Origin of the sequence: Actinoplanes subtropicus, from assembly GCF_000721705.1 — a bacterium.
GTDB classification, from domain to species: Bacteria; Actinomycetota; Actinomycetes; order Mycobacteriales; family Micromonosporaceae; genus Actinoplanes; species Actinoplanes subtropicus.
The window spans coordinates 56,559-113,281 of sequence record NZ_JOJL01000050.1 but is presented as its reverse complement, the minus strand read 5'-3'; the positions used below and the strand labels follow the sequence as shown (position 1 = coordinate 113,281).

Here is a 56,723-nt window from a genome sequence, read left to right as displayed (position 1 = left end):
ACTGCGTGTGCGCGGTGCCCTCGGCGGTCGTCGACACGAAGAGCAGCCCGGCCACCCGCTCGGCGAACTCGATCGGGTGACCGTGCGCGTACTCCATGATCGTCATGCCGCCCATCGAGTGCCCCGCCAGCACCACCGGCCCGCGCGGCACCAGCCGCCGCAGCACCTCGGCGAGATCGTCGCCGAGCTGGCCCAGCGTCGCCGACGTCAGCCGGGTCGCGCCCGAGCGGCCGTGCCCGCGGGCGTCGTACGCGATGATCCGGGGTGGCTGCGGCAGCCTCAGCAGGGCCGCGATCTGGTGATGCCAGGTGCGCCGGTGCAGGCACCAGCCGTGCAGCAGGACCACGGTGACCGGGGCGTCGGCCGGACCCCAGGCTTGCACGCAGAGGGGGACGCCGTCAGCCAGCGTGAGCAGGAATCGCTCGGACATGGGCACCTCCGCGTGTTGCACGGCCCCGTTGTACCCACGGGTAGCAATCATCACTCGTGATCGGCCGCACGGCCACTGTTCAAGGCGGATTTATGGCCATTTGCCCGAGGGGTCGCAACCCGCTCGTCCATCGCGTTCCGTGAGATGGCTCGCACTCGCTGCCCCGACGGCACAACTCGGCGAGAATTTCGGCATGACCACCGACCCGTCGGCCCCGCCGGCGCCGCCGATCACCAGCCCCTCCGACGCACTCGCCGAACTGGTCGCCGGCAACAAGCGCTTCGTGAGCGGCCGCCCCGAGCACGGCCACCGGGTCTCCGCCGCCGCGGCGGCCTCCGGCAGCCAGCAGCCGCACGCGGTCGTGCTCGGCTGCATCGACTCCCGGGTCCCCCTCGAAGCGATCTTCGACCAGACCTTCGGCTCCATCTGCGTGGTCCGCTCCGGCGCCCACGTGGTCGACCGGGCGGTCCTGGGCTCCGTCGACTTCGCGGTCGCTAAGCTGGGCGTCCCGCTGATCATGGTGCTCGGCCACAAGCGCTGCGGCGCGGTCCAGTCGACGATCGACGCCCTGCGTACCGACCACCGGCCGGGCGGCGACATCGGGTACCTGGTGGACCAGATCGCCCCCGCGGTCCTGTCGGTCGGCCTGGACGATCCGGAGGTGGCGGCCAAGGCGATGCGCGCCCATGTGGCCGCGACGGTGTCCCGTATGCACGACATCGAGGGCATTCCGGCAGCGGTCGCGGCGGATCGGGTGGAGGTCGTGGGGGCGGTTTACGACCTCGACACCGGTCTGGTGGATCTACTGCCTTAAAAGCCAGATATCGTACGGTTTTACCGGGTCGACGGTGCACCGCGCGGGCTGGGTGCGACTCGGGGCCGTAGCGCGACCGCCGGGCTGAAGTGGTGGGCAGGGGTGCGCTCGCTGCTTTGTCCCGCCGGGTGGTCGCTTCAGGCCGGGCCGGGCGGCTGCATGGCTGGTGCGGCGCCGCCTATGGCGCTTCGGGCGTGGTTGGCTGGGTTGCCATGGCCGGGGGTGCGTGGCTGAGCGTGCTGCCGCCTGTTGCGCTGTGAGTGTGGGTGCGCTGGGTTGCCATGGCCGGGGGTGCGTGGCTGAGCGTGCTGCCGCCTGTTGCGCTGTGAGTGTGGCTGCGCTGGGTTGCCATGGCCCGGGAGTGCGTGGCTGAGCGTGCTGCCGCCCGTTTCGCTGAGAGTGTCGTTTGGCTGGGCGCCGAGTGTGCGTGGTTCGCGCACGAACTCACCACTCTTCGCCCGCGCCGCCTAGATCTTGGGAAGTTCGGGTTCGGGGCGCGCGGGGAAGCTTCACCCTCGACGGGTGGGTGGCGATGTTGATGAGTTGGCGTTCCCAGTGGTGGCCTGGAGGGCGGGTGGGACGCGACGGGGCGGGCGGAACGCGTACTTTATGCGGATTTGTCGTTGTTCGCGTGGGGGTTGATCTTTTGGGATGATGATCAATGGGTGCGAAAAAGGCGCCGCCGGTGGGCCGGGGCGCCTGATTCGTGGTGGGTTTCAGCCCTCGAAGACGCCGGCCTCGGCCAGGCGCTTCTCGGTGGCGGCCCAGCCGTGCTGGGGGTTGGCGGACTCGAGCGCAGCGAGCTCGGCGCGGATCTTCGCACCGTGGCCGGCGGCGGCCAGCGTGCGGATCTCCTCGACGAAGGCGTCGGAGTCGGTCTTGAGGTGCGCGGTCTTGCCGTTGGTCAGGTTGCGCACGTAGGCGAAGCGGCCGTTGGCGAGCGGGATGAGGTACTTGTACTCACCGAGCACGCTGAGGGCGCCGCCGGTGCTCTGGCCGGCGCGGACTGATGCGCGGGCGGTCTTGGAGGTGTTGCTCGCCACGGCGGTACTCCTTGAGGAAACAGAAAAAAGGCCGTGGCAACTCTACACGATGACGCGAGGACCGTGCCGTGAGAGCAGGTCCGGCCGTTGTGATGGGTGGGCCACTACGGCAGTTCCGATGTCGATGTTGCCGATTCTCTGGCGCACCATCAGTACCAACCGGCATCATGGGACACGATCAACCGCGGTCGAGGTCGTAGGGGAAGACGCACCTCGGTCTCCGGGAGGTCACCGTGCCAACGCGTGGCGTCGTATACGTCCACTCGACCCCACTTGCCGTGTGCCAGCACGTCGAGTGGGCGATCGCGCGCGTCCTGACCGCGCCGGTCAATCTGCACTGGACCACGCAGCCGGTTGATCCCGGCGCGCGGCGGTCCGAGTGCAGCTGGACCGGGCGGGCCGGGACCGGCGCCGAGCTGGCTGCTGCCCTCCGGCAGTGGCCCATGATCCGTTTTGAGGTGACCGAGGAACCCAGTCCGGGCGTGGACGGCGAGCGGTTCATGCACGTGCCTGGTCGGGGCCTCTTCCACGGGATCATGGGCGCTTCGGGGGACATCCAGATCGGCGAGGACCGGTTGCGCTCGATCATGGCCTCCGCGCGAGCGCCGGAGGCTCTTTCGCATGCCCTGGAAAAGGCGCTGGGCGCGGCGTGGGACGCCGAGCTCGAGCCGTACCGGTACGCCGGCGACGGCGCGCCGGTCACCCTGCTCACCCGGGTGGGTTGAGCGGGCCGGGCCCCGGCGGCGGCGAGCCGCGCGTCCAGTGAATCAGACACCGAGGACTATTTTGCGCAGTAGGGCACAGACTGCTTCGATGTCGGGCGTGATGCGGAGACTAGGACTCGCCTTGGCGATCCCCCTGCTGCTGGTGACGGCCTGCGGGGAGAAAAAGGCCGACAAATCGGGCGCAGCGCCATCGAGCGCGCCGGCTGTGCAGGAGCAGACCGCCAGCCCGCAGGCGGTCACCGATCCCGCCGCCATGAGCGACGCCGACCTGGCCGGGCAGGTGCTCATGCCGTACGCGTACGGCAGCGACGCGACCACCGTGGACAAGACGTCGGCCGCGGGCAACCGCAACCTGGCCGGCGTGGACACTCCCGCCGAGATGGTCGCCAAGTTCCACCTCGGCGGGCTGATCCTGGTCGGCTTCAGCGCGCAGGATCCGACCGGCTCCACCAACGCGACGACCAACGTGGAGAACCCGCAGCAGGTCCGCAAGCTCACCGACGGGCTGCAGGCCGCCGCCCGGCAGGCCGGGATCCCGCCGCTGACGATCGGCACCGATCAGGAGTACGGCGTGGTCACCCGGATCACCCAGGGTGTGACGGCGCTGCCCTCGGCGATGGCGGCCGGCGCCGCGGGCAACCCGGCGCTGACCGAGGCGGCCTGGCGGGCGGCCGGCGAGGAACTGTCCGCGATGGGCATCACCGTGGACTTCGCGCCGGACGCGGACACGCTCGGGCCGCCGGCCAACACCGTGATCGGCTCGCGGTCGTTCGGCGGCGACGCCAAGGCGAACGCCGCCCAAGTCGCGGCGGCCGTGCGCGGGCTGCAGGCGGGCGGCGTCACGGCCGGGCTCAAGCACTTCCCGGGGCACGGGCACACCAGCGGGGACAGCCACGCGACGCTGCCCGTGGTGGCGCAGACCGCCGCGCAGTGGCGGGCGCAGGACCTGCCGCCGTTCCAGGCCGGGGTGCAGGCCGGCGCGGGCGTGGTGATGTCCGGTCACCTGGACGTCCAGGCGCTGGACAAGGGCACGCCGGCCACCTTCTCGCCCAAGGTGATGACCGGCGAACTGCGCGGGACGCTGAAGTTCGCCGGCGTGGCGATCACCGACGCGATGAACATGCCGCCGGCGATGAAGTGGCCGCCCGGCGAGGCCGCCGTGCGGGCGCTGAACGCCGGCAACGACATGCTGCTGATGCCGCCGGACATCGCCGCGGCCCGGGACGGGATCCTGGCCGCGCTCAAGAGCGGCGAGCTCAAGCGGGCGCGGCTGGTCGAGGCGGTCACCCGGATCATGGCGCTGAAGAGCCGGGCCGTACCCGACAAGGGTCTCGAGGTGATCGGCACGCCCGCCCACCAGCAGGCGGTCGCGGCGTTGGACGCCGCGTCGGTGACCGTCCTGCGCGGGTCGTGTCAGGGGCCGTTGCTCAGCGGGCCGGTCACGGTCACCGCCTCCGAGGGCCGCGAGGTCGCCCGGGTCAACCTCGTGCGCGCCCTGCAGGCGGCGGGTGCGAAGGTCCAGGCCGCGGGTGGTCAGGTCATCCACCTCGTCGGGTACGGGGACAGCGCCGTCGACCTTGATCCGACTGCGACGGTGACGGTCATGATGGATACTCCATACCTGTTGGCCTCCGCCACGTCGCCCACCTTGATCGCCACGTACTCATCGAGCAAACTGTCGCTGACCGCCCTGGCCGGCTTGCTCGCCGGGACGGCGAAGGCGACCGGCCGGTCTCCGGTCGCCGTCCCTGGGCTGCCGGCCACGGCCTGTCGGTGAGTGAGCGGCCGAAAGGGAGACGGATGACCAGGCGTGGCCGCGCTGTTTCCACGATGCTGGCGGTGATCGTCCTCGTCTCCGGGTGCGGCAAGTCCGGCGGCGACGCCCCGAGCGGGAACGCGGTCGCCGCCGCGTCCACGGTGCAGGCCTTCTTCAGCGCGCTGACCGCGGGCGACGCGAAGACGGCCGTGAGCCTCCTCGAGGCGGTGCCGGGCACCGATCCGGCCGGCGGCCCGCTGCTGTCCAACGCCGCGCTGGGTGCCGCCTACCGCCCGGCCGGCGTGCAGTACGGCAAGCCCCGGCTGCAGGACGGACTGCCGTTCGTGGACGTGACCTACCAGGCGCACGGGGCGACCGTGCAGCAGAACATCGCCCTGTCCAGCGACGGCAAGCGCCTGCGCGACGTGCTCGTCCAGCTGGCGGTCACCGGGGTGCAGGGGCGGCCGGTCTCGGTCAACGGCGTCAAGATGGGCAGCGACGACCTCAACGTCACCGTCTTCCCCGGGTCGTACCAGGTGACGGTCGGCGGGAACAGGTTGTTCGACGGGGCGACGCTGTCGGCCACGCCGAGCGCGGGAACGGGCGGCGAGACCGCCACGGCGAACTTCGAGGCGGCCAAGCTGGTCCCGAGTGCCCCCGCCGAGATCCGCCGCCAGGTGCGCCAGGAACTGGACGCGTGCGCCGCCAGCACCCGCCCGAAGACGCCGGGCTGCCCGTTCTGGCTCGACGCCCGCAGCGGCACCGTGCAGTGGTCGATCACGAAGTACCCGGCGGTCGAGCCGCAGGTGACCAACGCGGGCGGCCCGGCCGTCACCTTCTCCGACAACGCGAACGGCAAGGCGCATTGGACGGCCAGCTACGTCGACAACAACGGCCAGTCCAAGTTCGGCGGCGGTGACATCCCGTTCAAGCTCACCGGGGGCGCCCAGGCGACCGCCTCCGGGATCAAGGTGACGCTGGTGTGAGAAAGGGAGCGCCCGGCCGGGCGCTCCCTTCGTACGCGAAACTCGTACGCGAAAACCGTCAGGGGCGGGTGAAGACCACGGCCACGTTGTGGCCGCCGAAGCCGAACGAGTTGTTGATCGCGGCCGGGATGTCCAGCTGGCGCGGCTTGAGCGCGGCCACGTCCAGGTCCAGCCCGTCGTCCGGGTCGTCCAGGTTGATCGTGGGAGGAACCACGCTGTCCCGGATGGCCAGGATGGTGGCGATCGACTCGAGCGCGCCGGCCGCACCGAGCAGGTGACCGGTCATCGACTTGGTCGAGGTGATCACCGGGTGGTCGCCGATCGCGGTCCGGATGCCCTTGATCTCGCCCATGTCGCCGACCGGGGTCGAGGTCGCGTGGGCGTTGACGTGCTTGATGTCGGCCCCGGTCAGGCCGGCGTCCTGAATCGCCATCCGCATGGCGCGGATGCCGCCGCGGCACTCCGGGTCGGGCTGGACGATGTCGTACCCGTCCGAGGTGACCCCGGCGCCGGCGAATCTCGCGATGACCCGGGCGCCGCGCGCGGCGGCGTGGTCGGCACGCTCCAGGATGATCGCCCCGGCGCCCTCGCCGAGGACGAACCCGTCCCGGTTCTTGTCCCAGGGGCGGGACGCCCGCTCCGGGTCGTCGTTGCGCGTCGACATGGCGCGCATCGAGGCGAAGCCGGCGATCGGCAGCGGGTGGATCACGGCCTCGGTGCTGCCGGCGATCACCACGTCGGCCCGGCCCAGACGAATCAGATCCAGGCCCAGGGCCAGCGCCTCCGCGCCGGTGGCGCACGCGCTGGCCATGGCGCGCACGCCGGCCCGCGCGCCGAACTCCAGGCCCACGTAGGCGGCCGGGCCGTTCGGCATGAGCATGGGCACGGTGTGCGGGCTGACCCGGCGGGGGCCGGACTGCTCCAGGATGTCGTCCTGGTTGAGCAGCGTGGTGGCCCCGCCGATGCCGCTGCCGAAGCTGACGGCGAGGCGCTCGTTGTCGACCGCGCCCTCCAGGCCGGCCTCGGCCCAGGCCTGCTGGGCGGCGATCAGGGCGAGCGCCTCCGAGCGGTCGAGCCGGCGCAGGCGCACCCGCTCGAGGACCTCGGACGGCTCCACCGCGAGCTCGGCGGCGATGCGTACGGGCAATTGGGCCGCCCACTCCGAGGTGAGCGAACCCACCCCGGAGCGGCCGGCCACCATGGCGTCCCAGGTGGACGCGACGTCCCCGCCCAACGGGGTGGTCGCGCCGAGCCCGGTGACGACGACGTCGACGGTAGTCATGTCAGTGATTCGCCTCGATGTAGGAAACGGCGTCGCCAACGGTCTTCAGGTTCTGCACCTCGTTGTCGGGGATCTTGACGCCGAACTTCTCCTCGGCGGCCACCACGACCTCGACCATGGACAGCGAGTCGACGTCCAGGTCGTCGGTGAAGGACTTCTCCTCGGCGACGTCGTCCGGGTTGACCCCGGCGACCTCCTCCAGGATCTCGGCGAGGCCGGAAGTGATTTCTTCGCGAGTTGCCATCTTCTTGGTGCTTCCTCTCAGAATGGTGGTGAGGTGCTTCCGGCCGGGCCGGCGTGCCCGTCAGGGGCAGCGCACGACCTGGCCGGCGTAGGTGAGGCCGCCGCCGAAGCCGAACAGCAGTACAGGGGCGCCCGAGGGCACCTCCCGCCGCTCGACCAGCTTGGACAGGGCCAGCGGGATGCTCGCCGCCGAGGTGTTGCCGGACTCGACCAGGTCCTTGGCGACGACCACCTCCGGGCCGAGGCCCAGGCGCTTGACGATGCCGTCGATGATCCGGGCGTTGGCCTGGTGCGGGATGAACGCGGCCAGCTCGGCGATCTCGACCCCGGCCTTCTCGCAGGTCTCCCGGGCGAACGGGGCGAGCGCGGTGGTGGCCCAGCGGAAGACGATCTGTCCCTCCTGCTGGATGTACGGCTGCCAGCCCTCGATCCGCAGGACGTCGCCCTTGTCCGGCGCCGAGCCCCAGAGCACCGGGCCGACGCCCGCCTCCTCGGCGTCCTGGACCGCGCTGACCACGGCCGCGCCGGCGCCGTCGCCGAACAGCACGGCGGTGGTGCGGTCGGTCCAGTCGGTCAGGTCGGAGAGCTTCTCGGCGCCGATCACGATGGCGTTGCGCGCCGCGCCGGCCCGGATCGCGTGGTCGGCGGTGCCCAGCGCGTACGAGAAGCCGGAGCACGCGGTGTTCAGGTCGTACGCGGCCGGCGCGGTCACCCCGAGCCGGGCGGCGACCCGGGTCGCGACGTTCGGGCAGCGGTCGATCGACGAGCAGGTGGCCACCGTGACCAGGTCGATGTCGGCCGCGCTCAGCCCGGAGCCGGCCAGCGCCTTCTCCGCGGCGTACGTGGCCATGTCGGCGACCGTCTCGGCGCCGGCGATGCGCCGCTCGGCGATGCCCACCCGGTCCTTGATCCACGCATCGTTGGTGTCGATCGTGCTGGCCAGGTCGTCGTTGGTGACGATGCGCGAGGGCTGGTAGTGCCCGAGCGCGACGATGCGGGAACCCGCGGCTGTCATGCTGCTCCTCCATTGCCGTGCCGGGCGATCAGGTCGCGGGCCGCGGGCAGGTCGTCCGGCGTGTTCAGGGTGACGATCTCCGGCGCGCCCTCGCCCTTGAGCTCGCGCTTGACCAGGCCGGCCAGGGTGCCGGCCGGCGGCAGCTCGACGATCCCCGTCACGCCGAGGTCCTTCATCGTGCGCATGCACAGGTCCCAGCGGACCGGCGCGGTGACCTGGCGTACCAGGCGCTGAAGCATCTCGCCGCCCCGTGCGACGGCGGCGCCGTCCAGGTTGGAGAGCAGGGTGCGGACCGGCTCGGCGACCGCGATGTCGCCGGCGATCGCGCCGAGCGCGGTCTCGGCCGGTTTCATGTACGGCGTGTGGAACGCCCCGGCCACCTGCAGCGCGATGACCCGCGCCTTGGCCGGCGGCTCGGCGGCGAACTTGGCCAGCCCGTCCAGCGAACCGGCCGCCACGATCTGGCCGGCGCCGTTGCGGTTGGCCGGGTAGAGTCCGTGCCGCTCGATGGTGGCGACCACGTCATCGGGGTCGCCGCCGAGGGCGGCGCTCATCCCGGTGGGTTCGAGGGCGCAGGCGGCGGCCATCTCCCGGCCGCGCACGCCGGCCAAGGTGATCGCGGCGTCGGCCGGGAACACCCCGGCGATCGCGGCGGCGCCCAGCTCACCGACGCTGTGGCCGGCGACCAGGCCGACCTCTTCCAGCGGCAACTGCTCGGCGGCGAGCAGCGCGGCGGCGACCAGCAGCGGCTGGGTCCGGGCGGTGTCCTTGATCTCCTCAGCGCCGGCCTGGGTGCCGAGGTGCAGCAGGTCGACCCCGCAGCGGTCGGACCACTCCCGCAGGCGGGACTCGGTACCGGGCAGGTCGAGCCACGGGGTCAGGAAGCCGGGCTTCTGGGAGCCCTGGCCGGGCGAGAGGACGGCGAGCACGGTTCTGACTCTTCCGGATGCGGCGGGCTGGCGGGGTGCACGGCGGCAACGAAACCCTACGACCCCCGTTGTAGGGATCCTACAAAACGACCCCCATTAAGCCCCATTTGTACGGACCGGAAACGCGAGTGCGCCGGGTGATTTAGCTCGCAGGGTCGAGCCGCCCGATCGTCATGGCTAGCCGCAGCGCGAACGCGTCCCGGCCGTCGAGCGGGGACAGGCCGGTCACCTCGGCGACGCGTTTGAGCCGGTAGCGCACGGTGTTCGGGTGGACGTAGAGCTCCCGGGCGGCGCTCTCCAGCACCCCGCCGGCCGCGAAGAACGCGTCAAGGGTCTCCAGCAGGCCGCCGCCGGCCTTGCTGAGTGCGCCGTAGACGTCGTGCCGGAGCGTACGGCGGGCCACCATGTCCCCGGCCAGCGTCCGCTCGGGCAGCAGGTCGTCGGCGGCCACCGGGCTGGGCACGCCGGGCCAGGCGCCGGCCGCCCGGAACCCGGCCAGCGCGGCCCGGGCCGACTCGGTGGCCTGGTCGAGCGAGGGCACCGCCGGGCCGACCACGATCGGGCCCTCGCCGAAGCTGGGGGCGAGCGCGGCGGCGCCGGCGGCCGGGTCGGTCACCCCGCCCATCACCACGACCAGCCGGTCGCCGTGCACGCCGCCGATCACCTCGAGCCGGGCCCGGCGGGCGGCCCGGTAGACGACGTGCAGCACCGAGGTCAGGTCGCCGCCCGGCGAACGGCCCACCACCACCGCGACCGGGGGAGCGTCCGCCCAGCCCAGCGCCGCGGCCCGGCTGGCCAGCACATCTGAGGAGTCGCCGCGGAGCAGGGCGTCGACCAGCATGGCCTGCAGGCGGGCGTCCCAGGCGCCGCGGGACTCGGCGGCCCGGGCGTACACCCGGGCGGCGGAGAAGGCGATCTCCCGGGAGTAGCGGAGGATCGCCTGCAGCAGCGCCTCCTCCTCGCCGGCCGCGGCCAGGTTGCCGACCTCGGACTCGGCGACGTCGATGGTCACCTTGATCAGCTGGACCGCCTGGGTCAGCGTGATCGAGCGGGCCAGCGCGCGGGGCGCGGCCGCGAACACCTCGTCGGAGATCTCCTGGGTGGTGGTGGCCATGGTGCCGCCCGAGCGCAGCCACTCGACCAGCGAGCGGACGCCGGCCTGGGCGACCAGCATGACCCAGGAGCGCTGGTCGGCGGGCAGAGCGCGGAACCAGGGGAGCGTCTCGTCCATCCGGGCCACCGCCGAGCTGGCGAGCGACCCGGCCGTGCGCTCGATGCGGCGCAGCGTGGCGGCGAGCGGGGGCTTGGCCGTCCCCGTCCCGGAGGGTCGTACGCTCTCTGCCACGCAGCACAGCGTGCCACGTCGCGGCACGGGGCGCCGGTTCCGGAACTCTTCGGCCGATTCCGCCCAGCCCGACCCAACTCCGCAGGTCACGGGGCATATGGGAGGTATGGACGGGGTATATGTACCGATTCGGGGTAATTGCCGGGATAGCGGTGCGCCCCTCCCGCGATTTCGGTCGGTGACCTGGCATGGTTGCGCATTAGCGTTGCCGGGCTCACCCTTCCGCGAGGGGTAAAGCCGGGGGCGGCGCTGCCGATGTGAGACCGCGTGAAGTTGGGGGAGGCGAGATGACGGAACGGGACGACGTGCCGTTGGGCGCCGACGTCGATCCAGCGCTCGAGGACGCACCGCCGATGGCCACCGCGGCCGTCGAGGACGAGCCGGAGCCCGGACCGAGCCGGATGGGCTGCCGTACGCAGCTGCGTGGATGGGCGGGCGCTCATCTGCACGGCGCCGTGCGCCCGCGTCGGCGGGCGGCCGGCCGCGGCCGTCCCCCGGGCCGCTGGTGCTGAGCTCACCCGGGCTCACCCGACGGAGTGAGCCGCCCGGCGCGTCCCGGGAAAGCCGGGGCTCGACCCCGACACGGTGAGGTTGTGGACGACAAGAGACGGCTGATCCTGGACCAGGCGCTCGCGCTGGTCGACGAGCGTGGCCTGGCCGCCATGTCGATGCGCGCGGTCGCCGAACGGGTCGGGCTGACCTCGATGGCGCTCTACCCGTACGTGGGTGGCAAGGACGCGCTGCTGGACGGGCTGGTCGACCTGCTGCACCAGGAACTGGGCACGACCCTCGAGGAGGGCGACGGCGACTGGCGCCGGCGGCTGCACGCGCTCGGCCGGGCCGTGCGCCGGCTCGCGTACGCCCATCCCGGCGCCTTCCCGCTGCTGCTCAACCGCTCGGCGGCGGGCGCCTCGGCGTCCTGGCTGACCGCGGCGCTGCGCGGGATCCTGCACGACGCGGGCGTGCCCGGCGACCGGACTCCCCGGCTCTCCCGGATGATCTGCGCCTTCCTGCTGGGCTACGCGACCGGCGAGGTCACCGGCGGGCTGCCGGCCGCGCCGCGCGGGGAGGTGGCCGAGCGCGAGTTCGAGGCGGACCTGGCCGATCTCGTACGCCTGGTGGAGGTCGCCGTCCGGGCGACGTGATGGCGATTCATACGTGCTCGTAGGCATATTTTCCTATAAAGGGACTATGTCCGGCGACGATGATGGTCTGCGCGAGTACGTGACCAGCCGCCTCCCGAGCCTGCGCCGTTCGGCGTTCCTGATGTGCGGCGACTGGGACCTGGCCACCGAGCTCACCGAGGCCTGCCTGGCCCGGGTGGTGGACGGGACCCGGCGCGGCGCGGTCGCGGACGCCGACGTCTACGCGTACGCGGATCTGATGGAGGCCTGCCGCCGCCGCAACCGCCGTCGCGAGCACGTCTTCGTGGCCGCGGCCGGCGCCGAAGGCGTCGCGGCCGAGTCGATCCTGGTGCTCGACGCGCTGCACAAGCTGGCCCCGCGCTGCCGGGCGGTGCTGGTGCTGCGGCACTGGGACGGCTTCGACGTGGACGCCGTCGGCGCCATGCTCGACCTCGACGACGAGCGGGTGGACGCCTACGAGCGGGCCGGGCTGGCCGCGCTCGAGCAGTTGCTGGCCGACTCGCGAACGGCGCTGGCCCGATGACGCAGCCGCTGAGCCGGCTCCTCGAGCACGTCCTCGACGGCGAGCCGGCGATCGGCGACGAGATCGACGAGATCTTCCGCCGCGCCGACCGGCTGCACCGCCGCCGCATTCACGCCCTGATCGCGGGCGGCCTGGCGGTGGTCGCGGTGATCGCGGCGGCCGGCTACGCGCTGACCAGCACGCTGATGCCGACGGCGAGCCGGACCGGGCCGGCCGCGTCACCCCGCGTCGCGGCCCGTTCGACGCCGGCGCCGATGCCGTCGACCGTCGCCGATCCGGTGCTCGGCCTGCTCGCGCCGCTGGTCAACGGCCGGAAGGAGCACATCTACCCGCGCCCGCCGGAGCGCGGCAACGGCTGGCGGCAGTACTCGGTGACCGACCAGGACGGCACGCCGCGGGGCACGGTGGCGGTCGCCGTCTACGCCACCGGCCAGGGCCTGTGCTTCCCGGTGCTGGCCGCGCCGCACCGGTGCGCCACGGTCGAGTGGGCGCCGGCCGGCGTGGAATACGTGCGCTACGACGACGAGACGGACCACGACTGGCAGGTGCACCAGACGATCGCGCGGCGACTCTCGGACGGCCGCACGATCGCGCTGATGGCCACCGGCGAGCGAGGCGGTGCCGACGCGGCGGCCGGTAAGCCGGGCCTGACCGGGGCGCAGATCGAGCAGGTCGCCACCGGCGGCCGCCTGTTCGACGCGTTCGGCAGGAACGAGGACTGCTTCGGCCCGTCCTCCGGGGCGTGCCCGGCCTTCAAGGTCCCCGTACCGTCCGAAAACGACTAAAACCGCTATATCGTACGGGTCAGACAGGTCCCCGCTGCTGCGCCTCGCGCCGTCGTTGGTCACCCTCCGCGCGCGGCCGCCGGGCTGTCCCGCGTGGTGCGCTCAGATCTTGCGGCGGGGCGCGCTCAGATCTTGCGGCGGATCAGGAACGCCATGCCGGCCAGGCCGAACAGGATGACGATCAGCACCGCGCCGTTGAGCAGGAGCAGGTCGCGCATGCGGCCGAGGAAGCTGTTCACCCCGGCGACCGGGTCGAGGTCGTCGACCTTGATGTTCTCGCCCGCGCCGCCGCCGATGCCGCCGTTGATCACGTCCGGTTTCGCCTGCAGCGGGACGCCGCTCAGCCGCAGCGTCTCGCCCATGGTGAGCCGCCCGTAGAACCAGCCCTCGGGCTTGCTGGCGCCCGGCTCCCCGGACGGGCGGTGCGCGCGCGGGCCGCCGGCCGCCTCCGGGTACAGGTCGTAGAACTGCACCGGGGCGCTCTTGACCAGCACGGTCAGCGTGTATTTCGGACCAAGCTTGTCCGCCTTGGGCGCGGTGGTCAGCGGCTTGGCCGTGTACATCCAGTTGACCTCGGCGAGCAGCGCGTCGAAGAGGCGGGTGCCGTCGGACGGCTCGACGATCAACGTACCGGGAATGCCCTTGCCCTTGATCTGGATGCTGGTCGGCTTGGGCGGAGCTTTCGGCGCCGCGTGCGCCGCCGGGGCGGCCCCCAGGATCAGCGCGGCGGCCACGGCGATCGCGCCGGCCGCCGACCAGATGCGTGTTATCGCCCCTCGAACCATCGTCCCGGCCTCCCCGCCCCGTGGTGGACATGGCTTCGCGCGCCGCGGCGGTGACTCGCGGCACGGCCGCGGCACCCTCAGCCTTCCCGGACAATCGCCCACGCGCATCTCGCGCCGGACGAATTGGAGCCATCTGGGATGACTGACGTGGCGACTACGGCCGTTGATCAGCGGCCGAATAGTACCCAGTCAGCTCAAGCTCTTGGGGGCCTGGTCACCCGCTCAGCGGGTTTCGTTACCGGAACGACGGCAAGCGATGGCGCCCCGCGCGTCGAATGCGATAAAGGCGAAAAATTAGCGACCGCGAGCAACGTTTTCGGGGTGAGCGACGTCACCCCGTACTCACAAGGAATCCAACGCCGAGCGCAACCGACGCAGCGTGCGCTCCCGGCCGAGAACCTCGATGGACTCGAAGAGCGGCAGGCCGACCGAGCGGCCGGTGACCGCCACCCGAACGGGTGCCTGAGTCTTGCCGAGCTTGAGCTCGCGGGCCAGGCCGACCTCCTCGAGCGCGGCCTTCAGCGGCTCGGCCGCCCACACCTCGAGCGCCTCGAACGCGGTGGCCGTCGCCGCCAGGATCTCGGCGGCGTCCCCCTTCATCGCCTTGGCCCAGGAGGCCTCGTCGCGGGCCGGCTCGTCGAGGAAGAGGAAATCGACGTAGTCGACGATCTCGGACAGCACCGCAATCCGCGTCTGCGCGAGCGGCGCGACCGCGGTGAAGGCCTGAATGTCGAAGGCGGCCGGATCCCACGGCGGGGCCGGGATCGTCTCGGTGCCGGTCAGCCAGGGCGCGCAGACCGCGGCGAACTCGTCGGGGGCGAGCGCGCGGATGTAGTCGCCGTTGAACGCCCGCAGTTTCTTGATGTCGAAGAACGCGGACGCGTGGTTGACGTCCTCCAGGCGGTACTCGGTCTCGATCACCGACCAGGGCACGATCTCGCGGTCGCCGGACGGTGCCCAGCCGAGCAGCATCAGGTAGTTTTTCATCGCGGCGGCCAGGTAGCCCTCGTCGCGGTACGACTCCAGGGCGACCTTGTCGCGGCGCTTGGAGAGCTTCTGCCGCTTCTCGTTGACGATGACCGGGACGTGCGCCCAGACCGGCGGGGTGTGGCCCAGCGCCTCCCACAGCAACTGCTGCTTGGGGGTGTTGGGCAGGTGCTCCTCGGCGCGGATCACGTGGGTGATCCCCATGGTCATGTCGTCGACGACGTTGGCCAGCAGGAACAGTGGCGAGCCGTCGGCGCGGGCGATGACGAAATCCTCGATCAGCCTGTTCTCGAAGGTCGGCTTGCCGCGCACCAGGTCCTCGACGACGGTCTCGCCCTCGTCGGGGGTGCGGAAGCGCAGCGCGCGGCCCTCGCCCGGGCCGAGCCCCCGGTCGCGGCAGAAGCCGTCGTAGCCGGTGTGCTGGTTACCGGTACGCGCGATCACGTCCTCGCGCTTGCAGTCGCAGAAGTACGCCTTGCCCTCGCCGTACAGGCGGGTCGCCGCGGCGGCGTGGTCGGCAGCGTACGACGACTGGTAATACGGGCCCTCGTAGGTGCCCCGCTCGATGCCGATCCAGTCGAGCGCGGAGAGAATGCCCTCGGTCCACTCGGGACGGTTCCGGGCGGCGTCGGTGTCCTCGATGCGGAGCACGAAGACGCCGTCGTGCTGCTTGGCATAGATCCAGTTCTGCAGCGCCGAGCGGGCGCCGCCGACGTGGAACATGCCGGTCGGGGACGGGGCGAAACGCACGCGAACAGTCACCCGACCAGACTACAAGGGCTCGTCTTCTGGATTGCGCGGGAGCGAGGCGAGGCCCAGGCGGTGGCCGCCGTCAGCCACCGCCTGGGCCACGCCGCAGCCCGTCGGAATCCAGAAGACGAGCCCTTACGGGACAGAACGGATTTTCACCACGGCCAGGGCTCCGGCCAGAGTAGTGAGGGCGGTGAGCGCGAACAGCGTCGGATAACCGCCCAGATATGCGACGACCGGGGCGGCGAGCACCGGGCCGAGCGCCTGCGACGCGGACGGCGCGATGTTGATGACGCCCAGGTCCTTGGCCCGGTCGGCGGCGGCCGGCAGCACCTGGGTGACCAGCGCGGTGTCGACCGCCAGGTAGACCCCGAAGCCGGCGCCGAACAGCACCGAGGCGACCATGGCGACCGGCCAGGTGGGCCAGATGCCGAGCAGGGTGGCGGCGATCGCGATCAGCACGCCGGACCAGATCACAAAGATCTTGCGCTTGCCGGCCCGGTCGGAGAGCCAGCCGCCGAGCATCGCGGTGCCGATCATGCCGACCGTGTACAGCAGGATCAGGTACAGCAGGCCGGTGTCCGGATCGTGCAGCTTGACCGCGTCGGTGAGGAAGTAGAGCAGGTAGAGCGTGCCGAGCGCGTTGCCCAGCATGACCAGGAACCGGGTGATCCAGGCCCAGGCGAAGTCGGGGTTGCCGCGCAGGTCGAGCTTGACGTTGAAGCGGGGGACCGCGACGTCGCCGAGCGGGTCGTCCGGCGTCCGCAGCACGAACGGCGCGACCAGCAGGAGCAGCCCGACCGCGACGACCAGATAGCCCGGCGGCGGGGTGGTCACCACCGTGGTGACCAGGACGGCGCCGAGCACCAGGCCGAGCGCGACCGGCATGCCGATCCAGCCGGAGACCAGGCCGCGCTGCGCGACCGGCACCCGGTCGGGGACCGCGGCGGTGAGCGTGGCCAGCATGATGTTGAGCCCGATGTTGGCGGCGCCCCAGCCGACGGTCACCCAGAAGAGGTTGGGCGCGACCGCGAGCACCAGCAGCGAGACGCAGCCGAGCAGTGCGCCGCCCGCGGTCCAGATGTGCCGCCGGCCGTACTCGCGGCCGAGGATGCGCGGCCGGGTGCGGTCGGAGAGCGCGCCGGCGAGCGGGTTGACCACCACCGCGATGAGCGCGCCGATGCCGGTCACGATGCCGAGCCAGATCTCCTTGTGGCCGACCCCGAGATCCTCGATCTGCTCGGGCAGCAGCACCTGCAGCGGGGTGTACAGCGCCATCCAGAGGCCCAGGTTGGCGGCGAAGAGCAGGCCGATCCAGGCGCGCCGGACCGGGACGACGGGCTCGGCGAGCGCGGCTGTTCTCGTGAGGGCCATCGAGAGCCTCCTCTCCGTAGCGAGCAGCTTACGGAATGTCAGACCGCTTGACGAGAGGCCCGGTCGGGTCTAATTAACCGATAGGTAAACAAAAGGGGGATACGAGATGGGCAAGGTCGTGGCGGTCGAGTACACGACGCTGGACGGCGTCTTCGAGGAGCCGGCGTGGAGCGGGCCGTACTTCAACGAAGAACTGTCCGACTGGCAGGCGCGGAACCTGGCCGAGGCGGACGCGCTGCTGCTCGGCCGGAAGACGTACGAGGGCTTCAAGGCCGCCTGGCCGCAGATGGAGGAGGCGACCGGCGACTTCGGCGTGAAGATGAACTCGATGCCCAAGCACGTCGCGACCACGACGCTCACCGAGCCGGAGTGGAATGCGACGTTCCTGCCGGGCGAGGTGGCCGACGCGGTGGCCAAGCTCAAGACCGAGCCGGCCAACCTGCTGATCAACGGCAGCGCCTCGCTGGTCAACCACCTGACCCGGCACAACCTGATCGACGAGTACCGGATCATGATCTTTCCGGTGGTGCAGGGCGAGGGCCGCCGGCTCTGGGACGCCGGTACCAAGATCGCGCTGAAGCACACCGGCAGCTGGACGACCGCGACCGGCGTCGAGGTGGTCACGTACGTACCGGCGTGAGGTTTTGGAGGGGAGGTCGGATGGGGGCCGAAGATCGGCTCAGCGTGGTGTTCGGGGCGCTGGCCGACCCGACGCGCCGGGCGATCCTGGCCCGGCTGGCCGAGGGGCCGGCAACGGTCAACGAGATCGCCGAGCCGTTCGCGATGACGCTCCCGGCGGTCTCCAAGCACCTCAAGGTGCTGGAGCGGGCCGGGCTGATCTCGCGCGGGCGGCAGGCCCAGTGGCGGCCGTGCAAGCTCGAGGCCGGGCCGCTGCGCGAGGCCAGCGACTTCCTCGGCCGGTACCGGCCGTTCTGGCAGGGCCCCATCCAGGATGGGGCCCTCCAGGCCTCCTAGCTGTCGCCGCCGGTCTCGCCGACCGGGGCCGCGGAGACGTCGTCGATCGCGTACTTCTTGGCCGCCTCGGCCGGCACGTGCATCGGGACCTTGCCGCGCAGCGCCAGCTGGCGCAGCGTGGCCACGGCCACCGACTCGCCGTCCACGTGGAAGTGGCGGCGCAGCGCGTGCCGGGTGTCGCTCATCCCGAAGCCGTCGGTGCCCAGCGACGTGTAGTCGTTCGGCACCCAGCGGGAGATCAGGTCGGGCACGGCCCGCATGAAGTCGCTGACCGCCACGGCCGGGCCCTCGGTGCTCTCCAGCTTCTGCCAGATGTACGGCTTGCGGGGCTGGTCGCCGGGGTTGAGCAGGTTGTGCTCCTCGACCTCGACGGCGTCCCGGCGCAGCTCGGTCCACGAGGTGACCGACCAGACGTCGGCGCCCACGCCCCAATCCTGGGCGAGCAGCTCCTGCGCCTTGAGCGCCCAGCCCATGCCGGTGCCGGAGGCGAGGATCTGTGCCTTGGGCCCGGTCGTCTCGGGCGCCGCCTGGTACCGGTAGATGCCCTTGAGCAGGCCCTCGACGTCGAGGCCCGCGGGCTCGGCCGGCTGCACGATCGGCTCGTTGTAGATGGTGAGGTAGTAGAAGACGTTCTCCTGCTTCTCGCCGTACATGCGGTGCAGGCCGTCCTCCACGATGTGCGCGATCTCGAACGCGTACGCCGGGTCGTAGGACACCACGGCCGGGTTCGTCGCCGCGATCAGCAGCGAGTGGCCGTCCTCGTGCTGCAGGCCCTCGCCGTTCAGCGTGGTGCGGCCGGCCGTGGCGCCGAGCAGGAAGCCCCGGGTCATCTGGTCGGAGGCCGCCCACAGCTCGTCCGCGGTCCGCTGGAAGCCGAACATCGAGTAGAAGATGTACAGCGGGATCATCGGCTCGTCGTGCGTGGCGTACGAGGTGCCGGCGGCGATGAAGCTCGCCGTCGACCCGGCCTCGTTGATCCCCTCGTGCAGGATCTGGCCGTTCTTCGCCTCCTTGTACGACAGGAACAGGTCCCGGTCGACCGAGGTGTACGTCTGGCCGTGCGGCGAGTAGATCTTCTTGGTCGGGAAGAGCGAATCCATCCCGAAGGTGCGTGCCTCGTCCGGGATGATCGGGACCCAGCGGGCGCCGAACTCCTTGTCCTTCATCAGGTCTTTCAGCAGCCGGACGAAGGCCATGGTGGTCGCGATCTTCTGCTTGCCGCTGCCGCGCTTGACGTCGCCGAACGCCTTGGAATCCGGGATCGCCAGCACCTTGCCCTTGGTGCGCCGGGACGGGATGGGGCCGCCCAGCTCGCGCCGCCGCTCGAGCATGTACTGGATCTCGTCGGACTTCTCGCCGGGGTGGTAGTACGGCGGGAGGTACGGGTTCTGCTCGAGGTCGGAGTCGGGGATCTCCAGGTAGAGGCGGTCCCGGAAGCCCTTGAGGTCGTCCAGGGTCAGCTTCTTCATCTGGTGGGTGGCGTTGCGGGCCTCGAAGTGCGAGCCGAGGGTCCAGCCCTTGATCGTCTTGGCGAGGATCACGGTGGGCTGGCCGGTGTGCTCGGTCGCCGCCTTGTACGCCGCGTACAGCTTGCGGTAGTCGTGGCCGCCGCGCTTGAGGTTCCAGACCTCGTCGTCCGTCATGCCCTCGACCAGCTTGCGGGTGCGCGGGTCACGGCCGAAGAAATTCTCCCGGACGTACGCGCCGGACTCGCCCTTGTACGTCTGGTAGTCGCCGTCGGGCGTGACATTCATCAGGTTGACCAGCGCGCCGTCGTCGTCGGCGGCGAGCAGCGGGTCCCACTCGCGGCCCCAGATCACCTTGATCACGTTCCACCCGGCGCCGCGGAAGTACGACTCCAGCTGCTGGATGATCTTGCCGTTGCCGCGCACCGGGCCGTCGAGCCGCTGGAGGTTGCAGTTGATCACGAAGGTCAGGTTGTCGAGCTCCTCGCGGGCCGCCAGGCCGATCGCGCCGAGCGACTCGACCTCGTCCATCTCGCCGTCGCCGAGGAACGCCCAGACGTGCTGCTGGCTGGTGTCCTTGATGCCGCGGTTGTGCAGGTAGCGGTTGTACCGGGCCTGGTAGATCGCGTTCAGCGGGCCGAGGCCCATGCTGACCGTCGGGAACTCCCAGAAGTTCGGCATCAGCCGGGGGTGCGGGTACGACGGGAGGCCCCCGCCCGGGTGGGACAGCTCCTGCCGGAACCCGTCCAGCTGGTCGGCGCTGAGCCGGCCCTCGAGGAAGGCGCGCGCGTACATGCCGGGGGAGGCGTGGCCCTGGAAGAAGATGTGGTCGCCGCCGCCCGGGTGGTCCTTGCCGCGGAAGAAGTGGTTCATGCCGACCTCGTAGAGGCTGGCGCTCGACGCGTACGTCGAGATGTGGCCGCCGACGCCGATCTCGGGTCGCTGCGCGCGGTGCACCAGCATCGCCGCGTTCCACCGGATGTACGCCCGGATGCGGCGCTCGACGAACTCGTCGCCGGGGAACCAGGGCTCCTGCTCCGGCGGGATCGTGTTGATGTAGTCCGTGGAGGTCAGGGGCGGAACGCCGACCTGTCGCTCCCGGGCCCGCTCGAGCAGGCGCAACATAACGTAACGGGCTCTCTTGGCGCCGCGTTCGTCGATGACTCCGTCGAGCGACTCGACCCACTCGTTGGTTTCCTCGGGGTCGATGTCGTGAAGCTGGCTCGGCAGTCCATCGCTGATTACCGGGCGCTTGCGCTCCGTGGCCACAGGCAATCCTCTTGGTCGGGTTGTCGGAACCGGGCGGCCCATTGTGTGAGTCGCTCGGACAGGACTCCATCCTGCCCCCTCGCGGTGGGCATCGTCACGCCTACCCGGGGTGTCCGCGATCCGGGACACACGTACTGACCAGTAACTTTTTCAGCCGGCCAGAAAGCTCAGCCGCACCTGCCTTTCGTGGTTGTCGCCGTTGGGGTCGACCAGACAGATCGACTGCCAGGTGCCGAGCGCGATCTTGCCGCCGATCACGGGGAGTGTCGCGTACGGCGGGATCCAGGCCGGCAGCACGTGGTCGCGCCCGTGGCCGCGGGAACCGTGCCGGTGCCGCCAGCGGTCCTCGGCCGGCAGCAACTCGTCGATCGCGGCGAGCAGGTCGTCGTCCGAGCCGGCGCCGGTCTCGATGATCGCCAGGCCGGCGGTGGCGTGCGGCACGAAGACGTGCAGCAGACCATCCGCTTCGGACTCGGCGAAGCGGGCCGCCTCGGCGGTGATGTCCCGCACCACGGGACGGGAGCCGGTCCGGATGGTGATCACTTCGGTACGCATGAGCCGAGTCTGCCAGCCGCCGGGCGCTACCCCTATTAACTGGTTTCAGCCTTATTTACCCCCAAAATGACTACCTTGTGGAGGAGGCAACCAAGCCCTGGGCTCTGCCATGGCCCGGGCTGCGAATCGGGGGTGGAGCAGTGCGATCAGACGGGCCGCGTCGACGGCGAACACTATCCAGATGGGCGGTGGCGGCCGCGAGCGCGCTGCTGGCCCTCGGCGGCGTGCTGGTGAATCCGGCGCCCGCCCTGGCGTCACCGCTCGGGTCGCCGGCCACCGCGCAGGCCGTCGCCGGCCGGCGGCTGATCGTGGTGACCTGGACCGCGCCCACGAGCCCGGGCGGGACGGTCGCCCGTTACCGCGCGACGGCCACCGGTTCCGGCGGCCAGTCGTGCGACCTGCTCGGCCCGTCTTTTCCGGCCCAGCTGACCTGCACCATCACCGCGCTGACGGCCAACACGTCGTACGCCGTGACGGTCGTCGCCTGTCCGAACATCAGCACGTCCGACGCCACCGACTGCTCAGCGCCGACCAGCGCCGGGTCGGTGACGCCCGGACCGCCGGCCGCGCCGACCAAGCCCACCGTGGCCTACCAGGGCGACCCGAACACGATGCGGGTGTCCTGGACCCCGCAGGACCCCGGGCCCGGCATCTCGTCGTACAAGGTGACGCCGACGCCGACCCCGGCGAACGCGAGCGGCACCTGCACCGGCCTGATCAACTATCCGACGAACACCTGTGACATCAGCGGCCTGGACTCCGGGGTCGCCTACACGTTCCGGGTGACCGCCATCGGCATCACCAACGCGGCCGGCAGCAGCGGCAGTTCGACGCTCAGCCCCGCGTCCACCGCGAAGATCGCGGGCGTCCCGGCCGCGCCCGACCAGCCGACCGTGACCCGCGACAGCGACACCGGCGTCACCGTGTCCTGGACACCGCCGGTGGGCGGCCCGGTGATCACGGAGTACGACGTGAGCAAGACGGTCGACGGCGTGACCTCGAGCGCCTGCCTGCCGGTGATCCCGGACGACTCGTCGTGCGCCGTCACCGGTCTCGACATGACCAAGTCGTACACGTTCACCGTCAAGTCCGTCGGCGAGACGGGCGGCGGAGTCTCCGTGGCGAGCCCCGCGTCGGCCCCGATCATTCCCGGCTTCCCGGGCAAGCCCGACGCACCCAGCGTCGAACTCGGCGACTCCGCCGGCAAGGTGACGGTCTACTGGGACCCGCCCGCCGACGGCGGCACGGTGGCCAGCTACGTGGTCACGCCGTCCCCACAGACCACCAACGTCACGCCGCAGACCTGTACGACCGGCCCGGGCACCACCTACTGCGCGTTCCAGGGCCTCGACAACGGCCAGGCATACACGTTCACCGTGCGTGCGCACAACGCCGCGGGTGACCAGGTCTCGGCGCCGAGCGCCCCGATCATCTCCCAGTTGCCGAACAAGCCGGCCACGCCGGTCGTGACGCTCGGCGACGCGGTGGGCAAGGTGAACCTGACCTGGACGCCGGCGACCGGCGGCGGCACGGTCACCAACTACGTCGTGACGGCCATCCCGGCGGGCGGCGGTGGCACCGGCACGCAGGACGCGAACTGCGGGGCGAACCTGGCCTCGCCGTCCTGCACGATCACCGGCCTCACGGCCGGCGACTCGTACACCTTCACCGTCACCGCCGTCGGCGACCTCGGCGGGGTGGCCTCGGACCCGAGCGCGTCCATCATTCCGAACAAGCCCGGCACGCCGGCCGGCGTGGGAGTGACGCTGGCCGGTTCGCCGGTCGTCGCGACGGTCAACTGGACCGTCCCGACCACCGGCGGCGGCGTCGTCACCGGTTACAAGGTGGTCGTCACCTCGACCGACGGCGGAACGCTGCCGAACCCGTGCGAGGTCGGCCCCACCGTGTCGCACTGTGACTTCCCGGGTCTCGACGGGGCCAAGCACTACCAGTTCACGGTCAGCGCCAAGAACGCGGCGGGCGAGACGGCCGCGAGCGCGACCCCGGCGATCGTGCCGAGCAAGCCGGGGGCGCCGACCGGGGTCACCGTGACGATCACCAGCCCGGGCCACGTGACAGTCGGCTGGACCCCACCCACCGGCGCGGCGGTGACCGGTTACTCGGTGGCGGCGACCTCGACCGATCAGGCTGCCAACGTCTCGGCGGGTTGTACCGGCGGTTCGGGCGCCACCAGCTGCACGATCGGCGACCTGAGCACCGACAAGCCGTACACCTTCGTGGTGACCGCGACCAACAGCCTCGGCCCCACCAGCGCCAACGCCACGCCGCCGATCGTGGCCGCCGCCGTGCAGGCGCCGACCGCGGTCACCGCGCTGCCGGGCGCCTCGGCCGGCACCGCGACGGTGACGTGGACGGCACCGGCCCTGGGCGGCACGGTGACCGACTACACGGTCACCACCGCCACCACGGACGGTGGCGCGCTGCCGACCCCCAACCCCTGTGTGGTGCCAGCGGGCACGACGACCTGCGCCATCAGCGGGCTCGATGCGGCCAAGCACTACAACTTCACGGTGGCGGCACGGAACGACCTCGGGTCGCAGCCGGCAGCCGCGACGACTCCCGACCTGGTGCCGGACAAGCCCGGCGTGCCGACCGGGGTCGGCGTCGCGCTCAAGGCGAACACTCCCGGTGCGGTCATCGTGTCGTGGACGGCGCCGACCGACCGCGGTGCGCCCACCGGCTTCGAGGTGACCACCTCGTCGACCGACGGCGGAGCACTGCCGACGCCGAACCCGTGCGTGGCCGGCCCGTCCGCCACGAGCTGTGAGATCTCCGGGCTCAACCAGACCAAGAACTACCAGTTCGTGGTGTCGGCCAAGAACCCGGCGGGCCACTCGGAGGCGGCCGCGACGACGGCGCTGGTGCCGGACAAGCCCGCCGCGCCCACCGCGCCGACGGTCGACCTCGGCAACGCGAACGGCAAGGTGACGGTCTCCTGGGTCGCCCCGACCGGCGGCGGCGCGGTCACCGGCTACCAGGTGATCGCCTCGTCGACCAACGGCGGCACCACCACCCCGACCTGCACGGGCGGCGCGGGCGCCACCAGCTGCAGCATCACCGGACTCGACGCCGACAAGCAGTACACGTTCACGGTGCAGGCGCTGAACGCCGCCGGCACGGCGAACTCGGTGGCGACCGGCGCGATCGTGCCCGGCCCGTCGCCCACGCCGATCAACATGCAGGTCCTGGTCAGCCCGACCCCGGGCACGGTAACCGTGAACTGGGACGAGCCGGCCGGCGGGGTGGTCACCCTGTACACGGTGACGCCGACCACCGGGGGATCGGCGGGTACGCCCTGCACGGTCGCCTCGCCGCTGCCCCGTACCTGCACCTTCACCAACCTGGACGTGACCAAGACGTACACCTTCACGGTCAAGGCGGAGAACGCCCTGGGGGGCAACACCACCCTCGCGTCCGGCCCGGTGATCGCGAACAAGCCGAACGCTCCCGGAGCGCCCAAGGCCGAGATCACCGCCGCCGACCTGAGCGGCGCGACGGTCAAGGTCACTTGGTTCCCGTCCCCGCCCGGAGCCGGCCCGGTCGCCGACTACACGGTCACCGCGTTCGCGTCCGACGCGCCGCTGACACCGGTCAACGTCGACAACTGCACCCACGTCAACGGCCTGACCTGCAACTTCAGCGGGCTGAACGTGACCAAGGCGTACAACTTCGTGGTGACGGCGAACGGCTCGGCCGGTGCGACCGCGGACAGTCAGCCGAGCGAACTGGTGGACATGGCCGCACCGGGCGCGACGAGCGCCCCGGCGGTCGCCCTCGGCGGGGCGAACGGGGTCCGGGTCAGCTGGACCAAGCCGCTCACCGGCGGACCGGTCCTGTCGTTCTCGGTGACCTCCAGCCCGGCCGTCGAGACGCCGGCCGCCTGCTCCAGCACCCAGCGGATGTCCTGCCTGTTCACCGGGCTGGTCAGCGGCACCTCGTACACCTTCGCGGTGACCGCCGAGGGCACCGCCGGCCGGACCGCGGTGAGCCCGAACTCGGCGCCGATCGTGGTGGGGCCGCCGGACGTGCCGACCCGGCCGACCGTGGCCCCGGGTGCCAGCTCCGACCAGGTTGTCGTCTCCTGGGAGCCGTCGTCGCCGGGCGCGGGCATCGCCGGATACGCGGTGGAGTCCGTCCCGGGCCGGATCGGCTGCGCCGGGCCGGCCGGTCCCGCCGCCACCTCCTGCGTGGTGGCGGGGCTCACGCCCGCCACGACCTACACGTTCCGGGTGCAGGCCGTCGGGGTCGTCGGGAGCGGCAGCTCGGCGTTCAGCCGGGTGTCCGAGCCGATCGTCCCGCAGGCGCCGGGCCGGCCGTACGACATCGACGTGGTCGCCGGAAACCGCCAGATCGCGGTCTCCTGGACCCCGCCGGCCACCACCGACCGGGTCGCCTCCTACCGGGCGATGGCCTCGCCGGGCGGCGCCACCTGCACGACGACCGGCACCGAGTGCATCATCACCGGGCTGACCAACCTCAAGTCGTACACGGTCAGCGTGGTCGCCGTCGGGGTGACCGGCCTCGGCGAGTCGCCGGCCAGCCTGCCCTCGAACCGGGTCCGGCCCTCCGCCGGCCGGCCGGGCACGCCCACCGCCGTCCAGGTCACGCCGGGCGACGGCAAGGCGGTGATCAGCTGGACGGCGCCGGCCGACCCGGGTGACGGCATCGCGCGGTACTCGGTCAGCGTCAACGGCGGTGACGCCGGCAACCAGACCTGCCTGACCGACAACGGCACGATCCTCACCTGCACCGTCACCGGGCTCACCAACCTGGCGAAGTACACGGTCACGGTGACGAGCATCGGCAAGGCCGCGAGCGGCAACTCGGCGCCCAGCGCGCCGATCGACCTGGTGCCGAACGTGGCACCCGGCACGCCGACCGGGGTCTCCGTGACGCCCGGCGACAAGACCCTCGTGGTCAACTGGACGCCCGGCACCGACGGCAGTGGGGTCAGCGGGGTCACGGCGACGGCGACCGGCGGAACCACGCCGCTCACCTGCACCACCACCGGCAACACGGCGACGACGTGCACGATCAGCACCAACGTCGTCCCGGGCACCACGTACGCGGTGACGGTCGTCGCCAACAGCGTGGTCACCGGCGTGACCTCGCCGCCCACCGCCCCGGTCTCGGCCATGGCGCTGCTCGCGGTGCCGGTGCCGGTGCCGACCACGTCCGCGGCCCCGACCTCGGCGGGCGCGCTGACCGCCTCGGCCACCTCGGTGAAGGTGGACGGGACGCTCACCGTCACCGGCACCGGCTACGCGCCGTACACCGGCATCGCGGTGGGCATCTACCCGAACGGCGTGCCGCTGGCCACCGCGGTCACCGACTCGACCGGCAAGTTCACCGCGACCGTGAAGGTCTCCGGCGCCACCGGAAGCCGGGTCATCGCGGCCGGCGGGGTCCTCTCCACCGGCCCGGGGGTCAAGTACAAGACGGTCACCGTGACGGTGTCCTGATCACACGCGCACGACGGCGGGCCGGAGGAAAGTTCCTCCGGCCCGTTCGCGCGCCCGCGGGCCGATCGGCAAGATTCCGACATGGCAGGGCTCGCCCGCGTGGGCAATGCTGGTCTCGTGACCACACCGCAGAATCTCGACGAGCGCTTCCGCGACGCGGTGTCGGCCCTGCCGCCGCCCGACGACCGGCGCCCACCGGGCGACGCCGTCCGGGACGGCGCGCTGCTCACCGGCGAGCGTGCCGTGGAGCTGTTCGACGCCCAGCTGGCCAGCCGCCACCTCGACCTGGCCGCCCGCTGGCTGCGCAGCTTCAACGAGGGCTTCTACACGATCGGGTCGTCCGGCCACGAGGGCAACGCCGCCGTCGCCGCCGCGCTGCTGCCCACCGACCCGGCGTTGCTGCACTACCGCTCGGCCGCCTTCTTCGCGGCCCGGGCCAAGAGCATCGGCGACGCCGCCCGGGACGTGCTGCGCGGCGTGGTCGCCTCGGCGCACGAGCCGATCGCCGGCGGCCGGCACAAGGTCTTCGGCAGCGCCGACCTGCACATCATCCCGACCACCTCGACGGTCGCCTCGCACCTGCCGCGGGCCGTCGGCCTGGCCTGGTCGCTGGCCCGGCCGCGGCTCGGCCAGCAGCAGCGGCGGTGGCCGGCCGACGCCATCGCGGTCGCCTCGTTCGGCGACGCGTCGGCCAACCACGCCGCCGCGACCGCCGCGTTGAACGCCGCCGGGTGGTTCGAGCATTCGGGCGTACGCCTGCCCCTGCTTTTGATCTGTGAGGACAACGGTCTCGGGATCAGCGTGCCGTCGCCGGACGGCTGGCTCGCCGCGATGCTGTCGACCCGGCCCGGCGTCCGGTACACCTCGGCCGACGGGTGCGACCTGGCCGCCACCTACGACGCCGCGGTCGAGGCGGCCGGCTTCGTCCGGCGGGAACGCCGCCCGGCCGTCCTGCACCTGTCCATGGTCCGGCTGATGGGGCACGCCGGGGCCGACGCCGAGGTGGGCTACCGCTCGACCGAGGAGATCAACCGCGACCTCGAGCGCGACCCGCTGGTCGCCACCGCCCGCCTGCTGGTCGGCGCCGGCCTGCTCGGCCCCGAGGAGGTCATCGCCCGGTACGACGAGATCGGCTGGCAGGTCCGCAAGGTCGCCGAGGAGGTGCTCGGCGAGCCCAAGCTGGCCGGGGTCGCCGAGGTGGTCGCCCCGCTCGCCCCGCGCCGCCCGCTGCGGGTGGCCCACGAGATCACCGAGGCCGCCACCCGGGCCGCCGCGCCGGGCGCCGCCGCCCGCGTGCGCGCCTTCGACGGCAAGCTGCCCGAGCAGTCCGGCCCGCTCACCCTGGCCCAGACGATCAACGCGACGCTCACCGACGCGATGCTCACCAACCCCGGCATGCTGATCTTCGGGGAGGACGTGGCCCGCAAGGGCGGCGTCTACGGCGTCACCAAGCGGCTGCAGGAGCGGTTCACCGCCGACCGGGTCTTCGACACCCTGCTGGACGAGACCACGATTCTCGGGCTGGCGCTCGGCGCCGGCGTCGACGGCCTGCTGCCGGTCCCGGAGGTCCAGTACCTCGCCTACCTGCACAACGCCGAGGACCAGTTGCGCGGCGAGGCGGCGACGATGTCGTTCTTCTCGTCCGGGGCGTACAAGAACCCGATGGTGCTGCGGCTGCCCGGGCTCGCCTACCAGCAGGCGTTCGGCGGCCACTTCCACAACGACAACTCGGTGGCGGTGCTGCGCGACATCCCGGGCCTGGTGCTCGCCGTGCCCTCTCGGCCGGCCGACGCCGCGCCGATGCTGCGCACCTGCCTGGCCTCGGCCGCGGCGGACGGAAGCGTCTGCGTTTTCCTCGAGCCGATCGCGCTCTACCACACCCGGGACCTCTACGAGCAGGGCGACAACGAGTGGCTGTCGCCGTACGGCGCCCCCGGCTCCTGGTCCGGCGACCATGCGGCGATCGGCCGGGCGCGCACCTACCCGATCGGCAACGCCGCCGACCTGACCATCCTCACCTTCGGCAACGGCGTGCGGATGTCGCTGCGGGTGGCGGCCCGGCTGGCCAAGGAGGGCTACGGCTCCAGGGTGGTCGACCTGCGCTGGCTGAGCCCCCTGCCGGCGGCCGATCTGGTCCGCGAGGCCGCCGCCACCGGCCGGGTGCTGATCGTCGACGAGACCCGGCGCTCCGGCGGGGTCGGCGAGGGCATCCTCGCGGCCCTGGTGGACGGCGGTTTTGTGGGCTCGGCACGGCGAATCGCGTCGGCCGACTCACTGATTCCGCTGGGTCCGGCCGCACAGCACGTGCTGGTGGGAGAGGATGCCATCACACAGGGTGCCCATGCCCTGCTGGCACGGTAAATTGCCACACACCCGGTGCGCCACTTGCGCGCGGGGCCGCAAGTGTGTGGACTACCCCCAGGTTTCCGGCAACATATCGGCTAGGAGGACTTAGACAGTGAGCGCGACCGCTGGTCAGGCCGACGGCGTACGCAGCCTGGCGGACCGGTTCGGCTTCGAGCCGAACATGGTGGTCATGGAGATGGGCTACGACGACGACGTCGACGAAGACCTCCGTGACGCCCTGACCGAACGCGTCGGAGAGTTGGTCGACGAAGACACCGACGAGGTCGTCGACGCGGTGCTGTTGTGGTACCGCGACGGTGACGGTGACCTGTTCGAGCTGCTCACCGATGCCCTCGGCCCCCTCGCCGACAACGGCGTGGTTTGGCTGCTGACCCCCAAGGCGGGCCGTGACGGCCACGTCGAGCCCAGCGAGATCAGCGAGTCCGCCCCCACGGCGGGCCTGCAGCAGACCTCGACGGTGAACGCCGGCAAGGACTGGACGGGCGCCCGGCTCGTCTCCCCCAGGGGTGCCAAGAAGAAGTAGCTCGCGGTCCCTTCTGTGTCATGCCGGCCGGCGTCCGCGGGCGCCGGTCCGGTTAGGCTGTGCGCATGCCGCTCGCCGTCGGATCATCGGCCCCCGATTTCGCGCTCAAAGACCAGAACAATCAGGTCGTACGCCTGCGTGACTTCCACGACCGCAAGGCCGTCCTGCTGGTCTTCTACCCCCTGACCTTCACCGGGACCTGTCAGGGCGAGCTCACCGGCATCCGCGACAACCTGGGGCTCTACGCCAACGACGCGGTTCAGGTGCTCGCGGTGAGCGTGGACTCCACCTACAGCCACAAGATCTGGTCCCTGCAGGAGGGCTTCGAGTTCCCCCTGCTGGCCGACTTCTGGCCCCACGGCGAGGTGGCCCAGCAGTACGAGGTCTTCAACGCCACGGCCGGCTTCGCAAACCGCGGAACGTTCCTGATCGACCGCACCGGCGCGATCGCCTTCGCCGAGGAGGTGGGCCCCGGCGAGGCCCGCGACCAGGGGGCGTGGCGGGAGGCCATCGCCGCGCTGAAGCCCTGACCCGGGCAAGGTACGATGACGGCTCCGGTCGCGCCGACCGGGGCTCCGTGTCATTTCTGCTCCGGGGGCCGAGCCCCCGGAGACCCCGCGTGACCGGAGCGGAGCTCCGTGTCCGCACAAACCGCGGACCGGGGCTCCGTGTCATTTCTGCTCCGGGGGCCGAGCCCCCGGAGACCCCGCGTGACCGGAGCGGAGCTCCGTGTCCGCACAAGCCGCGGACTGGGGCTCCGTGTCATTTCTGCTCCGGGGGCCGAGCCCCCGGAGACCCGCGTGACCGGTGGTTCCCGGGTGGTGGGCTGTTCCCGCGTTGCGGGGCTCCGGCCGGCGGCCGTTGGCGCTGTTCTCGTCAGATCTTGTGATGCTCCTTCGCGGTTGCGGCGTCACCAGGAGTCGCGTTGGGAGTCAGCGCATCACCAGCGCTGCCATGACGAGCGCAAAGGCCAGCACTACCAGGCCCGTCATGGCACCGGCGGCGGCCAACGCCCGGAGCACGTCTCGCAGAGGCGACAAGGCGTGCCGCAACATGTCAAGCGCCGCCAGTAATACCAGCGCGGCGACGATGAGCAGCACCGTAGCGGCAACCGGAAGACCGGGTGCTTGTTGGGGGTCTAGCGCTTTGAGTACTACGCTGGTCATGAGCCGTTCCTTTCGATCATTGAGACTTCGTCGGTTCGGTTTGCCTGGGCGTCTACGGTTCCCGCCGTAGGCGCCCTTCCGTTTTTCTGCGATGCGTACGGTGATCTTGTTGACGTCGTAGGCTTGGACAAGCCGTCGATTTGGCGCTTTTGAGCGCCTCATGCGCGTTGAACCGCGGGATTCGTGCTGACCGCGTGGCTGCCGGCCACAAGGTCGGAGAAACGCCGTGGCGTGGCGGACGAGAGGCAATGCGCTCGGGACTCGGTAAGGTGCTGCCGGACTGCACCACCTCCTCCTCTTGGCGGGGCGGGCCCAGCGGACGGGCTCAGCGGGGCCCGCGACGAGAGGCCAGGTGATCTGCAGATACGCCCAGCAACTCCATGATGACGGAGCGCAAAGGTGTTGCCAAGTGGCAATTGCCAAACTAAGGTTGCCGGGGGGCATTTGCCATCTGGCAGGTCGCTACGTAGCTGATTCTGGGGGTGACGGCTGTGTCCAGCGATCCTGGGCCCATGGTGCGTCGCCGCCAGCTCGGCGCCGCGCTGCGTCAACTCCGATCGAACGCCCGAATGACGATCAAAGAGGTCGCGGAGGAGCTGCAGGTCCATCCGGCGAAGATCAGCAGGCTTGAAAAAGCTCAGCGGAATATATCCGTGCCGGATGTCCTGGCGTTGCTGAACCTCTACGGGGTTACCGAGTCGATTACCCAAGAAAGACTCGTGAAACTCGCTCGAGAGAATCGGCAGTCCGCTTGGTGGGACAGATTCGATCTCAGTCCACCTCTGGAAAAGTACATCGGGCTGGAGGGCTCAGCCAACAAAATCAGCGACTACCAGCTGCTTGTGCCCGGTCTGCTGCAGACCAGGAGATATACCGCCGCTGTTCTCGACGCGTTCTCAAAGTTCGATCGCCTGCAGAAAGAGGAGGCGATCGATTTGCGTTCGATGCGGCAGGAGATGTTGAATCCGGACACCGTCCTCGACGTGGTCATGGATGAAACAGCTGTACGGCGAGTAGTCGGGGGGCGAGATGTGATGAAGGAGCAGATGGAGCACCTGATTCAGGTCGCCGCCTCAGCGGACTCGTTTTGCGATGTCCGCATTCAGATCGTCCCGTTCACCGGCGGGGCCCACCCAGGAATCATGTCCGGCTTCACAGTGCTGCAATTTGACGGTGCCGCGAGCGATAGCTCCGGGCTGTCCGACGTCGTCTATATCGAGGGAATATCTGACCCGGTCTACCTCGAGCGACCAGAGGATGTTTCGGAATACCTGACAACGTTCGACGCCCTACGCGGCCGAGCTTTGAGCAAAGCGGACACCATTCGCCTCTTGCGATCCGTCCATCAAGAACTTGCATAGACTGTGGCCCTCAGTCGAAGGAACCAATGCACACCATGGAAGATGTTCCACTGTCCGGTCTCGATTGGCAAAAATCGTCCTACTGCGGCAACACAACCTGTGTCGAGGTGGCTTTTTCGCCAGCTTTTGTAGCTATTCGGGACTCGAAGAATGTTGAGCAGCCTGCCCTAATTTTGTCGTACCAGGAGTGGGCGGCGCTCAAGGCCGGGATAAACGCCGGCGAGTTCGATCTGCTGAACCAGTAGGCGAGTACGGGATACGCGCGAAGGGGGCCGAGGGGTGGCGGCCCCCCTCTCGTGCTGGTGCGCTCGCATTACCCCGGACGGACCGATCCTGCGACTCGCCGGAGGGCGCCGCTGCCCTCCGCCATCACCGCTCCGCCAAACCCTAGTTTGTCGGACCTTTACCTGGCGGTCGGGTGGGCGGGGCTGATTGTGTGGGGTGATCGCGGTAGCCTCGGGGCGTGACGGCGGTCGATCTTGTGTTGCGGAAATTTGACGGGCGGCCGCATCGGCAAGTTACCGGGCGGCTGCTTGGTGAGGACTCGTATGGGACCTGGATCGCCACGCCGCGGGGGAGCGTCGTCAGCTATCACTACGGCAGCCGGTCGACGGGGCTGACCCGGGCCGATGCCGTCCGGCTGATCCCGGCTGAGGGCTGGTGGATGGCCATGTGCCTGGCCGAGCCGGACGCCCGCGACATGTACTGCGACGTCACCACGCCGGCCGAGTGGACCGGGCCGGGGGAGCTGACCGTCGTCGATCTGGACATCGACCTGGTGCGGTACCGCGCCGACGGGCGGGTCGAGGTGGAGGACGAGGACGAGTTCGAGGAGCACCGGGTGTCGCTCGGCTACCCCGACGCGATCGTCGAGGGGGCCCTGCGCGGGGCCGCCGAACTGCGGGCGGCGCTCAGCGGCGAGGATGAGCCGTTCGCCGAGCACTACCGCAAGTGGCTCGCGCTGGTGTGACGGGCGCCGACCGGCGGCCGCCACGGGCCGCCGGCCGGCGAACGCGGTGATCAGGAAGAGGGCGGCGGTGCCGCCGGGACGGGTGGGCCGGCCGGGGCCGGCGTGGCCGGGGCGGGAGCGTCGGCCGAGGTGGCGGCCGGGGCCGGGGTGACCGGGGCCGGGGTGGCGGCCGGGGCCCGGGTGACCGGGGCGGGAGTGGCCGGGGCCGGCGGCCAGGGCTGGCCCGGCTGTAGCTCCCCGAGGCGTTCCAGGCGGGAGCGGATGCCGCCGGCGCTGCGGCCGAACTCGGCCGACAGGTCGCGCAGGCGTGCGCCCTCGCGATAGCGGCCGACCAGACGGTCGTCGTCGGCCGGTGACCAGCGGGCGCCCTGGTTGGGGTGGCGGCCCCTGCGCTCGGGCGGGGGATCGGCCCGGGCCGAGAGCGGGGGATCGGTCATTGCGATCAGGCCGGACAGGGTCGAGGTGAGCACGTCGGTGAGGCCGACCAGGTCGGCGGGGGCGAGGCCGCCGCTGATCTCGCTGAGCACCTGGCCGTCGCCGTCGCTCGAGACGATGCACAGATCGATCCGGTGATCGTCGGTCGGGAACGCGGTGACCTGGTAATCCGTCTCGCCGATCATGAGACGGCGGTCGAGGGTGATGGGCGCTGTGCGGAGCGTGGTGTCATTCATGGGGGGAACCATAGGGTTGCCCTCTGACAGTTTTCCGGGCCTCGCGCCGGGCAACCCACTCGCACCCGGGAGAACCTTCAAGCGGGCCGGTCCGGGGGCCGATTCGTCAGGGTGCCTGCGGGAGATCCCGCTGGTGGGCGGGCGGCGATCGGTGTCCCCTCGGCGATCGCGGCCCGCCCGGCGAGCCGCGACGGGAGGGCCGTGGGCGTGGAGCTGCACGTCGGCGCGGACGCCGAGAAGACCGTGGTCTCGGCGTCCCGGCTGAGGACCCGGACCGGGCGCGCCCGCCGGCATCGCACCGGCAGCCTGATCGAGTCCCGGCCGCTCCTGCCGAGCGGCCGCCGCCGCGAGGTCCGGGTGACCTTCCTCGCCCGGCTCAGCCTGCCGCTGCTGCTCGGCGGCGCGCTGCTGTTCGCCGCCGGGGTGCCGGGCTGGCTGCTGGCGCTGGCGATCGCGGGCGTGGCCGGGTCGGTCGGCTGGATCGACCGTCGGCGCGCCCAGCCGGGAGTCTTCGCGATCCCGCGCGAGCCGGACGCCCGCGTCCTGCGTACCCGGGAGGAACGCGCCGCGTTCGCCCGGGCCGTCGCGATGTCGCACCGGGTGCGGCGGACCTGGCCCGAGCTGCCCGGCATGATCGATCCGGTGCTGGCCGACCGCGCGCTGACCCATGCCCTGGACGACCTGGCCACGGTGCTGGTCCGGCGGCAGGAGATCCGCCGGCTGCGAGCCGGGCTCGATGGCGTACGCCACGAGCAGGTCCCCGCCGGCAGCCGCGCCGTGCTCGCCCTCACCGAGCAGCGCGAGCGCGCCGAACAGCTCTGGCTGGAGTCCGCCGGGCAGGCCAACCGGATCCTGCGCGCGATCGACGAGGCCGCGCTGGCCGGCGAGACCTTCCTGCAGGAGCGCCGGATCGGCGCCACCGCCCGGCAGGCCGAGCTGGCGCTGGCCCGGCTGGGCACCGGCGCGCCCCCGGCCGAGACCGGGCCCGACCTGGCCGACCGTACGGCGGCCGTGCTCTCCGCGTACCGCGAATTGACCGACCGGGAATCATTGTTGCCATGACGGCAACGGACGACGTGCTGCGCGAGGTCGGGCCCCGGCTGCGGGCGCTGCGCCGCAAGTCGGGGAGCACGCTCGCGGCGCTGGCCGAGACCACCGGCATCTCGGTCAGCACGCTCTCCCGGCTCGAGTCGGGTCAGCGCAAGGCCACGCTCGAGCTGCTGCTCCCGCTGGCCCAGGCGTACCGGGTGCCGCTGGACGAACTGGTCGGCGCGCCGCCGACCGGCGATCCGCGGGTGCATCCCCGGCCGATCACCGCGCACGGGCAGTTGATCCTGCCGCTGAGCCGCAACCCGGGCGGCGCGCAGGCGTTCAAGCACATCATCGCGGCCGGCGAGCGGCAGGAGCCGGAGCCGAAGACGCACGAGGGCTACGAGTGGCTGTACGTGCTCAGCGGCAAGCTGCGGCTGGTCCTGGGCGAGCACGATCTGGTGCTGCCGCCGGGCGAGGCGGCCGAGTTCGACACCCGGGTGCCGCACTGGTTCGGCAGCGCCGGCGGCGGCCCGGTCGAGTTCCTCAGCATCTTCGACCGCCAGGGCGCTCGGATCCATGTGCGGGCCCGGCCGAAGAGTCCGTAATTCAGCCCTTTGTGCGACTCGACCAGCACCGGGAATGCAACTACGTTGACGGCAACATGTGTGTCCCCGCCCGGTGGTCGCTGCCGGCCGGGCCGCCGTCAGGCCGCCCGGCGAGCGGTCGACAGCTGACGGGGGACGGTCACCCGCGGCTCGCGAGTCGTGCCGAGGGCGTCGACCAGCAGCGCCTGTACCGGGACGGGGTCGGGCAGCCGCCATTGTGTCCGTTCGGGCGGGACGGCCCAGCGCACCGGGCCCTCCAGCGTCCGGCTGGGTGCGGCCGGGATCCACGAGCCGCGGCCGTGCCGTACCACGTCCAGCCGGTGATCCAGTTCGGAGCGCAGCGGTTCGCCGGGGTTCACCAGGAACATCCAGCGCCCGGCCACGGTCATCGCGACCGGGCCGGGTGCGTCCGCCCGCCCGGCGCCGAGCGGCCCGCCGGGCGGCCGTGCGGCGCCGAGGACGCGCAGGCCGAGCGCTGCCGGCACCTCCAGCGCGTCGAACTTCCAGCCGGTCGCCAGCAGCACGCTGTACGGCCGGCGCCGCCACCACTCGGCCACCTGGCCGGGATCGGTCGTCGCCGAGTCCTCCCAGGACTCCAGCGCCGGGTGGCAGGTCATGATCGGGCAGCCCGGCCGGCCGCAGGTGAACCGCTGGCCGGCCAGGCACGCCCCGGGCGTCACGGCCCAGCCGTGCGCCGCGTAGCGCAGGGCGTGCCGGCGAAGCCGTACCCGGTGGAGCCGGTCGGCGAGCGGCGGTGGGACGAACGGCCGGTTGGCGGTCCACTGCATGGCTCGATAACCCCCGATCTGGGTGGAGAGGCGGCCATAACAGCCACCGCAGCCGTATCCAAGCGCGACACGCGTCGTTGGGTCCGGCAGATCCGCCCTTTGCAAGTTGCAACGAAAACTACGAGCATCGGTGAGCAGGCGATCACACACGCTGTGCGACGTGCGCGGACGTGGGTGGTCCAGACTGCAGATGACACAAGGGCTCGCCGGCGGGGGTCGCCGGGCGAGTCGGGGGAGGCACCGTGGACGAGCTGCCGATCGGCCGCCGCGTCGCCTACTGGCGCGGCCGACGCAAGATGTCCCAGCAGGTCTTCGCTGATCGACTGGGGAAATCCAAGAGCTGGGTCGACAAGGTGGAGCGGGGGGTCCGCCGCCTCGACAAGTTCTCCGTCGTCTACGAGATCGCCGACGTCCTCCAGGTCGATGTCCAGTTGCTGCTGGGCAAGGACGTGGAGCGCCGGCCCGAGGCACAGAACTGCATCGACCAGGTAGAGGTCGAGGAGATTCGCGCGGCTCTGGAGCGCTACGACCAGATGAGCGCGTTCTTCCAGGCGGTGCCGCACTCGCCGCCATTGACGGAGATGCGCAAAGCGGTCAGCCACGCGTGGCTGACCTATCAGCATGCCAAGTACGGCGTGCTGGCCCGGACGCTGCCCAAGTTGCTGCGCGACGCGCAGGCGGCGGACAGCGCGCACGCCAGCACCGCGGAGGCGCCGGCCGCGGCGCACCTACTCGGGCAGGTGTACCAGATCGCGTCGTCGGCGCTGCGCAAGGTCGGCGAGCACGAGCTGAGCTGGCTCGCCGCCGACCGCTCGATCGCGGTGTCCCAGCGGGCCGGCGACCAGCTGCTGGCCGGGCTGGCCAGCTACCGGGTCGGCAGCGCGCTGCTGGCGCTCGGCCGGGTGCGGCCCGCGCTCGAGGTCAATGTCAACATCGCCAACCGGCTCGCGCCGTGCCGCGACTCCACCGGCGGGGACCGGCTGTCGGTGTACGGGATGCTGCTGCTGAACGGCGCCATGGCGGCGGCCCGGATCGGTGACAACGCCACCGTGCGTGACCTGCTGTGCGGCGCTGAGCAGGCCGCGCTCGAGCTCGGCGGCGACTACAACCACTACTGGACCAGCTTCGGCCCGACCAATGTGCAGCTGCACCGCTGCGCGACGGCGGTCGAGCTCGGCGACGGCCGTACCGCGGTGGAGACCCACGAGACGATGGACCTGGTGGGCTTCAACGCGCTGCTGCCCGAGCGGCGGGCGCACCACTACCTGGACATCGCCCGCGGCTACACGCAGATCGGCAATATCGACAAGGCGAGCGAGATGCTGCTCGAGGGCGATCGGCTCGCCCCGTCCGAGATCCGCTGCCGCCCGCTCGCCCACGAGGTTCTTTCCGACGTGCTCCGCCGTACGCGTGGCACGCCGCCGGCTCCGATCGCGGAGCTGGCCGAGCAGATGGGAGTCGGCGTATGAGGGGAGTCGCGGAACTCCGGCCGGCACAGGGGTGGGTTCGCCTGTGATGACCGGTAACCCGTCGCCCGGCGTGCTCTACATTCTGGTCTGCGGTTCGCCGATCGCCAGAGACGTCGGGATCCTGGTTGGCCTGGCCCAGCAGGAAGGCTGGGAAGTCTGCGTGATCACCACGCCGGACGGCCGCAAGTTCGTCGACGTGGCGGCGCTGCAGCAGCAGACCGGACATCCGGTGCGTACCTACTACAAGAGTCCCGGCGACCCGGACGTGCTGCCCGAGCCGGACGCGATGATCGTCGCGCCGGCCACGGTCAACACCGTCAACAAGTGGGCCGCCGGGATCACCGACACGCTCGTCCTCGGGCTGTTGGTGGAGGGATACGGGTACGGCGTACCGACCGCGGTCGTCCCGTACACCAACAAGGTCATGGCTTTGCATCCCAGCCTGCACGAGAGCCTGGCGAAACTCCGGGACTGGGGTGTGCACGTGCTGTACGGCGAGGACGTGTGCCGGCTCGGCGGCCCGGGGCAGACCGACCGCTTCCGCGGACAGTTCCCGTGGCGGCGTGCCCTGCAGGCGGTCAGCAATCCGGTCACGATGAGCAGCCGAGTCGAGCCGGACACAGTTCCGTAGGCAGATAGAGTTGTCGGCCGTGACCGACAACGCCGCACCACCCACCGTCCTGGACGTGGCCGACGCGCTCGACCGGCGGTACCCCCGGGACTGGGCGGAAGCCTGGGACCGGGTGGGTCTGGTGCTCGGCGATCTCGCCCACCCCGTCGCCCGCGTGCTGTGCGTCGTCGACTGCGTGCCCGAGACGGTCGACCAGGCGCTCGACCTCGGCGCCGACCTGATCGTGGCGCATCATCCGCTGTTGCTGCGGCCGGTGTCGTCGATCGCCCCCGACACGTACAAGGGCCGGATCATCCACCGGCTGATCCGCGGCGACGTCGCCCTGTACGCGGCACACACCAACGCCGACGTGGCCAACCCGGGCGTCTCCGACGCGCTCGCCCGCCGGCTCGAGCTGGTCGACCTGCGCCCGCTGGTCCCGGCGACCGGCGCGGCGGCGGGGGAGGGCCGCGGCACCGGCCGGATCGGCGAGCTGCCCGAGCCGATGGATCTCGCCGAGCTGACCGGCTTCGTCGCGGTGCGGCTGCCGGGGACCGCGGCGGGCATCCGCGCGGCCGGCGACCCGGCCCGGACGATCCGCACCCTGGCGGTCTGCGGCGGCGCCGGCGACTCGTTCCTCGGCGACGCCAAGAACGCGGGCGTCGACGCGTACCTCTGCGCTGATCTTCGCCACCATCCCGCCAGCGAGCATCTCGCCGAGGGCGGCCCCGCACTGCTCGATGTCGCCCATTGGGCGACGGAGCGCCCGTGGCTCGACGAGGTCGCCGAATGGCTCCGCGAAGAGTTCGGTTTCGAGGTCATGGTGTCCGATATGGACACCGACCCCTGGACGGTCCATGCTTTCAGTTCCTCGGAGAAGGAGACCCAGCCGTGAAGGCCTCCCCGGAAGCCCAGCGCCGCCTGCTCGACCTGCAGGCCGTCGACACCGCCCTCGCCCAGCTCGCGCACCGGCGCAAGTCCCTGCCCGAGCTCGCCGAGATCGACACCGTCGCCCGGGAGCTCAGCGCGCTGGAGGACGAGCGGGTCCGCGCCCAGGTCGCGGTCGACGACCTGGACCGCGACATCAGCCGGTTCGAGAAGGACATCGAGCAGGTACGCCAGCGTAAGGAGCGGGACCAGAAACGGCTCGACTCCGGCGGCGCGCTGCGCGAGATCGAGGGCCTGCAGCACGAGCTGGCGACGCTCAACCGGCGGCAGTCCGAGCTGGAGGACGCCGAGCTCGAGCTGATGGAGCAGCGGGAGTCGGCCGAGTCGACGCTGAACGAGGTGCGTGGCCGGCTCGCCGAGGCGTCGTCGCGGCGCGAGGCCGCCGAGCGCCGGCGGGACGAGGCGATGGCCGACATCGCCAAGGAGGAGGAGTTCAAGACCTCCAGCCGCGGTCCGCTCGCCGCCGACCTGCCGGCCGACCTGGTCGCGCTGTACGACAAGATCCGGCTGGAGTCGGGGCTGGGCGCGGCGCTGTTCCGGTCGGGGCGCTGCGGCGGGTGCCGCATCGAGCTGTACGGCGCGGACCTCGCCCGGGTGAAGGCGGCGGCGGCCGACGACGTGGTCCGGTGCGAGGAGTGCCGGCGGATCATGGTGCGTACCGCGGAGTCCGGGCTGTGAGAGTCGCGGTCGAGGCCGACGGCGGGTCCCGGGGCAATCCGGGGCCGGCCGGGTACGGCGCGGTGGTCCGTACCCACCCGACCGGGGAGATCCTGTTGGAGCGGTACGGGTCGCTCGGCGTCACCACCAACAACGTCGCCGAGTATTCCGGCCTGATCGAGGGGCTCTCCGCGGCGGCCGAGCTGGGCGCCACCGAGGTCGACGTCCGGATGGACTCCAAGCTGGTCATCGAGCAGATGTCCGGCCGCTGGCAGATCAAGAACCCGGGCCTGCGCCCGCTCGCCGCCAAGGCGGCGGAACTGGTGAGCCGCTTCGAGCGGGTGTCCTTCGAGTGGATCCCGCGGGAGCGGAACAAGGCGGCCGACGCGCTGGCCAACCGGGCGATGGACGAGGCGCAGGGCAAGCTGGTGTCGACTGCCCCGATCGAGGACCACCTGCCGGCCCCGCAGGGGCCCGGGTTCTCCGCGCCGTCCGGAGGACCAGGCGCCGGTAGCAGCACAGCCCCGAGCTCCTGGGCGCCGCCCTCGTCGACCGACGAGGCGACCCGGTTCATCCTGGTCCGGCACGGCGAGACGGCGCTGACCAAGCAGGGCCGCTACTCGGGGCGCGGCGACGTGCCGCTCTCCGACGAGGGCCAGGCCCAGGCGATGGCGGCCGGCGGCCGGGTCGCGGGCATCTCCCGGGACGTGACCGCGGTGCTGTCGTCGCCGCTGGCCCGCTGCGTACGGACCGCGGAGCTGGTCGCGGCCGAGGTCGGCGGCGTGCCGGTCACGGTGGTGGACGACCTGATCGAGTGCGACTTCGGCGCGTGGGAGGGGCTGACCTTCGCCGAGGTGCAGGCCGGCTGGCCGGAGGAGATGGCGGCCTGGCTGGCGTCGACCGCGGTGGCGCCGCCGGGCGGCGAGTCGTTCGAAACCGTGGCGAAGCGGACGCGGACGGCGATGGCGACGGCGGTCAACGCGTACGCCGGTGGGGTCGTGGTGATCGTCTCGCACGTCTCCCCGATCAAGCTGATCCTCCGCGACGCGCTCGCGGCGTCGGACGCCTTTCTGCACCGTTTGTTCCTGGACGCGGCCGGGGTGTCGACGATGGACGTGTGGCCGGACGGGGGTATCGCGGTCCGCTCGGTCAACGAGACGGCCCACCTGCGGTAGTAACCCGTTGCGGATGAGGCCGGATCGACCGATCTGGAGTGCACTGAGGGGAAACGTGCCGCCGCCGGTCGGTGGCTCTCCCGGAAGGGCGCTCACGTGTTCAACAACAACGGGTCATTTCTGCTGGCGACGCTGGAGTTCTTCCTGTTCTTCGCCTGGTTCATGTGCCTGTTCTGGATCTTCGGGGACCTCTTCCGCAGCAGGGATCTCGGCGGGTGGGCCAAGACCCTCTGGACCCTGTTCCTGATCATCCTGCCGCTGCTGGGCATGCTGGTGTACCTGATCGTCCGCGGCGGCGGCATGACCGAGCGGGCCGAGGCGGCCGCGGTCGACGCCCAGAAGCGCCAGGACGCCTACATCCGGCAGGTGGCCGGCTCGACGGCCGGCACCGCGGAGGCGCGCAGCGCGACCGACGAGATCGCGCAGGCGAAGTCGCTGCTTGACTCGGGCGCGATCACTCAGGCCGAGTACGAGCGGCTCAAGGCCACCGCCCTGGGGCGCAGCGCCACCCCGGCCGCCGCCTGACCGGTCAGCCCAGGCCGTCTCAGCGCAGGGTGTCTCAGCGCAGGGCGTCGGCGATCGCGTCGCGGATGGCGGACTCGGGCGGCAGGTCACGCCCCTGGGCCTCCGCCATCCGCCGCAGCGAGGTCATCGGCACGCCGTCCAGGCTGCACGCCGTGAACCGTTCGTAGACCGAGAGGTCGGGGTCGACATTCAGCGCGAAGCCGTGGCTGGTGACGCCGCCGCGGATGCGCATGCCGATCGAGACGAGCTTGGCGTGCTCGGGCGTCCACACGCCGACCAGGCTGGCCGCGCCCTGGGGAGTGTCCCGGCGCACCGCCGGAAAGCCCAGCTCGGCCAGCGCTTTCAAAAGACCGAGTAGGGCACCTCGCCCAGATCCACCCGCTCCACCCGGCCCAGCCTACTGTGGGGTGGTGTTCCGCCTGCCCTCGCCGCTGCAGCCGCTCGACGACGAACGGCTGGCCGGCCTCCGGGTGTTCCTGAAGCGGGACGACCTGATCCATCCGGACTTCCCTGGCAACAAGTGGCGCAAGCTCAAGTACAACCTGCCGCCACCCGGCTCCACCCTCGTCACCTTCGGCGGCGCCTATTCCAGCCACCTCCGGGCGACCGCGGCTGCCGGGCGACATTTCGGATTCAACACCATTGCGCTCGTACGGGGTGAGGAGCGCCACCCGCTCAACCCGGTGCTCGCGGCGGCGGTCGCCGACGGCATGTCGCTCGCGTACCTCGACCGGGCCGCGTACCGCCGCAAGGCCGTCCCGCCCGAGTTCAGCGACTTCCCGCTCCTCCCCGAGGGCGGAGCCAACGACGAGGGCCGCCGCGGCTGCGCCGAACTGGTCGACGAGATCGACGAGCCGTTCGACGTGATCTGCTGCTCGGTCGGCACCGGCACCACGCTGGCCGGCATCGCCAGCCGCCTGAAACCGGGCCAGCGGGCGGTCGGCTACGCGGCCATCAAGGGCCACCGCCCGCACCCGGACATCGAGCCCGATTTTCACTTCGGCGGCTACGCCCGGCGTACGCCCGTGTTGGATGCCTTTGTCGACGACTTCCGCGAGCGCCACGGCATCACGCTCGACTGGGTCTACGAGGCCAAGATGATGTACGGCGTCATCGCCCAGGCCGACCGCTTCCCGCCGGGCACCACACTGATCGTGGTGATCGCATAGAGCCTGTCCTGCCGGTCACGTGGGAGCGAGGCGAGGTCCAGGTGGTGGCTGGCGTCGGCCGCGAAGCGGTCGCGACCCGGTGTTGGATGTGGCCGTTTCGCGGACGCCGTCAGGCGCCGCCTGGGCCACGCCGCAGCCCCGCGTGACCGGCAGGACAGGCCCTATCCTGGCGCGATGAGGATCGTCGTCGCCGAGGACCTGACGCTGCTGCGCGACGGGCTGATCCGGATGCTCGAGGCGTACGGCTTCGAGGTGGTCGCCGCCGTCGACAACGGGCCCGAGTTGCAGCGCGCCCTGATCGAGCGGCGCCCGGACGTGGCCGTCGTCGACGTACGCCTGCCGCCCACCCACACCGACGAGGGGCTGCGGGCCGCGCTGGCCGCCCGCGCCGAGATCCCCGGTCTGCCCGTGCTGGTCCTGTCCCAGTACGTCGAGCGGCTCTACGCCCGCGAACTGCTCGCCGACGGCAACGGCGGGATCGGCTACCTGCTCAAGGACCGCGTCTCGGACGTCGGCGAGTTCGTCGAGAACGTCCGGCGGGTCGCGGCCGGCGGCACCGCGCTCGACCCGACCGTGGTCGCCAAGCTGCTGCACAACCACCACGAGCTCGACCGGCTCACCCCGCGCGAGCGGGAGGTGCTCGGCCACATGGCGCAGGGCCGCTCCAACGCGGCGATCGGCGCCGCCCTCTTCATCACCGAGAAGGCGGTCGCGAAGCACACCAACAACATCTTCGCGAAGCTCGACCTGCAGGCCTCCGACGACGACAACCGCCGGGTCCTGGCGGTGCTGCGCTACCTCGACCGATAGGGGTACTACTACCACCACGAGACGGGATCCAGTCTCCTCGATCGGAATGGCCGCCCCGACCAGGCTCGAGGCATGACAGCTCTCCTCGAAACAGCCGGGCCCGTCCGGGCCGACCGGCGGGCCCTCGCGCCCGACCTCACCCGCGGCTTCATGCTCCTGTTCATCGCGCTGGCCAACGCCGCGAACTTCGCCTTCGCCGGCCAGCCCGGCCTCGACGGCACGCCGCACGGCTGGCAGCGCGTCGTGAACTTCCTGATGACCACGCTGGTCGACAGCCGCGCCTACCCGGTCTTCGCGGTGATGTTCGGGTACGGGTTGGTCCAGCTCGCCCGCCGGCACCGGGCCGCGGGCGTGGACGAGCGGCGAATCCTGCTGCGCCGGAACGCGGCACTGGTCGTCTTCGGTGTCGCCCACGCGACGCTGCTGTACTTCGGGGACTTCCTGGGCGCGTACGGGATCGTGGGAATTGTCGCCACCCTGCTGTTGCTGCGTCGCGGCGATCGCTTCCACCGGCTGGTCCTGTGGATCTGGGGCTGCCAGACGGCGTACGCCGTGGTGCTCGCCGTGATCGCGACGGCCACCGCGCACGCCGGCGACGCGACCATCGTGAACAGCCCGAACCCGTCGCTGGCGGCGTCCTCGTACACGCGGTCGCTGGTCGACCGTCTCGCCGAGTGGCCGCTGCACACGGCCACCGTGCTCCCGTTCCTGGTGATCGTCTGGCTGGGCATCTGGGCGGCGCGCCGCCGCCTGCTGGAGGAGCCGGGGCGGCACCTGACGCTGCTGCGCCGCACGGCGGTCGTCTCGCTCGGCATCTCGATCGCCGGTTCCCTGCCGTACGCGCTGGTGGCGGCAGGTGTTTTGCACGTGGACGCCGGTACGGTCGAGGCCATGTACCGCGTCCACGCCGTCACCGGTGAGTACGGCGGTCCGGGCTATGTGGCCCTGTTCGCGCTGATCGCGCACCGGCTCGCGGGCCGCACCGAGCGGGTGGGGCCGATCGTCGCGCTCGGGCAGCGGTCGCTGAGCGGGTACCTGTTCCAGTCGGTGTGCTGGGTGGTGCTGTTCTCGCCGTGGGCGCTCAACCTGAACGGCACCGTCACCGCCGCGGTCGCGGGGATCGCGGTCTGGGTGCTCTCCCTCGGGATCGCGCGGCTGATGAGCAGGCGCGGCTATCGTGGCCCGGCCGAGACGCTGCTCCGCCGCTTCACGTACCGGCCCGCTGCGATCGACCGGACCACGGCGTGACCAGGAAGGTGCTTGCCGGGGTGGCCGTGGCGCTCAGCGTCGCGGTCACCCTGGTCTGGGCGTTCACCGGGCGGGGCGAGTTCTGGCCGCGCTGGGTGTACTTCGGCTTCCTCACGGTGGCGGCCGGGGTGGTCGTCTTCGGCCGGGCGCTGCGCGTCCCGCCGGGGCGGCGGCGTTGGCTCGCGGTCGACGCCGCGTTCTGCGGGCTGCTGGTCGCCGTCGACCTGACCGTGTATGTGCTCTCCGGCGGCGGATACTTCTGGCCGTTCTGGACCACGCTGGCCGCCGGCACGCTGCTCGGCGCGCATCTGGTGGCGTACCGCCGCCCGCCCGGCCGCCGGGAGCGCGAGCTGATCGAGCGGGTCGGCGCGCTCAGCCGGTCCCGCAGCGGCGCGCTGGACCGGCAGGCCGCCGAGCTCAAGCGGGTCGAGCGAGACTTGCACGACGGTGCCCAGGCTCGCATGGTGTCGCTGGCGCTGACCCTCGGGCTGGCCGGCGACCTGCTGCGCCGCGACCCGGGTACCGCCGAGCGCCTGCTCGACGAGGCCCGCTCGACCGCCCGCGCCGCGCTGGACGACCTGCGCGCGGTCATGCACAGCATCCAGCCGCCGGTGCTGGCCGACCGCGGCCTCGGCGACGCGGTCCGCGCGCTCGCCCTCGATTTGGCCCTCCCGGTCAGGGTGACCGGCGAGCCACCGCCGGCCGCCGTCGGGGCGGCACCCGGCGAGCCACCGCCGGCCGCCGTCGGGGCGGCACCCGGTCGGCCGCCCGGGTCGCCGTCCGAAGCCGAGACCGCGCTCGGTGGCCCGGTCGCGCCGCTGTCGGCCGCCGCGGAGACGGCCGTCTACTTCGCGGTGGCCGAGTGTCTGAGCAACGTCGTGAAGCACGCCGGCGCGACCTCCGCCGAGGTCACCTTCGACCGGCCGGCGCCGGGCACGCTGCGGATCACCGTGCTGGACGACGGCGTGGGCGGGGCCGACCCGGCGACCGGCAGCGGACTGCGCGGCATCGCCGAGCGCCTCGAGGCCGTCGACGGCACGCTGACCGTCGACAGCCCGCCGGGCGGCCCGACCCTGGTCACGATCACCGTGCCGGTGCGGCGCGGGCCTGCTCCCCGGCGTACGTCAGGAAAGAAGTTGGGATCTTAGGTGTTGCTCGACCGCCGCCGCCATGTCCAAGGCCGGGTCGCCGAGCAGCCACTGGATCTGCAGGCCGTCCATCAGCGCGATCAGGTCGCGGGCCGCCCGGGCCGGCTCGATGCCGGGGCGGAGATCGCCCGCGTCCCGCGCCTCGGCGTACGCCGCCTCCAGTTCTCGCACGATCCGCGAATATCGATCGACGAAGTAGTCGTGCGCGGGGTGGTCGGCGGCGGTCGCCTCGGCCGACAGCACGGTGAACAGCTCGACGATGCCGCGCCGGGTGGCGTTCAGCGCGACTATGTCGACCACCCGGCGCAGGGCTGCGGCGCCGCGCGGATGGCCGGCCGTGACCCGTTCCTGATCGACCTCGTCGCGATGCTCGAGAACGGCCAGGAGCAGCGACTCCTTTGTGGGAAAGTGGTGCAGCAGGCCCGGGTGCGAGATGCCGCAGCGGGCCGCGATCTCGCGCAGCGACGTGCCGCGGTAGCCCGCCTCGCCGAACAGCGCGGTGGCCTGGTCCAGGATGTCCCGCCGCTTGGCGCGGCCCTTCGCGTACCCCACGAATAAATACTTACCAAGCGGTCGGGATTCGTCTAGCGTCTGCCCCATGGCCGTCACCCACCTCGTGTCCCCGGCGCTGCGCCGGGCCCGCGTCGCCACCTCCGTGATCTTCGCGGTTCACGGCGCGGTGGCGGGCACGTTCGCGGCCCGGGTCCCCTGGGTGGCCGACCATGTCGGCACCGGCGTCGGCGGCCTGGGCCTGGCGCTGCTCATGCCGGGCGTCGGCGCGCTGCTCGCGATGCCGGTCTCCGGGCGGCTCGCGCACCGCTTCGACCTGCGCAAGCTGGTGCGGGTGCTGATCGTGCTCTGGTGCGCCGCGCTCCTGCTGCCGTCGCTGCCGACAAATCTGCCGCTGCTCTGCGTGACGCTGGTGCTCTACGGCGCGGCCGCCGGGGTCGCCGACGTGGCGATGAACGCGCATGCCGTGCTGGTCGAGGAGCGCTACGAGCGGTCGGTGATGTCCGGCTTCCACGGCTGGTGGAGCGTCGGCGGCCTGGCCGGCTCGGCGGTGGCGGCGCTCGCGGCCCGGTCCGGGCTCGGGGCGCCGCCGCACTTCGCGCTGGCCGCGGCCGGGCTGATCGTGATCGCGCTGCTCGCGTCGGCCTGGCTGCTGTCGCACAGGCCCGATCCGTCGGCCGAGGAGCCGCCGGCGTTCGCGCTGCCGTCCCGCGAGGTGTGGGCGATCGGCCTGATCGGCCTGTGCGCGGTCTTCGCCGAGGGCGCGAGCCTGGACTGGTCCGCCGTCTACGTGCGCGACCTGCTGCACCACCCGGCGGCGACGGGGGCGTTGACCGTCTCGATCTTCTCGGCCTGCATGGCGGCGGCCCGGTTCGGCGGCGACTGGGTGGTGCGCCGGCTCGGCCCGGTGACCACCGTGCGGCTCTCCGGCGCGTGCGCCACGGCCGGCGTGCTGATCGTGGTGCTGGCCTCGCCGGTCGCGCTGGTGATCCTCGGGTTCGGCCTGGTCGGCATCGGCATCGCCGTGGTGGTGCCGCTGGTCTTCGCGGCGGCGGGCCGGCTTCCCGGCAACACCGGGCGCAACATCGCCGGCGTGGCGGGCATCGCGTACGGCAGCGGATTGATCGCGCCCGGCGTGATCGGCGGCATCGCCCATGTCTGGAGCCTGACGGTGTCGTTTACGCTGATTGTCGTCCTGACCGCGCTGATGGGCCTCGGCGCTCCCGCGCTGCGGGCCTCGAAGAAGTCTCTGTAACATGCAGCTATGAGTGATGACCTGGTGCTCGGCACGATCGAGACGCAGATGGCCCTGCTGATGCGGCTCGGCGAGGCCACGCGCCGGTCCACCGGCGGCCCGGCGCACCGGGCGCTCGACCGCGCGGCGTATGTGATCCTGCGCCAGCTGGAGAAGGACGGCCCGCTCAACGTCTCGGTGCTCGCCGCCGCGCTCAACCTCGACGGCTCGACCGTCACCCGCCAGGTCACCGCCCTGCAGAAGGACGGGCTGATCGAGCGCCAGCGCGACCCGCGGGACGGGCGGGGCACGGTCATCGCCGCCACCCCGCTCGGCCTGCGGCAGGTGGACACGGTGCGGCAGGCCCGCCGGGTGGTGTATGGCGCCGTGCTCAAGGACTATTCGGACGCGGACAAGCGGGAACTGGCCCTCGTGCTCGAGCGCTTCACCGAGGCCCTGGCCGAGCACATGCGCAGCCGGGTGTAATCCGGCCGGACATCGGGAAAAGTCACTTCGTATGAAGGTCAAGCTCGCCCGTCCGGCTGTGATCATCGGCATCGCGCTCGGCGCCGTCGTGGTGCTCGGCCTGGCGGCCGTCCTCGTCGGCTCGCTGGCCCACCCGTCGGCGTCTCGTACAGCCACCGGCCCGGTCGACGGCGTGCGGACCGCCACCTTCCAGCTGATGGACGGCGCCACCTCGGTGCGGCTCGCGGCCGGCGCGCTCGGCGACGACCTCTACCGGGTCAGCGTCCCGGCCGGCGCCGGCATCCGCCCCGAGGTCGACCGGGACGGCGGCGACGTACGGCTGCGCCTGGTGCCGGCCCCCGGCGGCGGCAGCGGGATCGTGAACATCGTCGTGAACGAGAAGGTCAGCTGGGCCCTGCGGACCCTCGGGGGCGCCCGGGAGATCCGCATCGACATGACCGGCGGCAGCCCGTCGGAGATCCAGCTGGCCGGCGGCGCGAGCCTGATCGACCTGGCGCTGTCGCGCCCGTCGGCCTCGCTCCCGGTGACCATGTCCGGGGGAGTGGACCAATTTGCCGTACGCCTTCCGTCCGGCACGCCGGTGCGAGTGACCGCCGCGTCCGGCGCCGGCACGGTGACCGTCGACGGCCAGGTCCACCAGGGCGTGGCGGGCGGCCAGTCGTTCACCGCCAACGGTTGGCGGGACGGTGGTCCGGGGGTGGACGTACGGGCGCAGGCGGGCGCGGGGATCGTGCGGGTCAGCGCGGCCTGAGGCCCAACTAGGGTGTTCGAAGGACGAATCGGTAGATGCCGTGGTTGCTGGCGGCCACGATCTCGTCGCGAATCCAAGCACAGTCGGTCAGCGGGCCGTCGACGCGCTGCATGGCGACACGGCTCCAGGTCGAGGTCTGCCAGACGATGAGATCACGGTTGGTGATCCCGCAGAGATGACGTCCGTCGTGGGAGTACGCCAACCGGGTCAGCCGATCCTCGTCCTCGCCGAGTTCGGCGATCGGACGGCATGTCGTCCCGTCGGCCGACCGCCACTCGATCCGCGTTCCGTCGGTGAGCAGCCATCCGGATTCGTCGGCGACCACGTGCCGGACGCCGCTCATACCTTGCCATTGTCGGGCTTCCCAGGTCTGGGTGTCCCAGAGAACAGAAGCTCCGTCGTCGGCGATGGTCAAGAGCCGATCGCCGAGCACGGATGCCGCCACCGTCAGGTAGCTGATCGACGGGTAACGCAGACGCCGAGGCAGCCAGGGCGACTTCGCCGCCATCCATCCCGTGAGCCGCCGAAACCTCGTGCGCCGTTCCTGGAGCAGCCGGGGATCGAGCACCAGCTCCTTCCGGCCGGTGCCAAGGTCATAGACAGTGACGTGGCCGGTCCACGCCGAGCTGTCGACTGCCCGAGAAGGCGACAGAACCAGCCTCGAAGGGAGTCGGAGAAACGAGAGCTCCGTTTCTGTGCTCGACAGGAGTTCAATGTGGCGGGCGTCCCATAGTTCGATTACTCCGGTCCGTCCGACGGCGAGGGTCCGCTCGTCGACCGCATGCAGAAATTCAATCGTCTGGGGAGTGGGGCTCGCCGGGGCGACGGTCGAGGATTCCTCGTGCCAGAAGCGCAATTGGGTGCCGTGCGCGGTGGACATCCACCCCGCGCTCGGCGCTACCGCGAGCCACGTCGCGGGGTGGGCCAAACCGGCAGATCTGACATGGTCGGTCTCCAGTTCGTCAAGCTGCCAGACTCGCACCTCGTCGCCGTCGGTGGAGACAAGTGAGCCGTCGGCCCGGAACCGGCACCCCTCCACCTCCTTGCCGTGCCCGTGCAGAACACCGCGGAGCTTGCCGGCGTCGGCGTCCCAGACGTTGATCCGGCCGTCGGAGCGACCGACCGCGACGCACGACCCGGCAGTGTCGATCGCCAGGCATCTCGCCCGGACGTCGCGGTCACCGAGGCGCCATCCGCCGATCAGCTCCCAGGTATCGGTGCTCCAGCGAGTGACGCGTTCCTCCTCGGCGATGGCAAGCCAGGATCCGTCGACCGGCCCCTCGATGGCGACCGGTTGTTGCGGCAGCCTGAGCTGATGTGACCTGGTCCAGGAGCGCGTGTCCCAGAAATGAACGATGTGGTCGTCGTCGATGGCGATCAACCAGGGCCCGATCACCGCGGGTGCGAGGCTCACGCGATTGGCGTGGCCGGTCAGTGACCGCGCCTCCCCGTTTCCCGTGAGTGGCCGGATGCGAACGTCGGGCCCATCGCCGGCCGATGCGATCCATGAGCTGTCCGGCGCGAACACGAGAGAATCAACATCCTCGTGTCGCTTGTGCAGCGACTGAGCCGGACCTCCCGATACCGGCCATAGCCAGGCCTTCCCGCTGCCGGTGCCGGCCAGCCACCGTCCGTCGGGCGACGCCACGGCGGCCCACAGCCAGTCTTCGTGTTCGCCGAGGTCGATCAGGCGCCGGCCGTCCGCGGTGTTCCAGAGCCGTAGTGGCTTCTCGATGGTTTCCAGAGCGATCCACGAGCCGTCCGGCGCGAACACGGCCGGGTAGTTGACGCGGCTCGAGTCCTCGAGCACGACCAGCGGCTCGCCGCTGTCCGTACGGCGCAGGACGGCGTCGTTCTCCGCTGTCTGGGTGACGACCTGTGTCCCGTCCGGGGAGTAGGGGACGTTGCGGTAGCTGCTGATCGCGTCCGGCGTCATCCGGTACATCGCCGGGTGCGGCAGGTCGGGCAAACGCCATCGGGGCAGCAGGCGCTGTTCGCCCGGCGCCGGGACGTATCCCGCGGCGAGGTGCCCGAGCACCGGATCGTCGCCGATCCTGCCGAGGAAGACATCGATGACGGCATGCGGCGGGTCGGTCGGGGTCAGCAGGTGGCCGTGCCGGTCCAAGGCGCGGCGCAGCGCCTCGGCGACCGGGCTCTCGAGCCCGGCAAGGTCGTCGGAGACCGACGCGGCGCCGAACCGGCGGAGCTTCGCCATCGCCCAGCGCAGGTCGGTGGCGGTCGCCGCGAACTCCGCGGCTCGTCCCGCGACGCGCATGTGGTACCCGAGGTGCCGCCACAGATACGCCTCCTTGTCGGGGAGGTTCCACCAGTCGCGACCCGATGCCGACGCGGCGTCGAGCAGTATCCGGTTCAGCGCCTGCAGCCGGTCCGTGGCGCGGACGTGCAGGTAGTGCCGGATGACGTCGTGCAGCTGAACCGTCTGTTCGCCCTCGTCGAAGTCGGCCAGCAGCGACCGGGAGTGCAGCCGCCGGCACAGATTCGCCGTCTCGTCCCGGGTCAGTCCGCCGGTCCCTCGCCAGAGCGACGCGATCAGATGCAGCGGGATTCGGGTGTCCTCCGCGAAGATTGCCAGGTCGATGAGGCGTTCCTGGTCGGCGGCCGACAGGATCGAGAGGCTGGCGTCGATCGTCCGTTTCGCCGCCCGGTTGCGGCGCGTCTCGTCGCTGAGATCAAGGGCGGTGGGCCCGCCGTGGTCCAGGGCCTCCGCGGTCCGCCGGGCGGCGGCCTCCGGGGATTCGCCACGGTCGACGGCATCGCGGAGGATGCCGTTGCTGAGTGCCAGCAGCAACGGCCACCGGCCGGTGAGCTCCAGCAGGCGATGGATCGTGGGGGCGGCCAGTCCGGGGACGCCGGTCGTCAGCAGGTCCCGGGACTGCTCGTCCCGCATCGGCCCGAGGTCGACCCGCCGCAGCGACGACGGAATGACCCTCGCCATCCGGGTGGTCAGCAGGCGGCTGCTGCCCTCGCCGCCGTACAGGAACGCCTGGGCCTGCTCGTCGGTCCACACGTCGTCGACGACGAGGAGCACCGGACGGCCGTCTTCGGCCATGGCCGCGAGTTCCTGGCCCAGGTGCCGGCCGGCCTGCTCGACAGTGGCGAAGCCGGGCCGCCGGTTGGTGAGCCGTTCGACCACATCGTTGATCTTCGCGGCGAGGGCGGCGCCGCCCACCTCCTCGCCGAGCACCACCCAATGCGTCGTCATGGCGGCCCGGATCCGCGCGTCCTGGGTGACCATCTGCGCCAGAGTCGTCTTTCCGAAGCCGCCGAAGCCGACGATCGCCACGGTGCGCCCGGCCGGCGAATCGGGGGCCAGGGCTTCGACGATCTCATCGAGTTTCTCCGGCCGCGGAACGGCCGGGCCGTCGAGATCCAGCGCGTTGTCGCTGCTCAGGGGTCGGGAGTGCGGCGACCGGTCACCGAGTACGCGCCACGCCTCGATGGCCGCCGCGGCTGCCACCGCCACGACGACCCCGCCGACCAGCAGCCAACCGGGCTTCGACGTCGCCAGATTGACCAGAACACCGACGATCGAGACGACCACCACGCCGGCGGCCGCGGTAACCGCGGCACGGACCTTGGAACGTCGCAACCGCATCCCCTGACCTCGTCGTAAGCGATGAACCGCGGCCGGTTGAGGGCCGATTGTAGGCGTCCCCGTGCCGCGTCGCGTGTGGACTGACGTTGCCGCCCGATCGAGCCGCGCAGCCACTTCTACGACCTGGACGAACTGCGCCGCTGCCACGCCATCGCCGGACGCCATCGCCTGATCGTTGGAGCAGGGCAAATCGTCGTCAGCGGTTACCAGCCGAACCTACTGGTACGAATTGCCCTGCCCATTGATTTAGGCGTCGGGGGCGTTTAGCTTCCTCGAATAGGAAAGTTTCTTTACTGCCCTGGAGGGCTCATGCGCGGTCTCACCCGCCGCCTCGTCGCCGTGGCCGCTGTGGCCACCTCGATCGTGGCGGTCTCGCCGGTCGCGGCACAGGCGCACGGCAGGTCGTACGTCAAGGTCGGTTACTTCACGCAATGGGGTATTTACGGCCGTAACTTCCAGCTCAGCAAGGTCCAGAATTCCGGTGCGGCGGCCCGGCTGACCCACCTCAACTATGCCTTCGGGACGGTCACCGCGGACGGCGTCTGCGCCTCGGCGGACCCGTGGGCCGATTGGCAGACGCCGTTCTCCGCCGAGCTGAGCGTGGACGGGGTCGGCGACGTCGCGGGGCAGCCGATCGCCGGCAACCTGCATCAGCTCGCCGAGCTCAAGGCCAAGAACCCGAAGCTGCGGGTGCTGATCTCGCTCGGCGGGTGGAGCGGTTCCGCGTACTTCTCGGACGCGGCCCTGACCGACGCCTCGCGCAAGAAGCTGGTCGGCTCCTGCGTGGACCTGTGGCTCAAGGGCAACCTGCCCGGTCTCGCGCCCGGCGTGGCGGCGAACATCTTCGACGGCGTCGACCTGGACTGGGAGTGGCCGGGCTCGGACGGCAACGCCGGCAATGTGATCCGGCCCGCGGACAAGCACAACTTCACTCTGCTCGCGGCCGAGTTCCGGGCGCAGCTCGACCGGCTCGGCAAGAGCAACCGGAAGCACTACGACCTGACCGCGTTCCTGCCGGCCGCGCCCGCGAAGATCGCCGCCGGGTTCGAGGGCAAGATCTTCAAGTACCTCGACTTCGGAACCGTTCAGGGGTACGACTACCACGGCTCCTGGGAGTCGCGGACGAACCAGCAGTCCTCGCTGTTCGTCCCGGCCGGCGCACCGGACAACCCGGATTTCTCCGCCGACAACGCGATAAACGCCTGGATCAAGAACGGCGCGCCCCGGCAGCAGCTCGTCCTCGGCCTGCCCTATTACAGCCAGGGCTGGACCGGCGTGACCGGCGGCGGGGACGGGCGGTTCGAGCCCGCGACCGGCCCGGCGCAGGGCGTCTTCGCGGCCGGCACCGAGGACTACAAGACGGTCAAGAACCTGCCCGGCTTCAAGCTCTACCGGGACTGGCGGGCCGGCAACTCCTGGCTGTTCGACGGCACCACCTATTGGACCTACGACGACCCGGCGCAGCTGCTGCAGAAGACGTTCTACATCCGGGCCAAGGGCCTCGGCGGAGCGATGATGTGGTCGCTCGACGGCGATGACGACAATGCATCTCTCACCAAGGCCGTGAATCTCGGCCTGCGCTCGTAAACGTCACGGCGGGGCGGTGCCGCTGAGCGCACCGCCTCGCCCGTTCGGCGCACGGTGATCGACTCGATTCGTCCCGCATCGTTAGCGTTTCGAGTGGGCCCACATCCCCGGCCCGTAGAGAAACGAGGAGGTGCGGCTGATGGCCGAGCTCGAATCTCCCGAGGCGGTGCCCGCCGAGCGAAAAAAGAGGACCGACCACAGTCCCTGGAACTGGTTGCTCCTCATTCCGATCGTCGTGCCCCTGCTGACCCCGCTTTACAACCACGACTCACCGCGTTTCGCGGGCTTCCCCGCGTTCTACTGGATCCAATTCCTGTTCATTCTGCTCGGCGTGGCGACCACCAGCATCGTCTACCGGATGACGAGGCGGTGACCCGATGAGCGAGCACATCACCGAGATCATCATCTTCACCGTGCTGTTCCTGCTGGTCAGCGGCATCGGTTTCGTGGCGGCCCGGTGGCGGGCGCCGCAGGACATGGCGCACCTCGACGAGTGGGGCCTGGGCGGCCGCAGCTTCGGCGCGTGGATCACCTGGTTCCTGGTCGGCGGCGACCTGTACACGGCGTACACCTTCGTCGCGGTCCCCGCGCTGATCTTCGGAGCCGGCGCCGCGGGGTTCTTCGCGGTGCCCTACACCGTGATCATCTACCCGATGTTCTTCCTGATCCTGATCCGGCTCTGGTCGGTGTCGCACCGGCACGGCTTCGTCACGCCGGCCGACTTCGTGCGCACCCGGTTCGGCTCGCCGACGCTCGCGCTGCTGATCGCGATCACCGGCATCGTCGCGACGATGCCCTACATCGCGTTGCAACTGGTCGGCATCGAGGCGGTCCTCAAGACGATGGGCGTCACCGGCAGCAGCATGTTCGCCCGGCACGCGCCGATCATCATCGCGTTCGCCATCCTCGCCGCGTACACCTACCAGTCCGGCCTGCGGGCGCCCGCGCTGATCGCCTTCGTCAAGGACACGCTGATCTACATCGTCATCCTGGTGGCGGTGCTCTACCTGCCGTACAAGCTGGGCGGCTGGGGCAGCATCTTCGACGCGGCCGACAAGAAGTTCCAGGCGACCCCGGCTCCGGGCGACGGCATCCTGCTCAATGCCAACAACCAGCTTCAATACGTGACGCTGGCGGTGGGCTCCGCGCTCGCCCTGTTCCTCTACCCGCACAGCGTCACCGGCGTGCTGGCCAGCAAGAACCGCAACGTCATCAAGCGGAACATGTCGGCGCTCCCGGCGTACAGTTTCCTGCTCGGCCTGATCGCGCTGCTCGGCTACATGGCCATCTCGGCCGGCATCAAGCCGCTGCCCGGCGCGAAAGCCGGCTCCTCGGACATGAACACGGTCGTGCCGCTGCTGTTCGACCTGAAATTCCCGGCCTGGTTCGCCGGCATCGCCTTCGCCGCGATCGGCATCGGCGCGCTCGTGCCGGCCGCCATCATGTCGATCGCCGCGGCCAACCTGTTCACCCGCAACATCTACAAGGAATACCTGAAGCGCGACGCCACCCCGGCCGACGAGGCCAAGGTCTCGAAAATCGCGTCGCTGGTCGTGAAGATCGGCGCGGTCGCCTTCATCGTCTTCCTCGACCCGCAGTTCTCCATCGACCTGCAACTCATCGGCGGCGTCATCATCCTGCAAACGGCCCCGGCCGTGGCCCTGGGCCTCTACACCCGCTGGTTCCACCGCGGCGCGCTGATCACCGGATGGGCGGCCGGCATGGGCCTGGCGTTGTGGATGCTCTGGCAGATCCCGAACGCCGCCACCAAGAAGGCCCACTTCGGTGGCTCCGCGTTCCCGCTCAACAAGTTCTGGTTCTTCGACACCCCGAAGACCATTTACGTGGGCTTCGTGGCGGTCGCGGTCAACCTGCTGGTGGCCGTTCTGGTGACGTTCCTGCTCCGCGCGATGAAGACACCGGACGGTGTGGACGGGACCGAGGCGGACGACTACTTCGCCGACGAGGGAGACCCGCGAGTGGACAAGAGCGTGACGACGGTGGAGACGGTTTCCTCCACATAGCGCTCGACCCGCTCCCGGACCGCCGCAACCCCTGCCGGGGTTGCGGCGGTCTCTGTTTGCACCGCCTTGCGGCAGGTCATCCCGCCGATTCAAGAAATGCCGAAGGAACGTTGCAGAGGGGTCGCCGACCGTGGACCGGACGGCGGCACGGGGCCGGCGTCAGCCGGAGAGGAAGAGACCTGGGTGGCTTCCCATCCGCCGGGCGGCAGTCACCGCCCTGGCGATCAGCTGCGTCGTGGTGGGGCTGTCCGCCCCCGCAACAACACCGTCGGCGGGAGCGGCCCGGAGGCCCGGAACCTGATCTCTCCGGCAACCAGGGCGGCGGGGTCACCGTGAACGGCACCGGCAACACCGTCATCGGCAACTCGATCGGCACCGACGCCGCGGGGACCGGCTCGCTGCGGAACGTCGGCGGTGCCGGCGTGTCCCTGACCGGCGGCCCCGGAACGGTCTCCGGCAACCTGATCTCGGGCAACGACACCGTGGTGGGCGTGGACGTCGGCGCGACCGCGAACGGCTCCACGATCAGCACGCCGAGCAGCCCGTTCCACCTGGAGTTCTTCTCCGGTACGAGCTGCGCCGCGGCGAGCACCACCCTGCTCGGCACC

At 71.1% G+C, this 56,723-nt stretch carries 54 protein-coding genes (2 of these 54 cut by a window edge); 36 read left to right on the top strand and 18 right to left on the bottom strand.

Features of this window, described 5'->3' with window-relative positions; all coding sequences use genetic code 11:
* Window positions 1-430, bottom strand: partial view of an alpha/beta fold hydrolase gene (locus tag IH26_RS0147205; RefSeq protein ID WP_034217640.1) — the 5' portion only. It extends 536 nt beyond the left edge of the window; the window shows 430 of its 966 coding nt (coding positions 1-430); it begins with the start codon at window positions 428-430; its stop codon lies beyond the left edge, outside the window.
* A 193-nt stretch (window positions 431-623) separates the two neighbouring features.
* On the opposite strand from IH26_RS0147205, the gene IH26_RS0147200 reads away from it, so the two are divergent.
* Window positions 624-1,244: a carbonic anhydrase gene (locus IH26_RS0147200; protein ID WP_030442862.1), complete on the top strand. Its 621-nt coding sequence runs from the start codon at window positions 624-626 to the stop codon at window positions 1,242-1,244.
* A 716-nt stretch (window positions 1,245-1,960) separates the two neighbouring features.
* Here the strand turns inward: IH26_RS0147200 and IH26_RS0147195 are convergent.
* Window positions 1,961-2,287 carry a hypothetical protein gene (locus IH26_RS0147195; RefSeq protein WP_030442861.1) on the bottom strand — a complete coding sequence of 109 codons (327 nt, stop codon included), beginning with the start codon at window positions 2,285-2,287 and terminating at the stop codon, window positions 1,961-1,963.
* 233 nt (window positions 2,288-2,520) lie between these two features.
* Between IH26_RS0147195 and IH26_RS0147190 the strand changes: the two genes are divergently transcribed.
* Genes IH26_RS0147190 through IH26_RS0147180 form a run of 3 tightly spaced genes read left to right on the top strand, consistent with a single transcriptional unit; the run spans window position 2,521 to window position 5,754 of the window.
* Window positions 2,521-3,012 (top strand): DUF3145 domain-containing protein, encoded by a 492-nt coding sequence (locus tag IH26_RS0147190; protein WP_030442860.1) that lies wholly within the window; start codon window positions 2,521-2,523, stop codon window positions 3,010-3,012.
* A gap of 58 nt (window positions 3,013-3,070) precedes the next feature.
* The gene (locus IH26_RS0147185; RefSeq protein WP_425394466.1) at window positions 3,071-4,789 is read left to right on the top strand and encodes a glycoside hydrolase family 3 protein; all 1,719 of its coding nucleotides are present in this window, start codon (window positions 3,071-3,073) and stop codon (window positions 4,787-4,789) included.
* A 23-nt stretch (window positions 4,790-4,812) separates the two neighbouring features.
* Entirely contained in the window at window positions 4,813-5,754 is a 942-nt protein-coding gene (locus IH26_RS0147180; protein ID WP_157437770.1) for a hypothetical protein, read from the top strand.
* Window positions 5,755-5,812: 58 nt separating this feature from the next.
* On the opposite strand, the gene fabF is transcribed toward IH26_RS0147180, so the two are convergent.
* The 5 genes from fabF to IH26_RS0147155 form a co-directional block, all read right to left on the bottom strand.
* On the bottom strand, window positions 5,813-7,036 hold the full coding sequence (gene fabF / locus IH26_RS0147175) for a beta-ketoacyl-ACP synthase II (protein ID WP_030442857.1): 1,224 nt from the start codon (window positions 7,034-7,036) through the stop codon (window positions 5,813-5,815).
* Between the two features lies 1 nt (window position 7,037).
* Window positions 7,038-7,280 carry an acyl carrier protein gene (locus IH26_RS0147170; RefSeq protein ID WP_020516670.1) on the bottom strand — a complete coding sequence of 81 codons (243 nt, stop codon included), beginning with the start codon at window positions 7,278-7,280 and terminating at the stop codon, window positions 7,038-7,040.
* A gap of 60 nt (window positions 7,281-7,340) precedes the next feature.
* Window positions 7,341-8,294, bottom strand: coding sequence for a beta-ketoacyl-ACP synthase III (locus IH26_RS0147165; protein WP_030442856.1), 954 nt, complete (start codon window positions 8,292-8,294; stop codon window positions 7,341-7,343).
* A complete protein-coding gene (locus IH26_RS0147160) occupies window positions 8,291-9,223 on the bottom strand; it encodes an ACP S-malonyltransferase (protein WP_030442855.1) in 933 nt (310 codons plus the stop codon). The genes IH26_RS0147165 and IH26_RS0147160 overlap by 4 nt, the downstream gene beginning before the upstream one ends.
* 142 nt (window positions 9,224-9,365) lie before the next feature.
* Window positions 9,366-10,577 (bottom strand): PucR family transcriptional regulator, encoded by a 1,212-nt coding sequence (locus IH26_RS0147155; RefSeq protein ID WP_425394465.1) that lies wholly within the window; start codon window positions 10,575-10,577, stop codon window positions 9,366-9,368.
* A 278-nt stretch (window positions 10,578-10,855) separates the two neighbouring features.
* Here IH26_RS0147155 and IH26_RS0147150 point away from each other — a divergent pair, with 278 nt between their 5' ends.
* The 4 genes from IH26_RS0147150 (at window position 10,856) to IH26_RS0147135 (ending at window position 13,021) form a co-directional block, all read left to right on the top strand.
* Entirely contained in the window at window positions 10,856-11,080 is a 225-nt protein-coding gene (locus tag IH26_RS0147150; RefSeq protein ID WP_030442853.1) for a hypothetical protein, read from the top strand.
* 81 nt (window positions 11,081-11,161) lie between these two features.
* Complete coding sequence (locus IH26_RS0147145) at window positions 11,162-11,713, top strand: TetR/AcrR family transcriptional regulator (protein ID WP_030442852.1); 552 nt, start codon at window positions 11,162-11,164, stop codon at window positions 11,711-11,713.
* A 46-nt stretch (window positions 11,714-11,759) separates the two neighbouring features.
* Window positions 11,760-12,236, top strand: coding sequence for a SigE family RNA polymerase sigma factor (locus tag IH26_RS0147140; RefSeq protein WP_030442851.1), 477 nt, complete (start codon window positions 11,760-11,762; stop codon window positions 12,234-12,236).
* On the top strand, window positions 12,233-13,021 hold the full coding sequence (locus IH26_RS0147135) for a hypothetical protein (protein ID WP_030442850.1): 789 nt from the start codon (window positions 12,233-12,235) through the stop codon (window positions 13,019-13,021). Before IH26_RS0147140 ends, IH26_RS0147135 begins: the two co-directional genes overlap by 4 nt.
* A 125-nt stretch (window positions 13,022-13,146) precedes the next feature.
* Here the strand turns inward: IH26_RS0147135 and IH26_RS0147130 are convergent, their stop codons facing one another.
* The 3 genes from IH26_RS0147130 to IH26_RS0147120 form a co-directional block, all read right to left on the bottom strand.
* A complete protein-coding gene (locus tag IH26_RS0147130) occupies window positions 13,147-13,806 on the bottom strand; it encodes a hypothetical protein (RefSeq protein ID WP_030442849.1) in 660 nt (219 codons plus the stop codon).
* Window positions 13,807-14,148: 342 nt separating this feature from the next.
* Entirely contained in the window at window positions 14,149-15,555 is a 1,407-nt protein-coding gene (gene gltX, locus IH26_RS0147125) for a glutamate--tRNA ligase (protein ID WP_030442848.1), read from the bottom strand.
* Between the two features lie 123 nt (window positions 15,556-15,678).
* Window positions 15,679-16,917, bottom strand: a complete 1,239-nt coding sequence (locus tag IH26_RS0147120) for an MFS transporter (protein WP_030442847.1) — start codon at window positions 16,915-16,917, stop codon at window positions 15,679-15,681.
* A gap of 106 nt (window positions 16,918-17,023) precedes the next feature.
* On the opposite strand from IH26_RS0147120, the gene IH26_RS0147115 reads away from it, so the two are divergent.
* On the top strand, window positions 17,024-17,557 hold the full coding sequence (locus IH26_RS0147115; RefSeq protein ID WP_030442846.1) for a dihydrofolate reductase family protein: 534 nt from the start codon (window positions 17,024-17,026) through the stop codon (window positions 17,555-17,557).
* A gap of 20 nt (window positions 17,558-17,577) precedes the next feature.
* Window positions 17,578-17,892, top strand: a complete 315-nt coding sequence (locus IH26_RS0147110) for an ArsR/SmtB family transcription factor (protein WP_034217632.1) — start codon at window positions 17,578-17,580, stop codon at window positions 17,890-17,892.
* On the opposite strand, the gene aceE is transcribed toward IH26_RS0147110, so the two are convergent.
* On the bottom strand, window positions 17,889-20,627 hold the full coding sequence (gene aceE / locus IH26_RS0147105) for a pyruvate dehydrogenase (acetyl-transferring), homodimeric type (RefSeq protein WP_030442844.1): 2,739 nt from the start codon (window positions 20,625-20,627) through the stop codon (window positions 17,889-17,891). The genes IH26_RS0147110 and aceE overlap by 4 nt on opposite strands.
* Window positions 20,628-20,777: 150 nt before the next feature.
* Window positions 20,778-21,182 (bottom strand): YjbQ family protein, encoded by a 405-nt coding sequence (locus tag IH26_RS0147100; protein ID WP_030442843.1) that lies wholly within the window; start codon window positions 21,180-21,182, stop codon window positions 20,778-20,780.
* A gap of 188 nt (window positions 21,183-21,370) precedes the next feature.
* Between IH26_RS0147100 and IH26_RS0147095 the strand changes: the two genes are divergently transcribed.
* The 4 genes from IH26_RS0147095 (at window position 21,371) to IH26_RS0147080 (ending at window position 30,085) form a co-directional block, all read left to right on the top strand.
* Window positions 21,371-26,665 carry a fibronectin type III domain-containing protein gene (locus IH26_RS0147095; RefSeq protein WP_030442842.1) on the top strand — a complete coding sequence of 1,765 codons (5,295 nt, stop codon included), beginning with the start codon at window positions 21,371-21,373 and terminating at the stop codon, window positions 26,663-26,665.
* Between the two features lie 81 nt (window positions 26,666-26,746).
* A complete protein-coding gene (locus tag IH26_RS0147090; RefSeq protein WP_051809802.1) occupies window positions 26,747-29,026 on the top strand; it encodes a thiamine pyrophosphate-dependent enzyme in 2,280 nt (759 codons plus the stop codon).
* A 97-nt stretch (window positions 29,027-29,123) separates the two neighbouring features.
* Window positions 29,124-29,555 carry a DUF3052 domain-containing protein gene (locus tag IH26_RS0147085; protein WP_020516653.1) on the top strand — a complete coding sequence of 144 codons (432 nt, stop codon included), beginning with the start codon at window positions 29,124-29,126 and terminating at the stop codon, window positions 29,553-29,555.
* Between the two features lie 65 nt (window positions 29,556-29,620).
* Window positions 29,621-30,085, top strand: coding sequence for a peroxiredoxin (locus IH26_RS0147080; RefSeq protein WP_030442840.1), 465 nt, complete (start codon window positions 29,621-29,623; stop codon window positions 30,083-30,085).
* 402 nt (window positions 30,086-30,487) lie between these two features.
* Here the strand turns inward: IH26_RS0147080 and IH26_RS60670 are convergent, their stop codons facing one another.
* The gene (locus IH26_RS60670; protein WP_157437769.1) at window positions 30,488-30,721 is read right to left on the bottom strand and encodes a hypothetical protein; all 234 of its coding nucleotides are present in this window, start codon (window positions 30,719-30,721) and stop codon (window positions 30,488-30,490) included.
* 512 nt (window positions 30,722-31,233) lie between these two features.
* Between IH26_RS60670 and IH26_RS0147070 the strand changes: the two genes are divergently transcribed.
* The 3 genes from IH26_RS0147070 (at window position 31,234) to IH26_RS0147065 (ending at window position 33,052) form a co-directional block, all read left to right on the top strand.
* A complete protein-coding gene (locus tag IH26_RS0147070) occupies window positions 31,234-32,082 on the top strand; it encodes a helix-turn-helix domain-containing protein (RefSeq protein WP_084599768.1) in 849 nt (282 codons plus the stop codon).
* A gap of 26 nt (window positions 32,083-32,108) precedes the next feature.
* Window positions 32,109-32,327 (top strand): DUF397 domain-containing protein, encoded by a 219-nt coding sequence (locus IH26_RS59015; RefSeq protein ID WP_245666007.1) that lies wholly within the window; start codon window positions 32,109-32,111, stop codon window positions 32,325-32,327.
* A gap of 218 nt (window positions 32,328-32,545) precedes the next feature.
* The gene (locus IH26_RS0147065) at window positions 32,546-33,052 is read left to right on the top strand and encodes a ribonuclease FAU-1 family protein (protein WP_030442838.1); all 507 of its coding nucleotides are present in this window, start codon (window positions 32,546-32,548) and stop codon (window positions 33,050-33,052) included.
* A 50-nt stretch (window positions 33,053-33,102) separates the two neighbouring features.
* On the opposite strand, the gene IH26_RS0147060 is transcribed toward IH26_RS0147065, so the two are convergent.
* Window positions 33,103-33,723, bottom strand: a complete 621-nt coding sequence (locus IH26_RS0147060) for a hypothetical protein (RefSeq protein WP_211268892.1) — start codon at window positions 33,721-33,723, stop codon at window positions 33,103-33,105.
* A gap of 207 nt (window positions 33,724-33,930) precedes the next feature.
* Between IH26_RS0147060 and IH26_RS0147055 the strand changes: the two genes are divergently transcribed.
* Complete coding sequence (locus IH26_RS0147055) at window positions 33,931-34,785, top strand: hypothetical protein (protein ID WP_245666006.1); 855 nt, start codon at window positions 33,931-33,933, stop codon at window positions 34,783-34,785.
* Window positions 34,782-35,360, top strand: coding sequence for a helix-turn-helix domain-containing protein (locus tag IH26_RS0147050; RefSeq protein WP_030442835.1), 579 nt, complete (start codon window positions 34,782-34,784; stop codon window positions 35,358-35,360). The genes IH26_RS0147055 and IH26_RS0147050 overlap by 4 nt, the downstream gene beginning before the upstream one ends.
* Before the next feature lie 98 nt (window positions 35,361-35,458).
* On the opposite strand, the gene IH26_RS0147045 is transcribed toward IH26_RS0147050, so the two are convergent.
* Window positions 35,459-36,148: a bifunctional DNA primase/polymerase gene (locus tag IH26_RS0147045; protein ID WP_030442834.1), complete on the bottom strand. Its 690-nt coding sequence runs from the start codon at window positions 36,146-36,148 to the stop codon at window positions 35,459-35,461.
* 242 nt (window positions 36,149-36,390) lie between these two features.
* On the opposite strand from IH26_RS0147045, the gene IH26_RS0147040 reads away from it, so the two are divergent.
* The 6 genes from IH26_RS0147040 (at window position 36,391) to IH26_RS0147015 (ending at window position 41,532) form a co-directional block, all read left to right on the top strand.
* Window positions 36,391-37,617 (top strand): helix-turn-helix domain-containing protein, encoded by a 1,227-nt coding sequence (locus IH26_RS0147040; protein ID WP_030442833.1) that lies wholly within the window; start codon window positions 36,391-36,393, stop codon window positions 37,615-37,617.
* Window positions 37,618-37,663: 46 nt separating this feature from the next.
* Window positions 37,664-38,248, top strand: a complete 585-nt coding sequence (locus tag IH26_RS0147035; RefSeq protein WP_030442832.1) for a flavoprotein — start codon at window positions 37,664-37,666, stop codon at window positions 38,246-38,248.
* 19 nt (window positions 38,249-38,267) lie between these two features.
* Window positions 38,268-39,122, top strand: a complete 855-nt coding sequence (locus tag IH26_RS0147030; protein ID WP_030442831.1) for a Nif3-like dinuclear metal center hexameric protein — start codon at window positions 38,268-38,270, stop codon at window positions 39,120-39,122.
* Entirely contained in the window at window positions 39,119-39,853 is a 735-nt protein-coding gene (locus IH26_RS0147025; RefSeq protein ID WP_030442830.1) for a zinc ribbon domain-containing protein, read from the top strand. Before IH26_RS0147030 ends, IH26_RS0147025 begins: the two co-directional genes overlap by 4 nt.
* A complete protein-coding gene (locus IH26_RS0147020; protein ID WP_030442829.1) occupies window positions 39,850-41,007 on the top strand; it encodes a bifunctional RNase H/acid phosphatase in 1,158 nt (385 codons plus the stop codon). The genes IH26_RS0147025 and IH26_RS0147020 overlap by 4 nt, the downstream gene beginning before the upstream one ends.
* 96 nt (window positions 41,008-41,103) lie before the next feature.
* On the top strand, window positions 41,104-41,532 hold the full coding sequence (locus IH26_RS0147015) for an SHOCT domain-containing protein (RefSeq protein WP_030442828.1): 429 nt from the start codon (window positions 41,104-41,106) through the stop codon (window positions 41,530-41,532).
* Between the two features lie 34 nt (window positions 41,533-41,566).
* Here IH26_RS0147015 and IH26_RS60665 read toward each other — a convergent pair whose 3' ends face one another.
* A complete protein-coding gene (locus tag IH26_RS60665) occupies window positions 41,567-41,878 on the bottom strand; it encodes a lipoyl protein ligase domain-containing protein (RefSeq protein ID WP_211268891.1) in 312 nt (103 codons plus the stop codon).
* A gap of 64 nt (window positions 41,879-41,942) precedes the next feature.
* Between IH26_RS60665 and IH26_RS0147005 the strand changes: the two genes are divergently transcribed.
* The 4 genes from IH26_RS0147005 to IH26_RS59005 all read left to right on the top strand — a co-directional run bounded on the left by IH26_RS0147005 (window position 41,943) and on the right by IH26_RS59005 (window position 45,907).
* Entirely contained in the window at window positions 41,943-42,701 is a 759-nt protein-coding gene (locus IH26_RS0147005; protein WP_245666005.1) for a 1-aminocyclopropane-1-carboxylate deaminase/D-cysteine desulfhydrase, read from the top strand.
* Between the two features lie 174 nt (window positions 42,702-42,875).
* Window positions 42,876-43,511, top strand: a complete 636-nt coding sequence (locus tag IH26_RS0147000) for a LuxR C-terminal-related transcriptional regulator (RefSeq protein ID WP_030442825.1) — start codon at window positions 42,876-42,878, stop codon at window positions 43,509-43,511.
* Window positions 43,512-43,583: 72 nt separating this feature from the next.
* Window positions 43,584-44,759: a DUF418 domain-containing protein gene (locus IH26_RS0146995; RefSeq protein ID WP_030442824.1), complete on the top strand. Its 1,176-nt coding sequence runs from the start codon at window positions 43,584-43,586 to the stop codon at window positions 44,757-44,759.
* Window positions 44,756-45,907, top strand: a complete 1,152-nt coding sequence (locus tag IH26_RS59005) for a sensor histidine kinase (RefSeq protein ID WP_051809800.1) — start codon at window positions 44,756-44,758, stop codon at window positions 45,905-45,907. The genes IH26_RS0146995 and IH26_RS59005 overlap by 4 nt, the downstream gene beginning before the upstream one ends.
* On the opposite strand, the gene IH26_RS0146985 is transcribed toward IH26_RS59005, so the two are convergent.
* The gene (locus IH26_RS0146985; protein WP_030442822.1) at window positions 45,884-46,459 is read right to left on the bottom strand and encodes a TetR/AcrR family transcriptional regulator; all 576 of its coding nucleotides are present in this window, start codon (window positions 46,457-46,459) and stop codon (window positions 45,884-45,886) included. The genes IH26_RS59005 and IH26_RS0146985 overlap by 24 nt on opposite strands.
* A 46-nt stretch (window positions 46,460-46,505) precedes the next feature.
* Here IH26_RS0146985 and IH26_RS0146980 point away from each other — a divergent pair, with 46 nt between their 5' ends.
* Genes IH26_RS0146980 through IH26_RS0146970 form a run of 3 tightly spaced genes read left to right on the top strand, consistent with a single transcriptional unit; the run spans window position 46,506 to window position 48,888 of the window.
* Window positions 46,506-47,672 carry an MFS transporter gene (locus tag IH26_RS0146980; RefSeq protein ID WP_030442821.1) on the top strand — a complete coding sequence of 389 codons (1,167 nt, stop codon included), beginning with the start codon at window positions 46,506-46,508 and terminating at the stop codon, window positions 47,670-47,672.
* A gap of 9 nt (window positions 47,673-47,681) precedes the next feature.
* Window positions 47,682-48,137 (top strand): MarR family winged helix-turn-helix transcriptional regulator, encoded by a 456-nt coding sequence (locus IH26_RS0146975; protein WP_030442820.1) that lies wholly within the window; start codon window positions 47,682-47,684, stop codon window positions 48,135-48,137.
* A 31-nt stretch (window positions 48,138-48,168) separates the two neighbouring features.
* Window positions 48,169-48,888, top strand: a complete 720-nt coding sequence (locus IH26_RS0146970) for a hypothetical protein (RefSeq protein WP_051809796.1) — start codon at window positions 48,169-48,171, stop codon at window positions 48,886-48,888.
* 7 nt (window positions 48,889-48,895) lie between these two features.
* Here the strand turns inward: IH26_RS0146970 and IH26_RS0146965 are convergent, their stop codons facing one another.
* A complete protein-coding gene (locus IH26_RS0146965; RefSeq protein WP_084599765.1) occupies window positions 48,896-52,669 on the bottom strand; it encodes an NB-ARC domain-containing protein in 3,774 nt (1,257 codons plus the stop codon).
* A gap of 144 nt (window positions 52,670-52,813) precedes the next feature.
* On the opposite strand from IH26_RS0146965, the gene IH26_RS0146960 reads away from it, so the two are divergent.
* The 4 genes from IH26_RS0146960 to IH26_RS0146945 all read left to right on the top strand — a co-directional run.
* Entirely contained in the window at window positions 52,814-54,091 is a 1,278-nt protein-coding gene (locus IH26_RS0146960; protein WP_030442817.1) for a glycoside hydrolase family 18 protein, read from the top strand.
* Window positions 54,092-54,230: 139 nt separating this feature from the next.
* Window positions 54,231-54,464, top strand: a complete 234-nt coding sequence (locus IH26_RS0146955) for a DUF3311 domain-containing protein (protein WP_030442816.1) — start codon at window positions 54,231-54,233, stop codon at window positions 54,462-54,464.
* 4 nt (window positions 54,465-54,468) lie between these two features.
* Window positions 54,469-56,115 (top strand): monocarboxylate uptake permease MctP, encoded by a 1,647-nt coding sequence (gene mctP, locus IH26_RS0146950; RefSeq protein ID WP_030442815.1) that lies wholly within the window; start codon window positions 54,469-54,471, stop codon window positions 56,113-56,115.
* Between the two features lie 332 nt (window positions 56,116-56,447).
* Window positions 56,448-56,723 carry the 5' portion of a hypothetical protein gene (locus IH26_RS0146945; RefSeq protein ID WP_030442814.1) on the top strand. Its footprint extends 165 nt past the window's final position, so only the first 276 of its 441 coding nucleotides appear in the window; its start codon is at window positions 56,448-56,450; its stop codon lies off the right edge, out of view.

Bases quoted from the DNA above. Each gene is read 5' to 3' on its own strand.
- IH26_RS0146975 (WP_030442820.1), top strand. From the start codon at position 47,682: ATGAGTGATGACCTGGTGCTCGGCACGATCGAGACGCAGATGGCCCTG.
- IH26_RS0146955 (WP_030442816.1), top strand. From the start codon at position 54,231: ATGGCCGAGCTCGAATCTCCCGAGGCGGTGCCCGCCGAGCGAAAAAAG.
- IH26_RS0146980 (WP_030442821.1), top strand. From the start codon at position 46,506: ATGGCCGTCACCCACCTCGTGTCCCCGGCGCTGCGCCGGGCCCGCGTC.
- IH26_RS0147165 (WP_030442856.1), bottom strand. From the start codon at position 8,294: ATGACAGCCGCGGGTTCCCGCATCGTCGCGCTCGGGCACTACCAGCCC.
- IH26_RS0147140 (WP_030442851.1), top strand. From the start codon at position 11,760: ATGTCCGGCGACGATGATGGTCTGCGCGAGTACGTGACCAGCCGCCTC.
- IH26_RS0147150 (WP_030442853.1), top strand. From the start codon at position 10,856: ATGACGGAACGGGACGACGTGCCGTTGGGCGCCGACGTCGATCCAGCG.
- IH26_RS0147090 (WP_051809802.1), top strand. From the start codon at position 26,747: ATGGCAGGGCTCGCCCGCGTGGGCAATGCTGGTCTCGTGACCACACCG.
- IH26_RS0147115 (WP_030442846.1), top strand. From the start codon at position 17,024: ATGGGCAAGGTCGTGGCGGTCGAGTACACGACGCTGGACGGCGTCTTC.
- IH26_RS0147045 (WP_030442834.1), bottom strand. From the start codon at position 36,148: ATGCAGTGGACCGCCAACCGGCCGTTCGTCCCACCGCCGCTCGCCGAC.
- IH26_RS0146965 (WP_084599765.1), bottom strand. From the start codon at position 52,669: ATGGCGTCCGGCGATGGCGTGGCAGCGGCGCAGTTCGTCCAGGTCGTA.
- IH26_RS0147100 (WP_030442843.1), bottom strand. From the start codon at position 21,182: ATGCGTACCGAAGTGATCACCATCCGGACCGGCTCCCGTCCCGTGGTG.
- IH26_RS0146970 (WP_051809796.1), top strand. From the start codon at position 48,169: ATGAAGGTCAAGCTCGCCCGTCCGGCTGTGATCATCGGCATCGCGCTC.
- IH26_RS0147000 (WP_030442825.1), top strand. From the start codon at position 42,876: ATGAGGATCGTCGTCGCCGAGGACCTGACGCTGCTGCGCGACGGGCTG.
- IH26_RS0147120 (WP_030442847.1), bottom strand. From the start codon at position 16,917: ATGGCCCTCACGAGAACAGCCGCGCTCGCCGAGCCCGTCGTCCCGGTC.
- IH26_RS0147110 (WP_034217632.1), top strand. From the start codon at position 17,578: ATGGGGGCCGAAGATCGGCTCAGCGTGGTGTTCGGGGCGCTGGCCGAC.
- IH26_RS0147170 (WP_020516670.1), bottom strand. From the start codon at position 7,280: ATGGCAACTCGCGAAGAAATCACTTCCGGCCTCGCCGAGATCCTGGAG.
- IH26_RS0147180 (WP_157437770.1), top strand. From the start codon at position 4,813: ATGACCAGGCGTGGCCGCGCTGTTTCCACGATGCTGGCGGTGATCGTC.
- IH26_RS0147080 (WP_030442840.1), top strand. From the start codon at position 29,621: ATGCCGCTCGCCGTCGGATCATCGGCCCCCGATTTCGCGCTCAAAGAC.
- IH26_RS0147060 (WP_211268892.1), bottom strand. From the start codon at position 33,723: ATGAATGACACCACGCTCCGCACAGCGCCCATCACCCTCGACCGCCGT.
- IH26_RS0147200 (WP_030442862.1), top strand. From the start codon at position 624: ATGACCACCGACCCGTCGGCCCCGCCGGCGCCGCCGATCACCAGCCCC.
- IH26_RS59015 (WP_245666007.1), top strand. From the start codon at position 32,109: ATGCACACCATGGAAGATGTTCCACTGTCCGGTCTCGATTGGCAAAAA.
- IH26_RS0146960 (WP_030442817.1), top strand. From the start codon at position 52,814: ATGCGCGGTCTCACCCGCCGCCTCGTCGCCGTGGCCGCTGTGGCCACC.
- IH26_RS0147050 (WP_030442835.1), top strand. From the start codon at position 34,782: ATGACGGCAACGGACGACGTGCTGCGCGAGGTCGGGCCCCGGCTGCGG.
- IH26_RS0146995 (WP_030442824.1), top strand. From the start codon at position 43,584: ATGACAGCTCTCCTCGAAACAGCCGGGCCCGTCCGGGCCGACCGGCGG.
- IH26_RS0147135 (WP_030442850.1), top strand. From the start codon at position 12,233: ATGACGCAGCCGCTGAGCCGGCTCCTCGAGCACGTCCTCGACGGCGAG.
- IH26_RS0147070 (WP_084599768.1), top strand. From the start codon at position 31,234: ATGGTGCGTCGCCGCCAGCTCGGCGCCGCGCTGCGTCAACTCCGATCG.
- IH26_RS60670 (WP_157437769.1), bottom strand. From the start codon at position 30,721: ATGACCAGCGTAGTACTCAAAGCGCTAGACCCCCAACAAGCACCCGGT.
- fabF (WP_030442857.1), bottom strand. From the start codon at position 7,036: ATGACTACCGTCGACGTCGTCGTCACCGGGCTCGGCGCGACCACCCCG.
- mctP (WP_030442815.1), top strand. From the start codon at position 54,469: ATGAGCGAGCACATCACCGAGATCATCATCTTCACCGTGCTGTTCCTG.
- IH26_RS0147035 (WP_030442832.1), top strand. From the start codon at position 37,664: ATGACCGGTAACCCGTCGCCCGGCGTGCTCTACATTCTGGTCTGCGGT.
- IH26_RS0147130 (WP_030442849.1), bottom strand. From the start codon at position 13,806: ATGGTTCGAGGGGCGATAACACGCATCTGGTCGGCGGCCGGCGCGATC.